At 41.0% G+C, this 57,671-nt stretch carries 52 protein-coding genes (2 of these 52 cut by a window edge); 32 read left to right on the top strand and 20 right to left on the bottom strand.

The annotated features are described in order from the left end of the window. Positions 1 to 528 carry the 5' end (the start) of a urocanate hydratase gene (hutU, locus tag SJY38_RS13295; RefSeq protein ID WP_377109962.1) on the bottom strand. 1,146 nt of this gene lie to the left of the window's left edge, so 528 of the gene's 1,674 nt are visible here — the first part of the coding sequence; the start codon lies at positions 526 to 528; its stop codon lies beyond the left edge, outside the window. A 67-nt stretch (positions 529 to 595) separates the two neighbouring features. Beyond that, positions 596 to 1,303, bottom strand: coding sequence for a histidine utilization repressor (gene hutC / locus SJY38_RS13290; protein WP_024032172.1), 708 nt, complete (start codon positions 1,301 to 1,303; stop codon positions 596 to 598). A gap of 111 nt (positions 1,304 to 1,414) precedes the next feature. Between hutC and hutI the strand changes: the two genes are divergently transcribed. Then, on the top strand, positions 1,415 to 2,662 hold the full coding sequence (gene hutI / locus SJY38_RS13285; RefSeq protein ID WP_377109961.1) for an imidazolonepropionase: 1,248 nt from the start codon (positions 1,415 to 1,417) through the stop codon (positions 2,660 to 2,662). 122 nt (positions 2,663 to 2,784) lie between these two features. Further along, the gene (locus SJY38_RS13280) at positions 2,785 to 4,449 is read left to right on the top strand and encodes an EAL domain-containing protein (RefSeq protein WP_377110218.1); all 1,665 of its coding nucleotides are present in this window, start codon (positions 2,785 to 2,787) and stop codon (positions 4,447 to 4,449) included. 196 nt (positions 4,450 to 4,645) lie between these two features. Here the strand turns inward: SJY38_RS13280 and SJY38_RS13275 are convergent, their stop codons facing one another. Then, a complete protein-coding gene (locus SJY38_RS13275; protein ID WP_377109959.1) occupies positions 4,646 to 5,698 on the bottom strand; it encodes a formimidoylglutamase in 1,053 nt (350 codons plus the stop codon). 76 nt (positions 5,699 to 5,774) lie between these two features. Continuing rightward, positions 5,775 to 6,272: a ribonuclease E activity regulator RraA gene (gene rraA / locus SJY38_RS13270; protein ID WP_004589330.1), complete on the bottom strand. Its 498-nt coding sequence runs from the start codon at positions 6,270 to 6,272 to the stop codon at positions 5,775 to 5,777. 202 nt (positions 6,273 to 6,474) lie between these two features. Here rraA and SJY38_RS13265 point away from each other — a divergent pair, with 202 nt between their 5' ends. From SJY38_RS13265 to SJY38_RS13255, 3 genes are all read left to right on the top strand, one after another. Continuing rightward, positions 6,475 to 7,014, top strand: a complete 540-nt coding sequence (locus SJY38_RS13265; protein WP_064386266.1) for a phosphatase PAP2 family protein — start codon at positions 6,475 to 6,477, stop codon at positions 7,012 to 7,014. Continuing rightward, on the top strand, positions 7,011 to 8,048 hold the full coding sequence (locus tag SJY38_RS13260; protein ID WP_377109958.1) for an MJ1255/VC2487 family glycosyltransferase: 1,038 nt from the start codon (positions 7,011 to 7,013) through the stop codon (positions 8,046 to 8,048). Before SJY38_RS13265 ends, SJY38_RS13260 begins: the two co-directional genes overlap by 4 nt. A gap of 89 nt (positions 8,049 to 8,137) precedes the next feature. Continuing rightward, complete coding sequence (locus SJY38_RS13255; protein ID WP_377109956.1) at positions 8,138 to 10,018, top strand: methyl-accepting chemotaxis protein; 1,881 nt, start codon at positions 8,138 to 8,140, stop codon at positions 10,016 to 10,018. A gap of 31 nt (positions 10,019 to 10,049) precedes the next feature. Here the strand turns inward: SJY38_RS13255 and SJY38_RS13250 are convergent, their stop codons facing one another. The 5 genes from SJY38_RS13250 to priA all read right to left on the bottom strand — a co-directional run bounded on the left by SJY38_RS13250 (position 10,050) and on the right by priA (position 15,150). Continuing rightward, positions 10,050 to 10,424: a gamma-butyrobetaine hydroxylase-like domain-containing protein gene (locus SJY38_RS13250; protein ID WP_377109955.1), complete on the bottom strand. Its 375-nt coding sequence runs from the start codon at positions 10,422 to 10,424 to the stop codon at positions 10,050 to 10,052. A gap of 62 nt (positions 10,425 to 10,486) precedes the next feature. Then, positions 10,487 to 11,815, bottom strand: a complete 1,329-nt coding sequence (gene hslU, locus SJY38_RS13245) for an HslU--HslV peptidase ATPase subunit (RefSeq protein ID WP_004589335.1) — start codon at positions 11,813 to 11,815, stop codon at positions 10,487 to 10,489. A gap of 11 nt (positions 11,816 to 11,826) precedes the next feature. Beyond that, entirely contained in the window at positions 11,827 to 12,345 is a 519-nt protein-coding gene (gene hslV / locus SJY38_RS13240; RefSeq protein WP_004589336.1) for an ATP-dependent protease subunit HslV, read from the bottom strand. Between the two features lie 79 nt (positions 12,346 to 12,424). Beyond that, positions 12,425 to 12,952, bottom strand: a complete 528-nt coding sequence (locus SJY38_RS13235) for an SPOR domain-containing protein (protein WP_377109954.1) — start codon at positions 12,950 to 12,952, stop codon at positions 12,425 to 12,427. An 11-nt stretch (positions 12,953 to 12,963) separates the two neighbouring features. Then, positions 12,964 to 15,150, bottom strand: a complete 2,187-nt coding sequence (gene priA, locus SJY38_RS13230) for a primosomal protein N' (RefSeq protein WP_288422240.1) — start codon at positions 15,148 to 15,150, stop codon at positions 12,964 to 12,966. A gap of 232 nt (positions 15,151 to 15,382) precedes the next feature. Between priA and rpmE the strand changes: the two genes are divergently transcribed. Together rpmE and SJY38_RS13220 are read left to right on the top strand one after the other, a co-directional pair. After that, a complete protein-coding gene (gene rpmE / locus SJY38_RS13225; RefSeq protein ID WP_004589339.1) occupies positions 15,383 to 15,598 on the top strand; it encodes a 50S ribosomal protein L31 in 216 nt (71 codons plus the stop codon). 520 nt (positions 15,599 to 16,118) lie between these two features. Further along, positions 16,119 to 17,360 carry a malic enzyme-like NAD(P)-binding protein gene (locus SJY38_RS13220; protein WP_377109953.1) on the top strand — a complete coding sequence of 414 codons (1,242 nt, stop codon included), beginning with the start codon at positions 16,119 to 16,121 and terminating at the stop codon, positions 17,358 to 17,360. 62 nt (positions 17,361 to 17,422) lie between these two features. Here the strand turns inward: SJY38_RS13220 and metJ are convergent, their stop codons facing one another. After that, positions 17,423 to 17,743, bottom strand: coding sequence for a met regulon transcriptional regulator MetJ (metJ, locus tag SJY38_RS13215; RefSeq protein ID WP_004589341.1), 321 nt, complete (start codon positions 17,741 to 17,743; stop codon positions 17,423 to 17,425). Between the two features lie 268 nt (positions 17,744 to 18,011). Here metJ and metB point away from each other — a divergent pair, with 268 nt between their 5' ends. Together metB and metL are read left to right on the top strand one after the other, a co-directional pair. After that, positions 18,012 to 19,259: a cystathionine gamma-synthase gene (metB, locus tag SJY38_RS13210; protein WP_286744762.1), complete on the top strand. Its 1,248-nt coding sequence runs from the start codon at positions 18,012 to 18,014 to the stop codon at positions 19,257 to 19,259. A gap of 6 nt (positions 19,260 to 19,265) precedes the next feature. Further along, the gene (gene metL, locus SJY38_RS13205; protein WP_286744761.1) at positions 19,266 to 21,611 is read left to right on the top strand and encodes a bifunctional aspartate kinase/homoserine dehydrogenase II; all 2,346 of its coding nucleotides are present in this window, start codon (positions 19,266 to 19,268) and stop codon (positions 21,609 to 21,611) included. Positions 21,612 to 21,666: 55 nt separating this feature from the next. On the opposite strand, the gene SJY38_RS13200 is transcribed toward metL, so the two are convergent. Beyond that, positions 21,667 to 24,183 (bottom strand): penicillin-binding protein 1A, encoded by a 2,517-nt coding sequence (locus SJY38_RS13200; RefSeq protein ID WP_286744760.1) that lies wholly within the window; start codon positions 24,181 to 24,183, stop codon positions 21,667 to 21,669. Between the two features lie 131 nt (positions 24,184 to 24,314). Here SJY38_RS13200 and SJY38_RS13195 point away from each other — a divergent pair, with 131 nt between their 5' ends. The 9 genes from SJY38_RS13195 to SJY38_RS13155 all read left to right on the top strand — a co-directional run bounded on the left by SJY38_RS13195 (position 24,315) and on the right by SJY38_RS13155 (position 33,251). Next, positions 24,315 to 25,394 (top strand): pilus assembly protein PilM, encoded by a 1,080-nt coding sequence (locus SJY38_RS13195; protein ID WP_004589345.1) that lies wholly within the window; start codon positions 24,315 to 24,317, stop codon positions 25,392 to 25,394. Continuing rightward, complete coding sequence (locus SJY38_RS13190; protein ID WP_024032531.1) at positions 25,382 to 25,954, top strand: PilN domain-containing protein; 573 nt, start codon at positions 25,382 to 25,384, stop codon at positions 25,952 to 25,954. Before SJY38_RS13195 ends, SJY38_RS13190 begins: the two co-directional genes overlap by 13 nt. Beyond that, positions 25,944 to 26,549, top strand: a complete 606-nt coding sequence (locus SJY38_RS13185; RefSeq protein WP_004589347.1) for a type 4a pilus biogenesis protein PilO — start codon at positions 25,944 to 25,946, stop codon at positions 26,547 to 26,549. The genes SJY38_RS13190 and SJY38_RS13185 overlap by 11 nt, the downstream gene beginning before the upstream one ends. Further along, positions 26,546 to 27,082 carry a pilus assembly protein PilP gene (locus tag SJY38_RS13180; RefSeq protein ID WP_024032530.1) on the top strand — a complete coding sequence of 179 codons (537 nt, stop codon included), beginning with the start codon at positions 26,546 to 26,548 and terminating at the stop codon, positions 27,080 to 27,082. Before SJY38_RS13185 ends, SJY38_RS13180 begins: the two co-directional genes overlap by 4 nt. Beyond that, on the top strand, positions 27,069 to 29,159 hold the full coding sequence (locus SJY38_RS13175; RefSeq protein ID WP_024032529.1) for a type IV pilus secretin PilQ: 2,091 nt from the start codon (positions 27,069 to 27,071) through the stop codon (positions 29,157 to 29,159). The genes SJY38_RS13180 and SJY38_RS13175 overlap by 14 nt, the downstream gene beginning before the upstream one ends. A 184-nt stretch (positions 29,160 to 29,343) precedes the next feature. Next, positions 29,344 to 29,862: a shikimate kinase AroK gene (gene aroK, locus SJY38_RS13170; protein ID WP_004589350.1), complete on the top strand. Its 519-nt coding sequence runs from the start codon at positions 29,344 to 29,346 to the stop codon at positions 29,860 to 29,862. Positions 29,863 to 29,890: 28 nt separating this feature from the next. Then, complete coding sequence (gene aroB, locus SJY38_RS13165) at positions 29,891 to 30,961, top strand: 3-dehydroquinate synthase (RefSeq protein ID WP_024032528.1); 1,071 nt, start codon at positions 29,891 to 29,893, stop codon at positions 30,959 to 30,961. Next, entirely contained in the window at positions 30,961 to 32,331 is a 1,371-nt protein-coding gene (locus SJY38_RS13160) for an AAA family ATPase (protein ID WP_286744747.1), read from the top strand. Before aroB ends, SJY38_RS13160 begins: the two co-directional genes overlap by 1 nt. Before the next feature lie 53 nt (positions 32,332 to 32,384). Further along, a complete protein-coding gene (locus SJY38_RS13155) occupies positions 32,385 to 33,251 on the top strand; it encodes a Dam family site-specific DNA-(adenine-N6)-methyltransferase (RefSeq protein ID WP_024032526.1) in 867 nt (288 codons plus the stop codon). On the opposite strand, the gene SJY38_RS13150 is transcribed toward SJY38_RS13155, so the two are convergent. Both SJY38_RS13150 and SJY38_RS13145 read right to left on the bottom strand, forming a co-directional pair. After that, entirely contained in the window at positions 33,199 to 33,384 is a 186-nt protein-coding gene (locus tag SJY38_RS13150) for a DUF2970 domain-containing protein (RefSeq protein WP_024032525.1), read from the bottom strand. The two genes, SJY38_RS13155 and SJY38_RS13150, sit on opposite strands and share 53 nt — an antisense overlap. A 3-nt stretch (positions 33,385 to 33,387) precedes the next feature. Further along, a complete protein-coding gene (locus SJY38_RS13145) occupies positions 33,388 to 33,684 on the bottom strand; it encodes a hypothetical protein (RefSeq protein ID WP_064386247.1) in 297 nt (98 codons plus the stop codon). 426 nt (positions 33,685 to 34,110) lie between these two features. On the opposite strand from SJY38_RS13145, the gene rpe reads away from it, so the two are divergent. Genes rpe through trpS form a run of 3 tightly spaced genes read left to right on the top strand, consistent with a single transcriptional unit; the run spans position 34,111 to position 36,497 of the window. Next, positions 34,111 to 34,794 carry a ribulose-phosphate 3-epimerase gene (gene rpe / locus SJY38_RS13140; protein WP_029771856.1) on the top strand — a complete coding sequence of 228 codons (684 nt, stop codon included), beginning with the start codon at positions 34,111 to 34,113 and terminating at the stop codon, positions 34,792 to 34,794. Continuing rightward, positions 34,794 to 35,459, top strand: a complete 666-nt coding sequence (locus SJY38_RS13135) for a phosphoglycolate phosphatase (RefSeq protein WP_055254629.1) — start codon at positions 34,794 to 34,796, stop codon at positions 35,457 to 35,459. The genes rpe and SJY38_RS13135 overlap by 1 nt, the downstream gene beginning before the upstream one ends. Positions 35,460 to 35,492: 33 nt before the next feature. Next, complete coding sequence (gene trpS / locus SJY38_RS13130; RefSeq protein ID WP_029771853.1) at positions 35,493 to 36,497, top strand: tryptophan--tRNA ligase; 1,005 nt, start codon at positions 35,493 to 35,495, stop codon at positions 36,495 to 36,497. Positions 36,498 to 36,911: 414 nt separating this feature from the next. Here trpS and SJY38_RS13125 read toward each other — a convergent pair whose 3' ends face one another. Then, the gene (locus SJY38_RS13125) at positions 36,912 to 37,949 is read right to left on the bottom strand and encodes a hypothetical protein (RefSeq protein WP_377109952.1); all 1,038 of its coding nucleotides are present in this window, start codon (positions 37,947 to 37,949) and stop codon (positions 36,912 to 36,914) included. Between the two features lie 35 nt (positions 37,950 to 37,984). After that, a complete protein-coding gene (uvrA, locus tag SJY38_RS13120) occupies positions 37,985 to 40,807 on the bottom strand; it encodes an excinuclease ABC subunit UvrA (protein WP_377110216.1) in 2,823 nt (940 codons plus the stop codon). 163 nt (positions 40,808 to 40,970) lie between these two features. Here uvrA and SJY38_RS13115 point away from each other — a divergent pair, with 163 nt between their 5' ends. Next, positions 40,971 to 42,338: an MFS transporter gene (locus SJY38_RS13115; protein ID WP_024032520.1), complete on the top strand. Its 1,368-nt coding sequence runs from the start codon at positions 40,971 to 40,973 to the stop codon at positions 42,336 to 42,338. A 20-nt stretch (positions 42,339 to 42,358) separates the two neighbouring features. Then, a complete protein-coding gene (gene ssb / locus SJY38_RS13110) occupies positions 42,359 to 43,063 on the top strand; it encodes a single-stranded DNA-binding protein (RefSeq protein ID WP_024032519.1) in 705 nt (234 codons plus the stop codon). A 123-nt stretch (positions 43,064 to 43,186) separates the two neighbouring features. On the opposite strand, the gene SJY38_RS13105 is transcribed toward ssb, so the two are convergent. The 4 genes from SJY38_RS13105 to SJY38_RS13090 form a co-directional block, all read right to left on the bottom strand. Continuing rightward, positions 43,187 to 43,597 carry a hypothetical protein gene (locus tag SJY38_RS13105; protein WP_286741693.1) on the bottom strand — a complete coding sequence of 137 codons (411 nt, stop codon included), beginning with the start codon at positions 43,595 to 43,597 and terminating at the stop codon, positions 43,187 to 43,189. Between the two features lie 63 nt (positions 43,598 to 43,660). Then, positions 43,661 to 44,194 carry a redoxin domain-containing protein gene (locus tag SJY38_RS13100; protein ID WP_286741694.1) on the bottom strand — a complete coding sequence of 178 codons (534 nt, stop codon included), beginning with the start codon at positions 44,192 to 44,194 and terminating at the stop codon, positions 43,661 to 43,663. Between the two features lie 11 nt (positions 44,195 to 44,205). Continuing rightward, complete coding sequence (locus SJY38_RS13095) at positions 44,206 to 45,345, bottom strand: MFS transporter (RefSeq protein ID WP_286741695.1); 1,140 nt, start codon at positions 45,343 to 45,345, stop codon at positions 44,206 to 44,208. Between the two features lie 69 nt (positions 45,346 to 45,414). Beyond that, a complete protein-coding gene (locus SJY38_RS13090; protein WP_286741696.1) occupies positions 45,415 to 46,587 on the bottom strand; it encodes an MFS transporter in 1,173 nt (390 codons plus the stop codon). Positions 46,588 to 46,725: 138 nt separating this feature from the next. On the opposite strand from SJY38_RS13090, the gene SJY38_RS13085 reads away from it, so the two are divergent. The 6 genes from SJY38_RS13085 (at position 46,726) to SJY38_RS13060 (ending at position 54,699) form a co-directional block, all read left to right on the top strand. Beyond that, entirely contained in the window at positions 46,726 to 47,637 is a 912-nt protein-coding gene (locus tag SJY38_RS13085; protein ID WP_286741697.1) for a LysR family transcriptional regulator, read from the top strand. A 170-nt stretch (positions 47,638 to 47,807) separates the two neighbouring features. Continuing rightward, the gene (locus SJY38_RS13080) at positions 47,808 to 50,534 is read left to right on the top strand and encodes a response regulator (protein ID WP_286741698.1); all 2,727 of its coding nucleotides are present in this window, start codon (positions 47,808 to 47,810) and stop codon (positions 50,532 to 50,534) included. 171 nt (positions 50,535 to 50,705) lie between these two features. Next, positions 50,706 to 51,428: an arsenical resistance protein ArsH gene (gene arsH, locus SJY38_RS13075; protein WP_024032512.1), complete on the top strand. Its 723-nt coding sequence runs from the start codon at positions 50,706 to 50,708 to the stop codon at positions 51,426 to 51,428. Positions 51,429 to 51,437: 9 nt separating this feature from the next. Further along, positions 51,438 to 52,454: an ACR3 family arsenite efflux transporter gene (gene arsB, locus SJY38_RS13070; RefSeq protein WP_029773089.1), complete on the top strand. Its 1,017-nt coding sequence runs from the start codon at positions 51,438 to 51,440 to the stop codon at positions 52,452 to 52,454. A 9-nt stretch (positions 52,455 to 52,463) separates the two neighbouring features. Further along, positions 52,464 to 52,880, top strand: a complete 417-nt coding sequence (gene arsC / locus SJY38_RS13065; RefSeq protein WP_024032510.1) for an arsenate reductase (glutaredoxin) — start codon at positions 52,464 to 52,466, stop codon at positions 52,878 to 52,880. A gap of 145 nt (positions 52,881 to 53,025) precedes the next feature. Beyond that, positions 53,026 to 54,699 (top strand): EAL domain-containing protein, encoded by a 1,674-nt coding sequence (locus SJY38_RS13060; RefSeq protein WP_377109951.1) that lies wholly within the window; start codon positions 53,026 to 53,028, stop codon positions 54,697 to 54,699. A 138-nt stretch (positions 54,700 to 54,837) separates the two neighbouring features. Here SJY38_RS13060 and SJY38_RS13055 read toward each other — a convergent pair whose 3' ends face one another. Next, on the bottom strand, positions 54,838 to 55,746 hold the full coding sequence (locus tag SJY38_RS13055) for a 1-aminocyclopropane-1-carboxylate deaminase/D-cysteine desulfhydrase (RefSeq protein ID WP_377109950.1): 909 nt from the start codon (positions 55,744 to 55,746) through the stop codon (positions 54,838 to 54,840). 77 nt (positions 55,747 to 55,823) lie between these two features. Between SJY38_RS13055 and SJY38_RS13050 the strand changes: the two genes are divergently transcribed. The 3 genes in view from SJY38_RS13050 to SJY38_RS13040 are tightly spaced (each overlapping or abutting the next) and all read left to right on the top strand, a layout consistent with a single transcriptional unit that may run on beyond the window. Beyond that, entirely contained in the window at positions 55,824 to 56,756 is a 933-nt protein-coding gene (locus tag SJY38_RS13050; RefSeq protein ID WP_024032507.1) for a hypothetical protein, read from the top strand. After that, on the top strand, positions 56,753 to 57,352 hold the full coding sequence (locus SJY38_RS13045; RefSeq protein ID WP_064386229.1) for a PilN domain-containing protein: 600 nt from the start codon (positions 56,753 to 56,755) through the stop codon (positions 57,350 to 57,352). Before SJY38_RS13050 ends, SJY38_RS13045 begins: the two co-directional genes overlap by 4 nt. Next, positions 57,349 to 57,671 carry the 5' portion of a hypothetical protein gene (locus SJY38_RS13040; protein ID WP_024032505.1) on the top strand. It continues 358 nt past the right edge of the window, so only the first 323 of its 681 coding nucleotides appear in the window; its start codon is at positions 57,349 to 57,351; its stop codon lies off the right edge, out of view. Before SJY38_RS13045 ends, SJY38_RS13040 begins: the two co-directional genes overlap by 4 nt.

Below are 57,671 nucleotides of genomic sequence, written 5' to 3'. Positions count from 1 at the left end.
ACCGCCAAGGCCTGCTGTTAAAACCCATTTACCTTTTGCATTACCGCCAAAGTGTTGTTTTGCCATTGCTACAAAGGTTTCGTAAGTGCCTTGCACTATGCCTTGTGAGCCAATATAAATCCAAGAGCCCGCGGTCATTTGCCCATACATCATTAAGCCTTTTTTATCGAGCTCATTAAAGTGCTCCCAATTTGCCCAATGTGGCACCAGGTTAGAATTAGCAATGAGAACGCGCGGCGCGTTTTCGTGGGTTTTAAATACGCCCACGGGCTTACCCGATTGCACAAGCAGGGTTTCGTCGTTTTCGAGCCTATCAAGGGTTTCAATTATTTTATCAAAGCTTGGCCAGTCTCTTGCTGCACGGCCAATACCGCCATATACCACTAACGCGTGAGGGTGCTCTGCCACATCAGGGTCTAAATTGTTCATTAACATGCGTTTAGCGGCTTCTGTTTGCCAACTTTTAGCGCTAATTTTATCGCCATGAGGCGCGCGGATGTCTCGGTGTGTGTCGAGCCGGTTGTTCATGAATTTCTCCTGTTGTATATACAAGGTGGTCAGCTACAAAAAAACGCCCTTGAGCGTTACGTTGTTATTATTTTTTAAATGTTAAGTGCCCGCCCAAACGGTATTTACTGCCCGGTGATACTAAGCGAGCAAAGCTCACTATGCCTTTTGTAGACCAAGTACGACGAATAACCTGTAAGCAGGGTTCTTCGTTATACAGGTTAAGCCATTGGCACATTTGCGAGTTGGGCATAACCGCTTCCACTGTGTGGCGCGCTTGTGTGAGCGGCGCTACGCTCGATAAGTATTCATGCGGGGTGAGGGCGCTAAAGTCTTGTTGTAAATAACCTGCGGCTAAAGCTGGGTTTACAAATCGCTCTTCAACTTGCAGTGGTTTGTCGTTCTCATTGTGTACAAGCACACTGCGATACACCACGCTATCTACTTCAACGCCAAGCGCAATGGCTATGGGTGCTACCGCATTGATTGATTCAAGCACTTGCACACTACAGCTGTATTGCCCGTTACGTTCTTTTACTTCATCGGCTATGTTTTTAATTTCAAGTAGTGACGACTGCGATTTAAAACTGGCTACAAACGTACCTAACCCTTGGCTGCGCGTTAAAATACCGGCATCTGTTAATTCGCTCAGTGCACGTCGTGCGGTCATACGGCTTACAGAAAATTGACTGCTAAGCTCGTTTTCTGAAGGGACACGTTGGTTTTCTTGCCATGCGCCATTTTTTATTTTATCGACAATAAATTGTTTAATTTGTGCAAATTTAGGTGTGGTCATTACTATTATTAGCTGTACTTAAAATAAACTATTTAATAAAGATGGCATAATTATCTTGTATATACAAGGTGTATTGTTAGACTGTATTTTAAGCACGTTAGGGAGCTAAGTATGCAAAATAAAACAACGGGTTACACCTTAGAAGATCTCGACTTATTATTAACTGATGCCAACATAGCAACCATGGATAGCACAATAGATGCACCTTATGGGGCTATAGAAAAGGCGGCACTGGCGATTAAAAACGGCGAAATTGTATGGTTAGGTGAGCAATCAAACTTACCCAGTTTTGATGCCTTTGCTACCCCTACATTAAGTATTAAAGGGCAATGGTTAACACCTGGGCTTATTGATTGCCATACACATTTAATATTTGCAGGCTCACGAGCTGAGGAATTTGAGCAGCGCTTACAAGGTGTAAGCTATGAACAAATAGCTGCACAAGGTGGGGGTATAGCCAGTACCGTTAAGGCCACTCGCGCGGCAGATCATGAGCAGTTATTTGTTGATGCAAAAGATCGCTTAAACACTTTACTTGCCGAGGGCGTAACGACTGCTGAGATAAAGTCGGGATACGGGCTTGATGTTGAAAACGAAATAAAAATTTTAGAAGTGGCGCGTTTGCTTAATGAGCATCATCCTATTGATATTAAAACCACGTTTTTAGGTGCACATGCGCTACCCCCTGAATACAAAGGCCGTGCAGATGAATACATTGATTTAGTATGTACGCAGATGCTTGAGCAGGTAGTGGCTAATAACCTTGCCGATGCTGTGGATGTATTTTGTGAAAATGTAGGCTTTAGTCTTGCACAAACAAAACAAGTGTTTGATGCAGCTACAAAACATAACTTGCCGGTAAAATGCCATGCTGAGCAGCTTTCTAATCAGCAGGGCGCACAGCTGGTGGCTGAATATAAAGGCCTTTCAGCTGATCATATTGAGTTCCTTGATGAAAACGGCGTAAAAGCCATGGCAGAGGCTGGCACTGTGGCTGTTTTATTACCTGGGGCTTTTTATTTTTTACGAGAAACACAGCTTCCTCCCATCGATTTGCTGCAAAAATACAATGTGCCTATTGCTATTGCCAGTGACTTTAACCCAGGAACATCGCCTTTATGTTCTGTGCAATTAATGATGAACATGGCATGTACTTTATTTAGGCTCACCCCTGAGCAGGCCCTTGCGGGAGTAACCCGCAATGCAGCGCAGGCACTAGGTTTAAAAGACAGAGGCGTGCTAAAGGTTGGTGCAAGGGCTGATATTGCACATTGGCAAATAAGTCACCCTGCACAATTAAGTTACCAATTTGGCGTAAATAAACTGTTAAATCTATGGATTTTGGGTAGAATTAATTAGTTTGTATTATTTTTGTCCATATTTAACATGCTTTTATTAAATTTTATTGCTAATGGAGTGGCGTAAGCTTGAGTATTTTGACTGACAGTAACTTTCCAATATTTTTTAGCGGCGCGCTGTTAATGGCGATGGTCGCTACGTTATTTGCGGTTAAAAATACCAGTATTAAATTTAGTTACTTATGTACAGGCGTTGTCGGTTTAGCCATTTTAAGTAGCGGGGCTGCTTGGTTAGCAATATTGCTCGCTTTTGGTTTTTGCTTTCATTTATGGCAAGCGTTTGAGCGTAATAGTTGGAGCATGATTATCACAAGCGCCGTTTCAGGGTTGCTATTTGTGGTGTTGTTTTCAGCGCATTTACTCATGGACGTGCCCCTATTTTGGGTGGTGGTGGCTATTATTCTGCTAGCGGTTGTAGGGCTAATGAGCGAGGAAGAAGAGCCCAAAGTTGAAGATTCGCATAATATTAATGAGCCTGAACCGTACCAAGATGACTCTCCTCTTGCTGCATTTGCAGATAAACAGCAGTTACGCCAGGGTTATTACAGCTGGAGTAAAGAAAAACAGCTAGAAGCAGCACTGGTGATTGTTCGTCTAGAAGGGTTTGAGCAAGTTAATCAGCACATAGGCAGAGATTTTGGTGATTTGCTTTTGGCACAATCGGCCAACAGAATAAAAGGCTTACTAAATAACGACAATGTGATTGATTTAGGTGGCCAAGAAAAGTTGGCGCATTTAGGGGGTCTTAACTTTGCCTTTATTTGCAGCTTAGCTGTGCACAAACATAGCCATGAGCACATCATTGAGCAAATTATTGGCGCAACACTTAAGCCGTTTAACGTCGCTAATTGTACCGTAGAGGTAAAAGCAAGGGCGAGTTACGTTAATTGCGATGAGCAAGACGCTAACTTTGATAACTTAGTATCGTGTGCATACTTAGCCCTTGATAGTCAGCCTAAAAAAGCAGTGGTTGTGTACCATCAACAAATGATGGTTGAGCAACTTGAGCAGCAAGCCCGTTTAAAAGAGCTGGCTAATATTGATTTTGTAAGCGAGCTTGAACTTTATTTTCAGCCTATTATCCGCAATGACGACGGCCAAATTGAGTTTTTAGAACTTCTGTTGCGTTGGCAGCACCCTCAACAAGGTATTTTATCTGCCCACCGATTTATTGATGATATTCATATTGCGGGTTTAGCTTACCCACTGGCTAAATTTGTTATAGAGCGAGCTGCAGAGCTTGCCATGGCACTTCGCATCGAGGGAATTGCTATACCGCTGAGCATTAACTTATTTGGCCCCGAAATGCTTAACGAAGAGTTTGTTGAGTTTGTAGATAGTGTGGTGAGTGAGCACAACTTACAGCACGGAGATTTAATTGTTGAATGCCCGCTGCATATATTCACAGATTTAGATAATAAGGGCCGTGCGATGATTGCCCGATTAAATAATATAGGTTTAAAAATATGCGTTGATGGGCTAGGCGATAACCCCATTGTTCTTTCTAAGCTGCCAAATCTAGCTGTTGAATACATTAAGGTGGCGCCATCGCTTACTGCAGATTTTAGCAATCAAAATAATATTCGCAGCCTAGTAGGCGGTATGGTTGAAATGCATAACCAACAAAATACCAAGGTTATTTTTGAGGGCGTTGAAACCTTAGACCAATTAAAGTTTGTAAAAAGTTTAAAAGCGCACGCAGCACAAGGTTATTATTTTGGCCACCCGTTAAGCAGCATTGGCTTAATGAGTTGGCTAAAGCAGTGGCAGGCTCACCAAACTCAATAAGTTTTGCCAAGCTGCAATAATTATTTTGTAAGGAAAATTCTGCAATTAGCTGCGATAGAATTACTCACTTATGAGCGTATAGCGTGCAAAAGTGAGTTATACACCTGCCAATAGTAAGCTCAATTAACTCACCATTTTAGCTAAGCTAGTAAGGCAATTCTGCGCCCTTAAAAAATGCAGCGATTAATTAAGCTAATTACAAGTAACGCGTTTTTGCATGTAAGTAGGCATTAACTAATGCACTAATAATTTGCCCACAGCTTTGCATACCTGCTGTTAACCCAGCTGGGTGATTTAGCGGTGCAGCTTCACACAAATGTAGGTAGCGGGCAGTGCTGTGTTTTGCTGTTAAATACACATAATGCTCAGCATCACTAACGCTAAAGCCGCAGCATGTATACGCGCTGGCCGGTAAAAATGAAATACTGTCTAAGTCGAGTTCAATACCAAGTGGCGCATTATTAAACGCTGCTAAGGCGTGCTGTACGGCATCGGTTAGTGATATTTCTCGGCGTATATTAATAGCTTGATAGCTGTGAAAACTACATTGATTTTGCGCGATTAAGTCAAAAATGGCTTGGTTATTTTTTTGCTCATGCAGGCCAATAATATGATATTGCTGCAATGAATTGTTCCTCAAAGCATAGCTAAAACCATTGCCGCTGTGGCGACCTTCGCAAGGCCGTAAATCGGCATGGGGATCAAAATTTATAGCGTTAACTGAAGCCCCACTATGTTTGCTTAAAGCACTGAGTATGCCAAAGCTATTATTGTGCCCACCGCCGATAATAATAGGCTCAAGGCCCGCATTAAATATAAGCGTTAATACCGCCTCTACACGCTCATCTATTGTTGCGCATAGTTTGCGTAGTTGAGCCAGCTCTTCAGGATGCTGGTTATTTAAGCCTTGCGCTTGCGCCATTACATCATCAACGTCAATTTCGCCTAACAGCAATACCTGCTGGGTCGCGTTAAACTGGTTAACTGGTTGGTTCAAAAAGTATTGTAAAAAAGCGGGCCAAGCTTGGTGTGAGCCGCCATTGCCTAAGTTAGCGCGAGGGCCTATATCTTCACATATACCAATTAATACGTAGCGAATACCAAATTGCGCTGCATCGTTAAGGGCTTGTTGTACATTTACATGGGTGTCTAATAGGGCAGCAGACTGCCAGGTTTTTGTTTCGTTAACGCGTGTGGAGCAATAGGGTTTAACGGCGTTTTCATCATACACTTTTAAGGTAGGGTGCACTGTGTTGAATCCGTATTGAGCAGCAAAAATTATTCTGATGGCGTAAGCAGTGCTCTGTTGAGCACTGCTTGTTACTTTATTCTTCGATAACTTCTAGTTCAAGTTCTTCTGCTGATAATACAATGCCAGTACTATCTGCATAGATAAAATCGTCATCAAAAAACGACACACCAGCAAAGTTAACGCCAATGCCATCTTCACCAGCGCCTTCGCTGTCGGCGGCCACAGGAATTGATGCAATCGCTTGAATACCTAAATCAATTTCTTCTAACTCATCTACATGACGCACAGCACCAAATACAATAATGCCGTTCCAGTTGTTATCAAGCGCAAGCTCTGCAAGTTCAATGTCGATAAGGGCGCGTCGTGTTGAGCCACCACCATCGATAAGTAGTACTTGATCAGTACCGTCTTGTGAGAGTATTTCACGGATCAGTTCATTATTTTCAAAACATTTAACCGTTTTAATTCGGCCGCCAAACGTGTGTCGACCACCAAAGTTGATGAACATCGGTTCAAGCACGTCAACCACATCGGCAAAAAAGTCACATAAGTCAGAAGTGCTGTAATCCATTATTTTATCCTCAAAGGGTACATAAGTTACCCTCAGTATACCCTCCTTATATGCAATAACAACGACTTAATAGCAGTAAATTTATTCAAAAAATGCCGAAATTAGAAATGGCAACAATAGTGTCTTAAAAGCGTCACTCAATTGTTATTTTCTGCCACTAAGCTTTAACTATGGTTATATATTGTGCAGCTAAGGGTAAATAATGAACGACAATAACGTGCTTAAAAAAATGGCTCAAATGGATGAACAACTCTTTTTAACTCTGTTTAATTATAATTCACCCAAATGGCTGAAAACGGCTGCGCTTGGTTTATCTAAAAGTGGTAATGGTGGTTTATATTTACTTATGTGTGGTGCCATTTGGTGGTTAAGTGCCAATGATCAGCATCAGTTATTGCCAATATCGGTGTTACTGGGGTTTGCAATTGAAAGGCCTATTTATTTTTTAGCAAAACGTAGCTTTGGCCGAATCCGCCCCTGCGATTGCTTAGTCAGTAATGCGTATATTGTGCCTAGTGACAAATTTAGTTTGCCTTCGGGACACAGTGCAGCAGCATTTTTAGTTGCGGTAATATTGAGTCACTTTTTTGCAGAGTATGCGTGGCTTTGGTTTAGTTGGGCATCGGGGGTGGCGGTCTCTCGCGTAGTATTAGGCGTACATTTTCCGGCAGATATAATAATAGGCGCTGTTATTGGCAGTTCATGTGGTTTATTTGCGCTGGCTTTGGTGGTGCCTGTATGAAGATATTATACGGCATACAAGGCACAGGTAATGGCCACATTACGCGCGCCCGTGTTATGGCAAGTTGTTTTAAAGAGTTAGGTATAGATGTAGATTACGTTTTTTCAGGACGCCCTGAAAAAGACTACTTTGATATGCAGGACTTTGCTGATTACAAAACGTTTCGAGGTTTATCGTTTAGCACTAAAAACGGCCAAGTAAAAAGCTATCAAACATTAAAAAATGCCCGAGTGTGTAAGTTAGTTAACGATATAAAATCATTTAATGTAAAAAAATACGATTTTGTCTTAAATGACTTTGAGCCTATTTCAGCTTGGGCTGCAAAGCGCGCTGGCGTGCCTGTAGTCGGTATTAGTCACCAGGCGGCTTTTTTATCTAATAGTGTGCCTATGTTTGGCCGTGGTTTATTTAGAAAATCTCTCATTAAGCACTACGCGCCAGCAAACACCTATTTAGGCGTACATTGGCAGCCCTTTGCAGATAATATTATACCGCCCTTTATTGCAAACCATGACCATGGCAATCCTGTCGCCGTTATGAATAAAGTGCTGGTGTATTTACCCTTTGAGAACCTCGACAACATTATTGATTATTTAAAGGACTTCCCAGAAAAAGAGTTTTACTGTTACCACCCACATGCGCAGGATAAATCCCTTGGGCATATTCATTTGCGCACTCCTTCACGAGCGGGGTTTTTAAACGACTTAGCAAATACCAGTGGCGTAATTGGTAATGCAGGCTTTGAGCTGGCAAGTGAGGCCTTAAAGCTTGGGAAAAAATTATTACTTAAACCTCTTGATGGTCAGTTTGAACAAGATGCAAATGCACAAACATTGCGGGCGATGAAAATGGCCCATGTAATGAATTATTTAAACCCGCAAGCACTGGATGATTGGAATAGTGCCCCGCAAAACAAACAAATTAATTTTCCCAGTGATCCTGCCCCTTTGGTTAAATGGCTACTTAATAAACAGTGGCATGACACTCACTCATTGCATAAAGATTTATGGGGGAATGTTAATCTAAAAGCATGAGTTATATGTATAAAAAGTTAATAAAAAATTCAATATAAAGCGCCAGAACGTACTACACTATTAGTGCATATTAAATATAGGTGTTTTCAATGAATTTTTTACAAAACTTAACCATTAAAAGGCGTTTGCAACTTAATGCAGTGGTAGTCGGTCTGGCAATGGTCATTTTGTTGTGTGTGATAATTTATGAGTCACGCGTAACACTCAATCTGAATAAAACAATTCAGCTTGCAGAAGAGCTCAACGTACATGCACTAGAGCTTAGAAAGCATGAAAAAAACTTTCTTTTTTACAAGCAGCAGGAAGCACTTACATCATTTGATAAGGATTTTAAACAGCTAAGCACTAAAATCAAAAAGCTGCAAGAGGTAATGCAACAGCAGGGCATTACCACAGCGCAAATTGAGCATTTTCATACGCTTATTACTAACTACAACAACAATTTTTCAGAGGTTGTTAGGTTACAGCAACAGATAGGTTTAAACCCTAAAGATGGGTTATATGGCAAGCTCAGAAATGCAGTGCACGAAGTTGAGGTGCTATTAAAAGAGCAAGATAACTTTGAGCTTTTATCGGCAATGCTACAGCTGCGACGCGCTGAGAAAGATTTTATGCTGCGCTTTGATGCAAAATACTTAACTCGCTTTAACGAACTTATTAGTACGTTTAAACAAAAAATTACCCAAGCTGATTTGCAAAGTAGTTATAAGTCGCAAATAAGCCCTTTAATAGATACGTACCAAAGCGCTTTTCAAAATCTTGTAAAGGCACAAACGCAATTAGGGCTAGATTTAGACTCTGGTGCACTAGGGGTTATGCGTATTAACGCAGAAAAAAGCAATCAGGTTGTTGGTCAAATTGTTGAGTCAACTAAGCTGGTAGTCGAGAAAAGCGTTGACCAAGCGCAGTTTATTGCCATCGTTGTATTTGTTATTTCGGGCATTATAGTGTTGGCGCTGGTGTACTTTACTAGCCACTCGATTATTGTGCCTATTGAGCGGGTATATCACACCATAAACGACATACGCCGTAATAACGACTTAAGCGTAATGATAGAGCAAACAGGTAATGATGAAGTTACCATTATGACCTCGGACTTTAATAGTTTAATAGGCGATTTTAAAAACCTCATAAACGAAGTGAATACCGCGCTTAATACGTTAAATGTGGCAACAGAGCACTTATCTGAAAGTACCTCTGCAACAAGTTCAGGCATGCAAGAGCAGTTACATGAGGCGGATATGGTTGCCACTGCGGCTACGCAAATGCAGGCAACGATTCAAGATATTTCTCATAATACCGAAGCTGCTGCTAAAAAAGCAGAGTCAACCAATCTAAGCGCGCAGCAAGGGCGTAATGAAGTAGACTCTACGGTTAAGCACATACGCGATTTATCTTCGTCGTTAGGTAACGCATCAAGTGTGGTATCGCAACTTGAAAAAGACGGTGAAACCATAGGCTCAGTGCTCGATGTAATCAGAGGCATTGCAGAGCAAACCAATTTACTTGCATTGAATGCCGCGATAGAAGCCGCTCGTGCTGGTGAGCAAGGGCGAGGCTTTGCTGTTGTGGCGGATGAAGTACGCTCGCTTGCGCAACGTACACAAGAGTCTACCAGTGAAATTGAAGGCATTATTAATACGCTTCAGCAGCGCACGCAAGAGGTAGTAAGTATTATGCATCAATGTCGCTCGCAAGGTGATGAAAGTGCTTCACAAGCTATTAAAGCGGGTGATTTACTCGGTGCTATTACCGAAGATGTGCAAACCATAATGGAAATGAGCACTCAAATTGCCGTTGCTATTGATGAGCAAAGTCAGGTGGCATCAGAGGTGAACAAAAATGTAGTACGCATTAGAGACATTGCCCAAGATGCCTCTGAGCATGCAGTTAATAATGCGCAAACCAGTGAAGAAGTCTCTGAACAAGCGCGCGTATTATTTGCGGCTATTGATAAGTTTAAAGTGTAATACAGTGTAGCGTTTAAAAAGCCAATAAGGTTTAGGGAACAAACTTTATTGGTACGCTATCTTTGTTTTGTTCGTGCTCGGCAAAACGCGCTTGGTATTTATCCCACAAGGTTTCGTGCTGCGCTTGTAGTGTTTCAAAGTAGCTCCAGCTAAATAGCCCGCTGTTATGACCATCATCAAAGTCTAACCTCAGTGCGTAATGCCCCACCGGTACAATCTTTTTTATACCAACATGTTGTTTATTAAGTACCAACTTCATTGGCTCTGCACCATGCCCTTGCACTTCGGCCGAGGGAGAGTGAACGCGTAAAAACTCGCAGCTAAATACAGCCATACTGTCATCATCAAAGTAAACATCTAGGTTTTTACTCACGCTATGATAATGCACTTTTGTTACGTGTTTCATTTTATATGTCCCATTAAAAAGCCCCCAATATGGAGGCTTTTAGTATAGTATTTTTGCCTACCTTATAAAATAAAGCGGCTTAAATCTTCATCTTCAACTAATGCGCCTAAATGTTTTTCTACATAAGCGGCATCAATAGTAAGGGTAGAGCCTGCTTGTTCAGATGCATCGTATGAAATTTCTTCCATTAGCTTTTCCATTACCGTATGTAAGCGACGAGCACCAATGTTTTCGGTTTTCTCGTTTACCTGCCAAGCGGCTTTAGCAATGCGCTCTATTGCATCATCGTTAAACTCAACATTTACTTGCTCAGTTTTAAGCAATTCACGTTGCTGCTCAGTAAGGGAAGCATGTGGCTCGGTAAGAATTCGTTTAAAGTCATTAGCACTTAGTGCTTCAAGCTCTACACGAATAGGTAAACGACCTTGTAGCTCAGGGATCATGTCTGATGGTTTAGCCATTTGGAACGCACCCGATGCAATAAATAGCATGTGGTCGGTTTTCACCATACCGTGCTTAGTATTAACGGTTGAGCCTTCAATTAGTGGAAGTAGGTCGCGTTGTACACCTTCACGGCTAACATCTGGGCCTGACGAATCGCCACGCTTACAAATTTTGTCTATTTCATCAATAAACACAATGCCGTTTTGCTCTACTGCAAAAATAGCCTGCTCTTTTAGCTCTTCAGGGTTAACTAATTTAGCGGCTTCTTCTTCGGTTAATAACTTAAAGGCTTCTTTAATTTTTAACTTACGCTTAGTACGTTTGTCGCCACCCATGTTTTGGAACATACTTTGCAACTGGTTGGTCATATCTTCCATACCAGGAGGCGCCATAATCTCTACGTTTGGCTGTGCTTGTGCTAAATCTATTTCTATTTCTTTATCATCAAGCTGACCTTCGCGTAATTTTTTACGGAATGTTTGACGAGTAGATGAGTTGTCATCGCGCTGCGTTTCACCGTATTGATCTTTAGCCGGTGGTAAAAGTGCATCTAAAATACGCTCTTCTGCTGCTTCTTCTGCGCGGTGTTTAAACTTTTTAGTTTGTTGCTCGCGGGTCATTTTAATTGACACATCAACTAAATCGCGAATGATAGTCTCTACTTCTTTACCAACATAACCCACTTCAGTAAATTTAGTCGCCTCTACTTTAATAAAAGGCGCATTAGCGAGTTTAGCTAAACGGCGGGCAATTTCAGTTTTACCGACACCGGTTGGGCCAATCATTAAAATGTTTTTAGGGGTTACTTCGCTGCGTAAGTCATCGTTTAGTTGCATACGGCGCCAGCGATTACGCAGGGCAATAGCCACGGCTTTTTTAGCATTAGCTTGACCAATAATATGCTGATCTAACTCGTGTACAATTTCTCTTGGGGTCATAGCAGACATAATGGGTCCTATTATAATTCTTCGATTGTTTGGAAGTTGTTGGTAAATACACAGATGTTGCCAGCAATGGTCAGGCTTTTTTCTACGATATCGCGAGCGCTTAAATCGGTGTTTTCTAATAGGGCAGTGGCTGCTGATTGAGCAAAGTTACCACCGCTACCAATGGCAATTAAATCGTTTTCTGGCTGCACTACATCACCATTACCGGTGATAATTAGTGAAGCAGTTTCATCTGCAACCGCAAGGAGTGCCTCAAGCTTGCGTAAAGCTCTGTCGCTACGCCAGTCTTTGGCCATTTCTACAGCGGCTTTAGTGAGGTTACCTTGGTGCATTTCTAGTTTGCTTTCAAAGCGTTCGAAAAGGGTAAAGGCATCAGCAGTACCGCCGGCAAAACCAGCAATTACTTTGCCATTATAAAGGCGTCGAACTTTACGGGCGTTGCCCTTCATTACGGTATTACCAAGTGAAACTTGGCCGTCGCCACCAATTACTACTTTATTGTCGCGGCGTACACTTACGATAGTGGTCATGTTATTCCTCATCATCAAGCTGCGGGGGCAGCTTGTAAAAAACGATTATGATGAGGTTATATGGGTGAATGGACTAATTTCAAGTCCAGCCCCAAATTCCGCAGCTAACAACATGCACTCGCTTGAGTTTGTTTTTGTCGCTTTCGGCTTGGCGCTTTGTTTTATAAGGGCCTAAACGCACTTTATACCAAACACCATTAGTACCTGTGGTCTTTTTAATTTCAGAAATTAAGCCCGCAAAGGCAATTTTAGCTTTGAGGGTTTCGGCTTGTGCGTGTGTTCTAAACGACCCACACTGCATAACATAGGGGCCTTTTTGCTCAATTTCTCTTACTTCAACTTGGATCTCGTGCTCTTTAATTTCTTCAATGAACTTAGGGGCGCGAGGTTTAGCTATTTCTACTTTTTCAGCTGTTTTAGGGGGCGCCTGCTGCTCAACAAGCTCAGGGTCGGCGTTATTTTTAATAAACCATAAGCCGTAAGCAAAGCCGCCTACAAGCAAAACAGTAATAACAACTAAAAGTATAGGAAATGGTTTTTTAGCAGGGGCTTGCTTGGTGTTTTTTCTACCCGCTGGTTTTTTATTAATATAATCGTGCTGTGCCATTTGGCTTTAACCTAAATCATGTCTATAGGGTCAACATCAAGGCTCCAACGCACTTTTTGTGCAAGTTTGCTGGTGCTTAAATAGTCGACCATTTGCGCAAGATACTGATGCAATACTTTGCGGTCTTGCGCTTGAATATGCAATTGAAACCGGTACATACCCGCCACTCTTTCTAGTGGGGCAGGAATTGGACCGAGCAATTGTATACCAGATACACCGTTAACAGGAACCAAATCCGTCAAAAAATCGACAACGAGCTTAATACTGTGCCCTTGTGCTCTAACTATAGCCATATTGGTAATGGGTGGAAGGTCGGCATCATCACGCTCACTTAAAGCAAAACGGGCAAAATCTTGGTAGCCATTGTTTACTAAGTCTTGCAATAAAGGATGTTCAGGAAAGTGGGTTTGCAGTAATACTTGGCCTGGTTCGCCAGAGCGACCCGCGCGCCCAGCAACTTGAGTTACCAGCTGGGCTAAATGCTCTGTGGCTCTAAAATCGCACGAGTACAAGCCGCTATCTACATCTAAAATAAGCACTAAGCTAACATCGGCAAAATGATGACCTTTAGCCAACATTTGTGTGCCCACTAAAATACGCGCCCCGCCTTGGTTTATCTCCTCTAAGGCTTTTTCTAGGCTCCCTTTACGGCGGGTTGAATCGCGGTCGATGCGGGTTACGGGTGTATCGGGGAATTCACTCGATAAAAATTCTTCAATTTGTTCGGTGCCTTTACCGTTAGGAAAAATTTGTGTGCTACCGCAATCAGGACATTGGTGAGGTACCGGGTGTTGCTCCCCACAGTGGTGGCAAATCATTTGGCCAATGGCTTTATGAAAGGTTGCGCTGGTGCTGCAGCGATTACACTCACTCAGCCAACCGCATTCGTGACAAATTAGCGTAGGAGAAAAGCCACGACGATTTAAAAACACCATAACTTGCTTACCACGGTTTAAATGTTGGCGCATAGTGGCAAGACTTGCGTGTGCAATACCCGCTTGGTCGGGCTGGCCTTTCATATCAAGCAACATAAACTGATTATCGGTCGCAGTTTGTGCGCGCTCTGTAAGGCTTAAAAGTTGGTATTTGTTGTTTATAGCTTTGTGCAGTGTTTCGAGCGCAGGGGTGGCACTGCCTAAAATAAGCGGTATTTTGTGCTGAAATGCCCGATAAGCGGCTAAATCGCGTGCGTGGTAGCGTAAGGTATCCTGCTGTTTAAATGAAGAGTCATGCTCTTCATCAACCACTATCATTCCTAACTTTAAAAAAGGTAGAAAAATACTCGAACGGGTACCTATTACAATTGCGCAGCTGCCTTTTTCGCAAAAACGCCATGTTTGCAAGCGTTCGTTATCGGTTAGGGCTGAGTGCCATAGCATAATTGGCGTATCGGGAAAGCGACGACGAAATCGGTTAACAGTTTGTGGCGTTAAGCCTATTTCAGGCACCAGCACTAAGGCTTGCTCGCCACGTTTAAGGACTTCTTCTAGGCATTGTAAATACACTTCGGTTTTACCACTGCCTGTCACACCTTCTAATAAAAAGCTCTTAAAGCCAACACTTTGATTTATTGTAGTGCACGCTACGGCTTGCTCTTTATTTAGTACTGGCTTGGTGCCGACTGTGGGCGCAACGCTTTGCCATTGATTATCATGCTCAATGCTTTGGGTTACAAGCTCTTTATCTATTAAGGCATCTATTGTTTTTTTACTAAAGCCGAGCGCTTTTAGCTCGGTTATCGACGACTTACCCGATTGCGCGAGTTGCTTTAATAAATTTAGCTGAGTTTTCGCTTTTAACGATGGAACCTTTGCGCCTTTTTCGGTAAGGCTAATCATGTTAATGCTGGTTTTATCTGGGTTTTCACCTTGGCGAAGCGCACCTGGCAGCGCAATGTGTATGGTTTCGCCGAGCGGGTAGCAATAATAGCGTGCAGTAAAGCTAAGCAGTTCTAAATGCTGTGATGATAAAATAGGGGTTTGGTCAATAACCTCAGTAACCGCTTTAATTTTGTTCTCTGGCACGTCGGTATGCGTTTTAAGAGCAAGAACAACCGCTACTTTCTTTTGATTGCCAAAGGGTACTAAAACACGCATCCCTGGCACAATAGGCGCCGAGGGCGAGATGAGTTGTTCATCTATTTTATAATCAAAGGTGCGTGGTAACGGAACTTTAATAGCAACTTCAACAAAACGCATAACAACTCATGTGATAAAGGGTAATAGCTTAATGTACTAAAAATAAGGCTAAAAACCTACATACAAATGGATGCGGTAGCGCTGGTTGGTTACTTTTTTGGCAAAAAGCGTAATTAAAGCTTGTGCGGGGCAAGCTAGTTGGATAAAATCCGCGGCCTATAAATTTGTTTTAACGACGTATGGTGCCAGACTTCGGGTTTGGAGAGCGATGCGGCCTTAACTAGAGGTTCCTATGAAAGAAGGTATTCACCCTAAGTACGAAGCAATTTCTGCAACATGTTCATGCGGAAACAAATTCGAAACTCGTTCTACTCTTTGTAAAGACATTCACCTAGACGTATGTTCTGCGTGTCACCCGTTTTACACTGGTAAGCAAAAGATTTTAGACACTGGCGGCCGTGTTGATCGCTTCAACAAGCGCTTCGGTGCACTTAGCAGCAAGAAGTAATTATTGCTGTTTAGTAAAAAAAGCACCTTCGGGTGCTTTTTTTGTGTCTAAAAATCATCATTTTTACTAAAAAATCACCGATTGTTGCCGTACTACGTGTGCATAACTATTTCCTGTTCTTATTCTGAATATGCATAAACCTTTGCAGACAAACTCTCAATTCTTCTCTATATTTTTTATACGTTAATTTTTAACCAAGCTGCTAAAAGTGCTTATCGTGGCGATATTTGTTTTTAACGGTGATAAACGCGCCATATTGGTGCATTTTACTATTTTACTATTCTGCTATTTTACAAAAATATTGGCAGGGCAAAATGAACCTCAAAAAGCACTTTTTGAATGAATTTTTATTTGTTTAATATTGATAACTTTTAGCGAAGTTGCTGATAAATCACTTAAAATTAACGGATATAGCATATAACAGGATAGACCTGATATTGCTTGGAATTTAAAAATAATAAGAGTATCTTAGCCCCATACTCCCTCTCACTTAACTTAAATTGCAGGATACCATCGCGTTATGTCAGATTTTCGTGAACAAGCATTACACTACCACTCTCACCCCGTTCCAGGCAAAATCAGCATTGAGCTAACAAAACCAGCCGAAACGGTGCAAGACTTAGCATTAGCATACAGCCCTGGTGTTGCAGAGCCTGTGCGCGAAATTGCAGCAGACCCAGCCAATGCATATAAATATACCGGTAAAGGTAATATGGTTGCGGTGATCAGTAATGGTACGGCAATTTTAGGTTTGGGTAATTTGGGGCCTTTAGCCTCTAAACCTGTTATGGAAGGTAAGGCGCTTTTATTTAAACGTTTTGCTGGCCTAGATTCTATTGATATTGAAGTTAAGCATCGCACCACCGAAGACTTTATAAATACAGTGGCTAATATTGCCGACACGTTTGGTGGTATTAACTTAGAAGATATTAAAGCGCCAGAGTGTTTTGAAATTGAAAAAGCACTTATTGAGCGTTGCAGTATTCCGGTTTTTCATGATGACCAACACGGTACCGCTATTGTAACTGCGGCAGGTATGCTTAACGCCTTAGAAGTGCAGGGCAAATCAATAGAAGATGCCATTATTGTATGTTTAGGTGCAGGCGCTGCAGCGGTTGCTTGTATGGAGCTGTTAATTAAGTGTGGTGCACTGCGCGAACATATTTATATGCTAGACCGCAAAGGGGTTATTCATACTCGCCGCGATGACTTAAACGAATACAAACAGCTTTTTGCTAACAATACAGATAAGCGTACTCTACAAGATGTAATTGCTGATGCTGATGTGTTTGTAGGTGTATCGGGTCCTAACTTACTTGCACCTGAAGATCTAAAACTAATGGCTGATAAGCCAGTGGTGTTTGCATGTTCAAACCCAGATCCTGAAATTGCACCTGAGCGTGCGCACAGTGCACGTAAAGACTTAATTATGGCAACGGGGCGTTCTGATTTCCCTAACCAAGTTAATAATGTTTTATGTTTCCCGTTTATTTTCCGTGGTGCACTTGATGTACGTGCAAGCGCCATTAACGATGAAATGAAAATAGCCGCTGTCGAAGCTATTCGTAGTATTGCTAAAGAGCCAGTGCCTGAGCAAGTATTAAAAGCAGCGGGTGTAGAAAAGCTCGAATTTGGTGCAGATTACATTATTCCTAAACCTATGGACCCGCGTTTATTACCACGTATAGCCAAGGCGGTTGCTATTGCTGCTGTTGAATCGGGCGTGGCACAAATTGACTTACCGGAAAATTATATGGCGTAATATATAGCGCTTAAACAAAAAAAACCTCAGCATGCTGAGGTTTTTTTTTAAAAAAAGACGTTTTATTCTTCGTCTAAAATAGGCACTTCTAAACCCATTTCTTGCATTATCTTTTTAACTTCTTCGGGTACTTTTTCTGCGTTATCTTTACGTAGGTCATCATCATTAGGTAATGGCTGGCCTGTAAAGGCATGCAAAAACGCTTCGCATAGTAACTCGCTATTTGTTGCATGACGCAGGTTGTTTATTTGACGACGTGTACGCTCATCAGTTAATACTTTTAATACATTTAGCGGGATCGAAACGGTGATCTTTTTAACTTGCTCTGATTTTTTCCCGTGTTCTGCGTATGGGTGAATATACTCACCATTCCATTTAGCCATAAGATGTATCGTTGCCTCAGATTATTAATTTCTCACACGGCGTAAAAAGCGTGTAAATATGCGTGAAATTCTATCGTTTTAAAAAAGATAGTCAAATAATAGATAGCAATCTATCTTAATAAGCTGGCTGTAATAGTAAATACAGCCTCATTGAAGTTTTACGCGTCTGTTATTTTTAGCCATCTAGAGCTTTAAATGCTTTGACTTATTATAATGGATAACTTACTCTTTTAGACGTCTAAACATCCAAATTAATCAGGTGACGAATATGAGCGAAAAAAACAAAGCAACCATTGCTGTACGAAATGGGGTTGATGCCGATAAACATCATGGCGCCGTTGTACCGCCAATTTATTTATCGACGACTTATTCGTTTGCCGATTTTGATACTAAGCGCGCATACGACTATGGACGCAGTGGTAATCCTAATCGCGATATTTTAGCTGACACTTTAGCAGAACTTGAAGGTGGCGCACGCGGAATTATTACTGCTACGGGCATGGCAGCAGTGCACTTAGCCACACAGTTATTAAATAACGATGATACATTGGTTATTCCTCACGATTGTTATGGCGGCAGCTACCGTTTATTTACGTCGTTAGAAAAGCGCGGCTTGCTTAAACTTAAAGTACTTGATTTAACTAAAGCAGAAAGCCTAGAACAAATTTTAACCATTAAACCTAAATTAATTTGGATAGAAACACCAAGTAACCCTGTGCTGCGCCTAACGGATATTAAAGCCGTGACGGATATAGCAAAACAGTGCGGTGCATTAGTGGCCGCCGATAACACCTTTTTATCACCGGCATTACAAAACCCAATTAAGTTTGGCGTAGATATTGTTGTGCACTCAACCACTAAATATATAAACGGCCATTCTGATGTTGTAGGCGGTGCAGTTGTTGCTGCAACACAAGAGCTTGGTGATGAGCTTGCTTGGTGGGCCAATAACATTGGTATTACCGGCGCACCATTTGATAGCTATTTAACGTTACGTGGTTTACGTACTTTAAATGTGCGTTTAAAACAGCACCAAGAAAATGCCCTGGCAATTGCTAAATACCTAGAAAGCTCTGAGTATGTTAGCCAAGTTTACTACCCATGCCTTGAATCGCATCCTCAACATGCGCTTGCTAAAGCCCAACAGCTTGGGTTTGGTGGTATGGTTAGTTTTGATATTAAAGGCGATGTGAATGATGCAGCGGCGTTTTTAACGAGCCTTAAAGAATTTAGCTTAGCAGAATCGTTAGGTGGGGTTGAGAGTTTAATTTGTCATCCTGCGACCATGACTCACGCAGGTATGGAAGCTCAAGCACGTTTAGAGGCGGGTGTGGGCGATACGCTAATTCGTATTTCGGTCGGTATTGAAGATGTAGAAGACCTACTGGCTGATTTTGAACGTGTATTTAACTTAGTTAAACCTGGTCAAAATAAAAATGTAGGGCGTGTTGGTAAAGCTGCAGGCAATGCCAATGGTGATGTAAAGCAGCAGGCTGCTCATCCAGCTTTGTGGTGATTGAGTATGGTAAAAAGTGTACATAAATTTGGCGGCTCAAGCTTAAGCTCGGGCGAGCGCTATCAAAGTGTGACAAAAATAATTATTGGCCACACACAGCCTGGCGATTGCGTGGTTGTATCTGCTGCGGGTAAAACCACTGATACATTGGTTTCGCTGTGGCAAAGTTATCAACAACAAGATAAGCAAGCCGTTGCTGATATTTTGCTGCAATTGAGCAATCACCAAACGGCATTAATTGAAGAGTTATTAAAAGCCGATGCTAAACACACGGCTTTAGCTGTGTTAGCGCAAGAGCTAAGTGATGTAGCGGAGCAAGCCAGCAAGCAGCAGTTACAAGAGGCGGCCTTACTGGCGCATGGGGAGCTGTGGTCTGCGCGATTATTAGCAGCCTATTTAACGCAATTAAACATTCAAGCGTGTGCTCATGATGCTAGAGCGCTGTTTAGTGTAACAAGCGGGGAGCTTTTGCATGCGCAAAACAAACAGCAATGCAGCCAAGTTATTGATGCAAATAAAATTAACGTAGTAACAGGGTTTATCGCAGCAAGTGCTGATGGTAAAACAGTTACGCTTGGGCGCAATGGCAGTGATTACAGCGCCACCTTATTAGCCAATTATTGCGACGCACAAAATGTATGTATTTGGACTGATACGCCAGGGGTATTTAGTGCCGACCCACGTAAAGTTGAAAAGGCGATTAAGTACAACAAGGTGTGCCGTGAACAAGCTAACTTATTAGCTCGATTGGGTAACCCTGTGTTACATGCTAAAACGCTTTCGCCTTTAAAAAACAGTAATATTAAACTGGCTGTACGTAGTAGTTTTGATGTGCAAACTGCTCCTACCGATATTGTAAAACAAGGCAAAGCTAAGCAAAAACGTTTTATTACTACATTACAAAACGTTGATTTACTGCTCGTTGAAGGCCTTAACGCGGGAGAAGTGGCGCATGTTAGCCAGCTTATTCAGCACAGCCTTCATCATTTTATACACAACGGCGATACATACTTAGTTGTGCCCGCGGGTGCAACGCATCAAGTAGTGAGTTATTTTGCTGGGCGAGCAAATATCAGCGAGTCTAATTTAAATGGCTGCGCGGTGGTTGCGCCTACGCAAGATGTTTACACACTAAGTACATTAGCGGCTGAGGTTTTAAATCAGCAAAGTATTCACCCTCGTTTTATTCATCAAGATACAGGCTATACATTGCTGTTAACTGATCAGTTAATAGAAAGCGATGTACTTAGTTTATTGCACGAAAAATTAATTAATAAAGGCCAAGAAGTTGCCCTGGTTGTGGCTGGCTTAGGTAATGTAGGCGATGAATTTTTAAGTCAGCTAGATGCTCAATTTAAACGATTGTCGGACGACTATAGTATTAAGCTAGTTGGCTTAATTCGCTCGCAGCATATGCTATTTAATGCCTCGGGTATTACACTCGGACAGTGGAAAAAACAATGGCAGCATAATGCCGTTGCTTATGAGCAGGCGGATTTATTAAGTGTATTAAACGAACTTGATTACGAGCACAAAGTTGTTGTTGATATAACGGCAAGCGAGCAATTTAGCCAATTATACACCGACTTTGTAGAGCGAGACTGCCATTTAATAAGTGCTAACAAGTACGCGGGCACTGCTGCATCTAATTGGTATAACGCGCTGCGCCAAAGTATTAGCGAGCGTAATTTGCATTGGCGCTACAACACCAGTGTTGGGGCAGGGTTGCCGATTAACTTTGCGTTGGCCGATTTACAAAATAGTGGCGATAAAATTACCCGTATTGAAGGTGTTTTCTCGGGCACACTCTCGTGGCTATGCAGTAGGTACGATGGCAGTGTGGCATTTTCTGACCTTGTTCTTGAAGCGCAAAAAATGGGCTTTACAGAGCCTGATCCTCGCGAGGATTTATCGGGCCGCGATATGCAACGTAAATTGCTGATACTTGCACGCGAGCTTGGCATTGAATTAGATTTAAATGATATAAGCTTACAAGCATTAATGCCTGATGAGCTAGCCCAAGGTTCATGGGATGACTTTTTAGTGAATAAAGATAAGCTAAATGCCTTTATTAAACACCATGCCGATGCGGCAAATGCGCAAGATGCTGTACTTAGGTATACCGGTTTATTGGCATTAGAGCAGGGTAAAGTATCGGCGAAGGTAGGTATAACTTACGCGCCTAAAGGGGACGCCTTAGCTAACTTAACACCAGGCGATAATATCTTTGTTATTAATAGCCAGTGGTACAACGAAAACGCCTTAGTAATACAAGGCCCTGGGGCAGGCAAAGAAGTGACCGCCGCGGGCGTGCACTCTGATTTATATTGGTTAGTTAAAAACCTAAAATAGCGCAGGCAAATATTAATAGTAAAACGGCAGCTTGTGTAAGCTGCCGTTTTTGTTTTTAGAATAACTCTTCTTCTGTTTTTGTATCTTCTTCAAAAATATCAGTTGGCTGAGACAGTACATATTTTGTAGGCGCAGTGCCTTTTTCAAAATACTCAAAGCGACTGGTGTAGTCGTTTTTATGACTTAACAAACCTGTTTTTAAATCGATACGAATTGAAACTAGTCCTTCAGGAGGCTCTATTGGCGCCTCTGGTGTGCCCTCAAGCGCCACTTTCATAAAATCAACCCAAGCAGGCTGTGCCGTTTTGGCGCCCGATTCAGCACCAGAGATTTGGCTGCTATCTAGGTTGTTATTATAGGTGGAGCGCCCTAACGAGTTACCTGGGTTGTCAAAACCAACCCATACAGACGTTACTACATTGCGGTTAAAGCCGCTAAACCAAGTATCAACAGAGTCATTGGTTGTGCCTGTTTTACCCGATAGATCGCGTCTATCTAATGCTTGCGCACGCCAACCTGTCCCGCTCCAGCCTGTTTTATGGGTCCAGCTACCGCCACCCCATACTGCGCTGTGCATTGCTTCAGCAATTAAAAAAGCATTTTGCTTTGAAATAACACGTGGTGCACAACGTGGTTGCGTGGCTGTATCATCTGTTATGTCGGTATCTAGGTTATTGTTGGCAAAGCTATCCACTGCTTGAGAGACGGGTAATAGCTCGTCTTCATCGCAAGCAAGAGCCGGGTTTGCTTTAAATAGTACATTGCCATAAGCATCTTGAATTTCAGATATAAAGTAAGGTTCAATTAAGTGACCGCCATTAGCAAATGCGCTCATGCCGCGAGCAAGTTCTAATGGCGTGATTGATGCACTCCCTAATGCTAACGATTCACTGCGGTTAATATCAGCATCTTTAAAACCAAACTTAAGCAAGTGATCGGCGGTGCGTTGTAACCCTACACCGCGAAGTAAGCGCACAGAAATAACGTTTTTAGATTGTGCAAGTGCACGGCGAATACGTATAGGGCCATTATAAACTGCTGGGCTGTTTTTTGGTCGCCACGCTACACCTAAACTTTTATCCCACTGGTTTATTGGCGCGTCGTTTAAAATAGAGGCCAATGTATAGCCATTTTCGAGCGCAGCAGAATAAATAAAGGGTTTAATATTAGAGCCAACTTGGCGTTTAGCTTGTACCGCTCGGTTGTATTGGCTTTGCTCAAAACTGTAACCGCCTACTATAGCTTTAATACGACCATCTTGTGGGTCGAGTGAAACAAGTGCACTGGCAGCTTCTGGTATTTGGCTTAGTAGGTAACTGTCGTCGTCATTTTTACGCAGCCATATTTGCATGCCAGGGGTAAGAATGTCAGTAGCGGCTTTAGGGGCAAAACTTTGGCGGTAGCGAGTAATGTATTTGCGCGCCCATTTTAAATTATCCCAATCAAGTGTGGTGCGCTGGCCATTTTTTAAAATAACGTCAGCGGTTTTCTCTGCCACATTTAACACCACGCCAGCATGCAAATCAGCTATTTCTTTAACAGGTTTTAGCTTTTCTATAATTTGCTGCTCACTTAAGGCAGGCTGTGTTTCTGGATCCCACAACACGTCTACAGGCCCACGAAAGCCATGACGCATATCATAGTTATGTAAATTATTAACTAAAGCTGTTTGCGCAGCCTTTTGAACTTTAGACTCCACAGAGGTAAATATTTTAAAGCCAGAGTTATATGCTTTTTCTACACCGTAGCGCTCAACCATCTCAGCACGAACCATCTCAGAGATATAAGGGGCGTAAAGGTCTATCTCGGCACCGTGAAAATAAGCAGTGATAGGCTGGTTAGCCGCATCGTTGTATTGCTGTTGCGTAATATAGTTTTCAGTAAGTAAGCGACCAAGCACTACATTACGACGTGCTTTAGCTCTAATTGGGTTACGAATTGGGTTAAGCGCCGAAGGGGCTTTAGGTAAACCGGCAATCATTGCCATTTGTGCAAGAGTGAGGTCTTTTAGCTCTTTACCATAGTAAACTTGAGCAGCAGCCCCAATACCAAATGCACGATTACCTAGTTCTATTTTATTAAGATACAGCTCAAGAATTTCGTCTTTTGTTAATACACTTTCAATATGTAGAGCTATAAAAATCTCTTTAACTTTACGAATATACGCTTTTTCTCGTGTTAAAAAGAAGTTACGAGCAAGCTGCATAGTAATGGTACTCGCGCCCTGTTTTTTCTCACCTGTTGAAATTAACACAATAGCAGAGCGGACAATACCAATAGGGTCTATACCAATATGGTCATAAAAACGGTTGTCTTCTGTTGCTAAAAAAGCATCAATTAAAGGCTGGGGAATTTCGTCTATAGTGATGGGGATGCGGCGTTTTTCACCAAATTGATTAATTAAGAGTCCATCTTTTGTAAAGACTTGCATAGGGGTTTGTAATTGCACGTCTTTTAAAACTTGCACACTGGGGATATCAGGTTTAACGTAATAATAAAGGCTGATTAAAGTGATCAGACCAAATAACGTGCAAATGATAAAAAATTGTAATGTTCGTTTTAATAAAATCACTTATATTTCCCTAAATGGACTCCCAATTGCGAGTTTAGACTGCTAGTATATATTGATTAAAAAATGAATAATATTTTTTACTAAAAAAATTATAACTTGTTTATTATTAAAACAAAGGTCAAGTTGCAAACATGCTAAGTCAACTATTTCAAAAGCCATCCACTGCGATGGTCGGAATTGATATCGGATCGCACTCAATCAAAGCAGTGCTTTTAAGTGAAATTGAAACGGGATTTCGACTAGAAGCACTTGCAATTGAACCTATGCCAAAAGGCGCAATGAGCGAGCGCTCTATTCAGGATATTGAAGCAATTGGTAACATAATTACAAAATTAAAAAGAAAACTACCAAAATCTTTAAAATCAGCGGCAGTGGCTGTATCAGGGCAAACCGTTATCACTAAAGTTATTTTTATGGATGTTTCATTAAGCGACGCTGAATTAGAGTCGCAAATTGAAATAGAAGCTGACAGCTTAATACCTTACCCCCTTGATGAAGTGAGTTTAGATTTTGAAAAGCTCTCTACCAACGAAGCCGACCCGAGTAAAATGAATGTGTTGTTATCTGCTGCACGTACAGAAAGTGTTGAAGCCCGTGTGGGCGCACTTGAGGCGGCAAACTTAACCGCTAAAGTGGTTGATGTTGAAAGCTATGCGTTAAGTAGAGCAATGGATGTGTATTATCAGCAATTACCAAGTGACGCCTTTAATAAGTGTGTTGCTGTGGTAGATATTGGCGCTGTTTTAATGTTGGTGAGTGTTGTTCAAGCAGGTGAAACAATTTATACCCGTGACCAAGTGTTTGGTGGCGACCAATACACTAACAGCATTGTGTCTTACTATAACAAAGGCTTTGATGAGGCTGAAATAGGCAAAACAACGGGTGACTTACCCCCTAATTATACTTTTGAAGTGCTGGCACCGTTTCAAACATCATTATTGCAACAAGTGCGCCGTGCGGTACAAATGTTTTTAACAACTACAGGTAAAGATCAAGTAGATTATATTGTGCTAACCGGCGGTACATCGATGATTGACGGTTTAGATAGGTTGTTAATTGAAGAGCTAGGTATTCATGCTGTGGTGGCTGAACCATTTGCAAATATGGAAGTTTCGCCAAAAGTAGACAGAAATGTAATGCAGCGAAATAGAACGCAGTTTGCAATTGCTACTGGTTTGGCATTAAGGAGCTTTTCATCATGCCACATATAAATCTATTGCCGTGGCGAGAGCTACAGCGTGAAGAATCAAAAAAGAAATTTATAACAATTTTAGTTGCGGTTGTTATTGGCTGTTTTGCAAGTATGTACTTACTTAGCTCTTTTTACGCGGGTTTAAAAGATGGCCAAAATTTAAAAAATAATTATTTAAGCTCAGAAATCAGCATGCTTGATAAAAAAATCAGTGAAATTAGAAATCTTGATAAGCGAAAAGAAAATTTACAACAACGTATGCGATTAATTGAAGAGCTACAAAGCAGCCGTAATTTAGGTACTCAAATTATGGACGAAGTAGCTAAAATTGTTCCTCAAGGCGTGTATTTAACTAAGCTTGAGCGCCGCGGCAGTCAAATACATGTGCTAGGGCGCAGTGAATCAAACAATCGTTTATCTACTATGCTGCGTCAGGTGCAAGGCTCATATTTATTAGAAAGACCTACCATGCAAGGCATTGTGGCAGGCGATCAAACATCACGGTTACTCAGTGATTTTAATATGGAGTTTTACGTAAAACCATTTGATGAAATTGGTGAGGTAAGTGATGAACCTTGATTTAAAAGCCTTAAATGAAATAGATTGGAATGAAATTGAGCTCGACAACATTGGCGAGTGGCCCGTTGCGGTAAAAGCAATTTGTTGCTTATTTATAGCCGGTTTAGTGTTGTTTTTTAGTTACAGCCTATTGGTATCTGATGAAATAGACAGCTATCACAGCGCGGTAGCTAAAGAAGTAGAGCTGCGCAGTACCTACAGAACAAAGTATGCCGTAGCCAGTAAGCTTGATATATACCGCCAGCAAATGGTTGAAATGGAAGATAAGTTTTCACAACTACTAAAGCGATTACCTACCTCAAATGAAACCCCAGGCCTGTTAGACGATTTATCTTATGTAGGTACTACTAGCGGTTTAACATTTTTGAAAATTGGCTGGTTACCTGAAGTCGAAAAAGAGTTTTATACTGAGCTGCCAATAAAAATTGAAGTAATAGGCACTTACCATGAATTTGGTGAATTTGTAGGAAAAGTAGCCCAATTACCACGAATTGTAAGTTTACACGACTTTTCGATTGTATCATCTGGCGAAAAGCAACTAACATTCAGTGTGGTAGCAAAAACATATCGTTATGAAGAAGGGGTTAAAAAGTGAGATTAGTCCCTTTATTATCATTATCAGTTTTATTGTTGGCAGGTTGTAACGACGATACGTCGGAGCAAAAAGAATTTATTGACCAAGTTAAGGCCAGCACCACGCCTAAAGTTGAGGAAATACCTGAATTAACGCAGTTTGAACATTTTGAATATAATGCATCGCAGTTACGTAGTCCTTTTGTGGCTCCGCAGCCTGAAATTATTCAAAATAAACTAACGCAAATTAAAAATTGTTTACACCCTGACCCTGATAGAGTGAGAGAGCCACTAGAAAAGTACCCGCTCGATAACCTATCAATGAAAGGTACATTAGGCTCTAACGGGCAAATGTGGGCACTGATCACCGCAGCGGATGAAACGCTGCATAGGGTAACGGTAAATAATTACTTAGGGACGTATGACGGTAAAGTTAAGTCTGTAAGTAGTGATTATGTAGAACTAGTTGAATTAATCCCTGATGGGTCGGGTTGTTGGAAAGAGCGGCTGACTAAATTGGAAATGTTAGAGGCGGCAAATAATGGCGCAAATTAATAATAAAAAAGGTAAAACACACATGCATAAGGATGTACTTTGGCATCATCGTTTTCAAACGGTGTTATTTGTCATATTGGCTCTTTTTGTTGCAAAAACAGCCAGTGCAGCGCCGCTACTTTATGATGTACGTTATAACCCCTTGCTAAAAGGCGAGACAGAGTTACAACTTGTATTTGACGAAGAGCTAACACAACAACCTAAAATTCAAGTACACAACACACCAGCGCGCATAGAAATGCTATTTGATGGTGCAGAACTAGAACAGGGTCTTGAAAATGTGCCGGTCGATCACGCAGGTATTAACAGTGTAAGCAGCGTACTGACAGAGCAAGGCTTAAAAGTTACGGTAAATTTAGAGCGTTTAAAAATATACGAAACACAAGTTAATAATAACTTAGTGTCGTTGCGCGTATCTGATAACCCGCTTACTGAGCAAGCTTCTGATGAAAGCAGCAATAGTTATGATGCCTCAAGCGCTTATATTAATCGGATTCAATCTATTGATTTTCGTCGTGGTGAAAAAGGCGAAGCAAAAGTTTTAGTATTTTTACAAGACACGCAAGCTGCAATAGAAGTACATGAAAGTGGTGGAAAAATAATTGCAGAGTTTCATCACACAGATATTTTAGATGACTTACTGTATGAATTAGATGTGCTAGATTTTGGTACTGTAGTAAGTACCATTGAGACCTTTAAAGAAGATAGCTTAAGCCGTGTAGTTATTGAGCCTAATGCTGCTTTTACCTTTACCTACCAACAAATAGATAACATTTTAACGTTAACCATTGAAAAAGATGAAACGCAAAATGCCTATTTAGATGGCGGCAAAGAATATCAAGGTCGTCCAATGACCTTAAACTTCCAAGATATTTCGGTTAGAGCTGTACTGCAAATCATAGCGGGTTATAACGAGTTTAACTTAGTAACGAGTGACTCCGTAACCGGCAATATTACGCTTCGTTTAGATGGCGTTCCATGGGATCAAGCTTTAGATGTTGTACTGCGTATTAAAGGCCTTGATAAGCGTATGGATGGCTCTATATTGATGGTTGCGCCAGCTGAAGAGCTCGCAGCACGTGAAGCTAAAGATTTACTAGCAAAACAAAAGGTCGAGGATTTAGAGCCGCTTTACAGTGAGTATATTCGTTTAAACTACGCTAAGGCTGAAGATTTTGCGGATTTACTCAAAACCGATACTAACAGCATCATTTCTGCCCGAGGCAGTGTATCGGTTGACCAGCGTACCAATACATTACTTATTAAAGATACAGCGAAGAGCATTGAGAGTATTCGTCGTATGATTGAAACACTCGATATTCCAGTGCAACAGGTTGTTATTGAATCACGTATGGTAACAGTGCGCGATAACGTCACAGAAGATTTAGGCGTGCGTTGGGGATTTAGTGATCAACAAGATAGTGATGGTATATCTGGCTCGCTTGAAGGAGCTGAGTCTATCTCAAATGGCACTATTCCTGATTTATCAGACCGTCTTAATGTAAACCTACCTATTACTAACCCTGCGGCAAGTATTGGTTTACACATAGCTAAGTTGGCTAATGGCACTTTAATTGATTTAGAGCTTAGTGCTTTAGAAGAAGAAAATAAAGGTGAGATTATTGCGAGCCCGCGCATTACTGCAGCTAATCAGCAAAAAGCACGTATTGAGCAAGGTACTGAAATCCCCTATACCGAATCAGCCTCAAGTGGTGCTACTACTGTAAGCTTTAAAAAAGCGGTATTGAGCCTTGAGGTTACACCGCATATAACGCCTGATAACAAAGTTATTTTAGACTTAGTTATTACACAAGATACTCGTGGCGAAACGGTTCAAACCGGAACAGGTGAAGCGGTTTCGATAGACACTCAACAAATTGAAACACAAGTGCTGGTTGATAACGGCCAAACCGTTGTGCTGGGTGGTATTTTTCAGCAGCAAATAATTAATACCACAAATAAAGTACCTGTACTTGGTGATATTCCATATGTTGGACGCTTATTTAAGAGCACCAGCGAGTTTAATGAGAAACGTGAATTACTTATTTTCGTGACACCGAAAATACAAATAGATTAAAATTTAGTGGTTTTATGTTCGTCAACGAGTGTTTATTGATAATAATTGCTCGTTATATGGCTTTTTATTGTAATAGACTTGAAATACCCGGCCAATTACTGAGATAATCCCCTCCTTAATTTTGGGGCCAGGTCGTTAGGCGGGGTTTTATTTCAAATTTTAGAGTTCGTTTGTACTAAAAGATATGGCTGAGAAACGTAATATATTTCTAGTTGGCCCCATGGGGGCTGGCAAAAGCACGATTGGTCGTCACATCGCTGACCAATTACACCTTGAATTTGTCGATTCTGATCAAGAAATCGAACGCCGTACCGGTGCAGATATTGCCTGGGTGTTTGATCTTGAGGGTGAAGAAGGCTTTAGACTTCGTGAAGAATCTGTTATTGGCGACTTAACCGAAATGCAAGGTATTGTACTTGCAACCGGTGGTGGTTCAGTAATGAGTAAAGAAGTTCGAAACAAGCTTTCGGCTCGTGGTATCGTTGTATACCTAGAGACACCTATAGAAAAGCAAGTTGCACGCACGCAACGCGACAAGCGTCGCCCATTACTGCAAACTGAAGAAGCACCTCGTAATGTACTAGAGCGCTTAGCAGAAGAACGCGAGCCACTATACAAAGAAGTTGCCGATTTTGTTGTACGCACCGATGAGCAAAGCGCTAAAGTTGTTGCTAACCAAATCATCGAGAAATTAGATTTTTAAAAACCAATAATAAAGGAAATAACAAAGCATGCTTGAATTAACTGTTAATTTGGACGAGCGAAGTTATCCTATTTTTATTGGTCAATCTGCACTTCAAGATAATGGCCGCCTTGTTCACCACATTGGTGATTGTCGGCCTATCATTATCACTAACGACACAGTTGCGCCTTTATATTTACAAGGACTGCTTGATTCGTTAGCTGATCTAGACCCTCTTTCTTTTGTCATTCCAGATGGTGAGCAATACAAGTCGCTTGAATGGTTTGAGAAAATATCTGCTTTTTTATTGCAAAATAATTGCGGCCGAGACACATGCTTAATTGCACTAGGTGGCGGCGTTATTGGCGATTTAACAGGTTTTGTTGCTGCATGTTATCAGCGCGGTGTACCGTTTATTCAAATTCCGACCACGGTACTATCACAAGTTGACTCCTCTGTAGGGGGCAAAACAGCGGTAAATCACCCACTGGGTAAAAACATGATTGGGGCGTTTTATCAGCCGCAAGCGGTTTTTATTGATACTAATTCACTTCACACTTTACCGGCGCGCGAATTTGCAGCGGGTATGGCCGAAGTTATTAAGTATGGTTTAATTTACGATACCGAGCTATTTGCTTTTATTGAGCAAAATGTAGAAAAGCTACAGCAACTAGATGAAGCAAGTTTGCAGCATATTATTTATAGATGTTGTGAAATTAAAGCGCTTATCGTGGCGCAAGATGAAAAAGAAAATGGCCTTCGTGCATTACTCAACTTAGGGCATACCTTTGCGCATGCAATTGAAGCGCAAATGGGATACGGTGTATGGCTACATGGCGAGGCTGTTGCTACCGGAATGGTACTTGCTGCTAAATTAGCGCATACACGCGGTGATTTATCGCAAACTGAGGTAGATAGAATTGTAACGCTACTCAAGCTTTATAATTTACCGACTGAGATCCCAAGTGAAATGACTGCTGAGCAGTTTTTAATGCATATGCGTAAAGACAAAAAAAATAAAAAAGGCACTATCCGCTTTATTTTACCTACTCAATTTGGTCAATGCGCATTGGTAGATGACGTATCAGACGACCAAGTTAGAGCGTTAATCGAGCAATAATGCAGGCGCAAATTTTACCAAGCCGTGCGGCGTTGGTGGATAGAATCGCTCTGCAATTTGAATACGGGCAAAACTTAATTGTATTACTAGGCACCTCTGGCCTAGGCAAAAGTTATATGCTCGAAACCTTCATCACCGACAAATACAACAGTTTTAATAAAGCATTTGTACAAGTAAGTGCCAGTGTAAATGATGTATCACTGATGAGTGATATATTAGAGCAAAGCTTTAACTCTCCGCTGATTGATCACGATTTATCGTTAAGTGAAAACTTTTACCAATTGTTGCAGCAGCAGCCGTGTGAGGCTTGTTTGTGGGTGCTTGATAATGCAAGGCACCTATCTGAAGAGCTATTACAGGAATTAGAGTTACTTGCCAAAAACAGCCCTGTAACGCTTTATATCATGCTAGCTTCGCAATCAAAGCTAGCTATTAATAATGCCGTTGAAATTTACTTAGAGCCTTTATCTGCACATGAATCTAAACAGCTAATGAGCTGGTATTTTCCTAATTTACCGTACGATGAAGACCCCGTATTTAGCGCATTTTTAAATGAAGCGAATGGCAACCCCAGCTTATTATTAGCATGGCAACCAACGGAGCATGTGGCTGATATTGTAAAAAAAGATAAAGTGTCGTGGCGAGTACACTTAATCTCGTTGTTAATTATAATTATGCTACTTATCATTGGGTTGCTGTATAAAAATGACATGACCCAGTGGTGGCAAACGTACTATCAAAATCAACAAAGCCAGGACATAGATACCGCTATTCCTGCTTCTAAAATTGTCGCTATCCCAAGCGCAGATAAAGAAGTCAGTAATGATAATTCTGATATATCAAAAGCGGATTTGCCTTTAGAGCCGGTCAGCGATAAATCACAAGGTAATGTAGCGCCCCATAAAAACGATGTGCCGGCGATAATGCAAAGTTTAACGCGTCAGGCTCAACAAAGCGCTCAAAGTGAGCAAAGCGAGGCGTTACCACAAAGCTTAAACACTCCTGAGACTATTGAGCCAATTGAAAGTGACGATAAAGAAAGCCCGCAGCCTAAAATCTCAAATAACGTATCCGATAACGCTTGGTATTTAGCTCAGCCAGATAATAATACAACTGTGCAGCTGCTAGCCGTTACACAGGAAAAAATCACCCGTGAGTTTATTATTGAACATAATTTAAGCCAGCGCGCTAAGGTATATCAAACTAAGCGAAATAATAAAGTGTGGTGGGTGGTTACTATTGGCAGTTATGCATCACTCGCTGATGCTAAAAGTGCGTTGTCTGCCTTGTCGAGTGCGCTTAGAAAGAACAAGCCTTTTTATAAAAAAATCAGCAAAATAAAACAAGAAATTGCACGACTTGATCAGTAAACTGACTCACTTTAGTGTAAAATCGCGCTACAGCAGATTGAAGTTAAGAACCAATGCAACAAAAGAGTAGAGCCTTCCTTAAATGGGCTGGCGGTAAATACAGCCTAGTTGAAGATATTAATGCACGTTTATCTCAAGCCAGCAAACACGCTGAAACCTTGGTAGAACCTTTTGTAGGTGCAGGCTCGGTATTTTTAAATAGTAATTTTAAACACTATTTACTCAACGACATCAATGCTGATTTAATTAACTTATACAAAGAGCTCAAGCGCTCGCCTGATGAGTTTATAAGTGACTCTAAAAAACTATTTGTTGATTTAAATAACCACCCAGACGCTTACTACGAATACCGTGTACAGTTTAATAAAAGCAGTGATGTGTATGAGCGCGCAATGCTCTTTTTATACATGAATCGCCATGGTTACAATGGGCTGTGTAGGTATAACCTCAAAGGCATTTTTAACGTGCCATTTGGTAAATATAAAAAGCCTTATTTTCCTGAAAAAGAAATGTACTTTTTTGCCGAAAAAGCACAAAAAGCCACATTTACCTGCCTAAGCTATGATGATGTGTTTAAGCTTGTGCCAAACAATGCGGTTATTTATTGCGATCCTCCTTATGTGCCGCTAAGTAAAACAGCGTCGTTTACCTCTTATGCTAAAGGCGGGTTTAATTTAGACGATCAAGCAAACTTGGCAAACTTAGCCGAGCAAGCCGCGTTTGAAAACAATACCCCAGTGCTTATATCTAACCACGATACCGTATGGACGCGAAAAATTTATAGCCAAGCTACACTTGGTAAAATTCAGGTAAAACGTACTATCAGCCCTAAAGGTGGATCACGCAACAAGGTCGACGAGTTAATGGCTATGTATTTAGCACCCAAGCAACCACTGCGTAAATTGTCACTACAAAAATAACAAAAAACAGCACAGCTAAAGCAATAATAAAAAGAGGGGAGTGTTGCTGGAAGTCGGCTTGGCGTTTGTGCTCTGATTGCACACCAAAAAATGCTGCTAGCACACTTTGCAACGCGCTAATAAAGTGCAGCATTATTTAAAATAGAGGTTTTATTGAAGGCGTATTCTTAGCGTCTTCTGAGCTAGTTAATAGCTCTAATAAATCTAAATAATGAAACTGCGCACTGCGGCTATCGCCTGTTAGCCACGAAAACCACGATGAGTCTTCTTCTACTTTCGCACACGTTAAGGTGTTTGAAGTGTTTTTACTACTTGCCTGATGCTGACAATTGCTAACTAAGCTTAAATCTTGCTCAGAACTTGGCGCAAAACTAAATGCTCCAATAAATAACAATGCCGACGCAATTAAGATCCCTGTTTTAAATGCACGCATAATATTAGCCTAAAATTAAGTTACTCCTTTAATAATAACAAAAGCTGTATAAATAACAAACTAATATTTATCTGTAATAGCTAAGGCCTGTTGAAACTTGCGAGTTAAAGTGTGCTCTCAAGCTAAGAGTTTTTAAATCGCGACCCGAGGGTTGTAATCGAGTGGGCACAATAACTGCTCTTGCGTAAACTAATAACTTGTATCATGTAAGCATGGCTTGTGTATCCTACTCACGGCCTGACCAAAAATTAAACATGCTGCCTAAAACTCAACCACTAAAGCTCAACACGCCCTAAAGCTTTTTATAAATAAATACTTATGTATTTAAATCGATATTTTTAGTTATGCCTAATTTACAGTGTATTACTTGGGAAACCTTAGCATTTACGGTACATTAAGGCATACTTTACTGATTGACGGATTACTATGTTAAACCCTGAACAAAAATACTTAATTGCGCCTTCTATTTTGTCAGCCGATTTTGCAAAATTAGGCGAAGATGTGGATAAAGTACTCGCTGCAGGCGCTGATGTAGTACATTTTGATGTCATGGATAATCACTACGTGCCTAATCTCACTATTGGGCCTATGGTGTGTAAAGCGCTTAGAGATTACGGTGTAACAGCACCTATAGATGTGCACCTAATGGTAAAACCAGTCGATAGTATAATCCCTTTGTTTGCAGAGGCCGGCGCATCAATAATTACTTTTCACCCTGAGGCCAGCGAGCATATAGACCGCACCATACAGCTCATTAAAGACCATGGTTGTAAAGCAGGCTTAGTATTTAACCCTGCCACTAGCCTTAGCTACCTCGATCACGTTATTGATAAGCTAGATACTATTTTATTAATGTCGGTAAACCCAGGCTTTGGCGGCCAAAGCTTTATTCCCCACACCCTTGAAAAACTAGCTCAAGCTAAGCAGCGTATAGTTGCGTCGGGTCGTGATATTCGCCTAGAAGTAGATGGTGGTATTAAGGTTGATAACATAGCGGCAGCAGCGCAAGCAGGTGCCGATATGTTTGTAGCAGGGTCTGCTATTTTTAATGAGCCTGATTACAAGGTTGTTATTGATCAAATGCGTGAGCAGTTAGGAAACGTAAAGTAATGAAATATGATGTAGCTTTGTTCGACCTTGACGGCACACTTGTTGATAGCGTTTACGATTTATACCTAGCAGTAAACTTAACACTGAGTGATTTAGCGTTTCCTATTGTTAGCCAAAGCTTGGTTGAAAGCTGGATAGGCAACGGTATTGAAACCCTAGTCAAGCGTGCACTCAGCGGCGATATGCAAATTAGCGAACATTTAGATGAAGCGCTTAGTGCAAAAGCCATTGCCTTATTTTACCAACATTATGAGCAGCTAGTGGGCAAGTATAGTGTGTTGTATCAGCATGTAGAAACAGGGCTCAGTGCTTTGCGGGGCATGCCAAAAGCACTTGTTACTAATAAGGCGCGTCTATTTACCGAGCTACTACTTGATAAGCTTTCCCTTACCAGTCACTTTGAAGTGATAGTGTGTGGAGACGATATGGCTAAAAAGCCTTCACCAGCGCCTTTATTGTATGCATGTAACAAGCTGAATGTTGAGCCGAGTAAGGCTATTATGATTGGCGATTCAAAAAGCGATATATTGGCAGCACATGCCGCTAAAATTGATGTGATTGCGGTGGATTATGGTTATAACCAAGGCGAAAATCTTGAGGATTATAATCCACAGTACCTATGCGATAACTTCTTAGATATAATACCAACACTAACACAGCGTTAAAATTTTTAATTAACTAAACAGTAAAGGAAAATCATGAGTAAACCAGTAGTTTTAAGTGGCATTCAGCCAACCGGTGGTATGACAATAGGCAACTATGTTGGCGCTATTAACCAGTGGCTAAAGCTACAGGAAGACCACGAAAGTTTCTTTATGCTTGTTGATTTACACGCGATTACTGTTCGCCAAGAGCCTGAACTTCTTCGCTCTCGCGTATTAGATGGTATAGCGTTATATGCGGCATGTGGCATAGACCCTGAAAAATCGGCCTTATTTGTACAGTCGCAAGTGCCAGAACACGCGCAGTTAGCATGGGTGCTAAATTGTTACGCACAAATGGGCGAGCTTAACCGCATGACTCAGTTTAAAGACAAGTCATCTAAGCATGCTAACAATGTAAACGTCGGTTTATTTTCGTACCCAGTATTGCAAGCAGCGGATATTTTATTATACCAAGCAGACCAAGTACCGGTAGGGGATGATCAAAAGCAGCACTTAGAGTTAACGCGTGATATAGCGACACGCTTTAATAATTTATACGGTGACGTATTTAAGTTACCTGAGCCATATATTCCAGAATTTGGCGCACGCGTAATGAGCCTTCAAGATCCGCTCAAAAAAATGTCTAAGTCTGATGAAAACCCTAATGGCTATATCATGCTATTAGATGAGCCTAAAAAGATTGAGAAAAAGCTTAAAAAAGCAGTAACCGATTCAGACGAGCAAGCGCGTATTTACTTTGACCGCACTGAAAAGCCAGGCGTTTCTAATTTACTTACTTTATTAAGCGTAGCCACTAAGCGCTCAATTGAAGACTTAGTGCCAGAGTATGAAGATAAAATGTATGGCCACCTGAAAAAAGACACAGCCGATGCAGTTGTTAGCATGATTGAGCCAATCCAAGCACGTTTTAAAGAGATCAGAGAAGATCAAAACCTACTTGATAGCATCATGAAATCAGGCGCAGAAAAGGCCAGTGTACGTGCAGAAAAAACACTTAAATCGGTTTACGATGCACTAGGGTTTATTCCTCGTACATAAATTGCTTTCTTAGGGCGTGTTGATCTTTGCGGATTGAAATTTGTTCAATCTAGGGGCGATTAAATCGCGGCGCGAGGTTTGTAACCTAGTGGGCTAAGTAAAAACCGAGTAAAGCTTCCGCGTCCTGCTCACGCCCCTTACCTACATCCATGTAGGCAACAAAGAGTTTATCGCCCCTAGGCAGAACCCGAAGGGCAGCGTATGTTTGGCATTTATGCTGCGTTATCGCCTATTTATGGGGAGTAACCACACTTCATAGGCTCTGCCTTGCCTAAAAACCAAACATGCTGCTGCAAATTCAACCATCAAAAATCAACACGCCCTAGTATAAGCAAATAAAAATGCCGCTAAATTTAGCGGCATTTTTTTATAACTTCTAATACTTCATTCATCACTTAAAAAAGCCATAATTTATTAGCTAGTGGACTTAAACGCAGGAGATTCGCAGGCTTTTACAATAAAAGAATAGCCATAAGGCATAGTTTCATTTGGCGTAATCTCTACTATTTCGTAATCGTTCAACTCTACCACTTTGCTATTTTTGGCTTTTTTACACCTTGAGTATTCATCCGCTTCGTAATTAAATGCAAACATCGCTATAATGTGTTTACTACGCCCAAAATAACCTTCAGTAGCAACAAATGAACTTGCAGATTCGGCGAATTCATTTATTTCTTCTGCTTTTTGCGAGCTGGGTTGAGTTTTTGTTTCCTGTTTAGCCAGCCTTTCATTTAGGTTGACCATAGCATGCCCCTTCACTTCAGGAGAGTCACTAGCCAGCTCTCTTCCAAAATAGAAACCGTTTTCTATATCTGATAGAAATGTTGCTTCATCCCTATCGTCCAATAAAGGATAGAGGGTACTTAAAGTTATGAAGGCTAATATTAATCTAATAGATGCGGTAAGTAAGGGAGAGTAGCTTTGACTTATATATTTAATGCTTTGCGATCCAAATGGCTTTATAAGTAACAGCATTATGATATAAAAGGGTAAAATAAATTGAAATATTAGTAATGTACAGAGTGTAATTCCTAATGCCCAAATGGGTAAATATATCAAAGTTGCAAAATTGTGTGTGTAGCTCATGTTTGCAGCTGATACGTGAGTTACATCGTTAACAATACTGCTTGCATTTGCCAAAACAAAATTAGCAATGGTTGCATAAAAAACCAAAATTAAAGCTTTGCCTGCTAAAGAGTGCCATAGTTTATTAAACTTTGGCCAAAATTCAATTACCAAGGCAGTCATTGTTAAAAGCGCGCAAAGTGACCAGGATTTAAAGAAAATCACAGATATAAGCGCTGCTAAGTAAAGCTTTTGCGCGGTGCTAAGGCTAAACCATATGGGTTTAATATGCTTATCAATATCAGCTTTAAGAGGCTGCAATTTTTTTTGCAGCTGTTTAAATAGCCTACTGGCTCGCCATTTTATAATTTTATAACGCCTTAACACCGACTTTCCTTATCGTATGAGGTAATAAACCCCAGTTAGTTTAATAGGGGCTTTAGGTAATGCCCTGTATGCGAGCGTTCACATTTGGCTACTTCTTCAGGCGTGCCTGCAATGAGTATTTCACCGCCGCCAGCGCCCCCTTCAGGGCCTAAATCAACCACCCAGTCTGCGGTTTTAACCACATCTAAGTTATGCTCAATTACCACAATGGTATTACCATGATCGCGCAGGCGATGTAATACCACAAGTAGTTGTTCAATATCGGCAAAGTGAAGGCCGGTTGTTGGCTCATCAAGTATATACAATGTTTTACCTGTATCGCGTTTAGAAAGCTCACGAGCCAGTTTTACACGTTGTGCTTCACCACCAGAGAGCGTGGTAGCAGCTTGCCCTAGGCGAATATACGATAAACCAACGTCCATTAGCGTTTTAAGTTTACGCGCTATTGCAGGTATTTTATCAAAGTAGTCGTGCGCGTCTTCAACGGTCATTTCGAGCACTTGGTGAATGTTTTTACCTTTGTATTGTACTTCTAAGGTTTCGCGGTTATAGCGCGCGCCCTTACATACATCACAAGGTACATATACATCAGGTAAAAAGTGCATTTCTACTTTAATTACGCCATCGCCTTGGCAAGCTTCACAGCGCCCGCCTTTTACGTTAAAGCTAAAGCGACCTACTTTATAGCCGCGAGAGCGGGCTTCTTGTGTCCCTGCAAATAACTCACGAATACCGGTAAAAATACCTGTGTAGGTTGCAGGATTTGAGCGCGGTGTACGACCAATTGGGCTTTGGTCAATATCAATCACTTTGTCAAAGTGATCAAGGCCACTAATTGATTTATACGGCGCGGCTTCTGCTGTGGTCGCGCCGTTAAGCTCAGTATGCGCAAGCTTAAAGAGTGTATCGTTAATGAGCGTTGATTTACCTGAGCCCGATACCCCTGTAATACAGGTTAATAAGCCAAATGGAATTTTTAAATCTACATTTTTTAGGTTATTCCCTGTTGCGCCAAATAGCTCAAGCCATTTTTCGCTGGTTGGGTTACGCTCTTGTGGCACTTCTATTTTGCGCACGCCTGATAAAAACTGGCCAGTTACTGAGTCTTTAGTGGCTAAAATATCGTCACGTGTACCTTGTGCAATAATGTGTCCGCCGTGCACTCCCGCGCCTGGGCCAATATCAATAATGTGATCGGCTGCGCGAATCGCATCTTCATCATGCTCAACTACAATCACGGTGTTACCTAAGTCGCGTAAATGCACCAATGTTTGTAATAAACGGTCGTTATCGCGCTGGTGTAAACCAATTGATGGTTCATCCAGTACGTACATTACGCCTACAAGGCCTGCACCTATTTGGCTGGCTAAACGAATACGCTGGGCTTCACCACCTGAGAGGGTATCGGCACTGCGCTCAAGCGATAAGTAATTAAGCCCTACATTAATTAAAAACGATAAGCGGTCGCGAATTTCTTTCAGGATTTTTTCAGCTATTTGGGCTTTTTGGCCTGTTAGTGATAGCCCTTCAAAAAAGTCCATCGCTTCGCCAATACTCATAGTCGTAATAGCAGGTAGGTTTGTTTGACCTATAAATACGTGACGTGCTTCTTGGCGTAAACGCGAGCCATGGCAACTAGGACACGCTTGGCTAGTTTGATATTTAGCGAGCTCTTCACGCACCGAGTTAGACTCAGTTTCGCGATAGCGACGGTTCATGTTGTTTAACACGCCTTCAAACTCGTGGTTGCGTGTTATTAAATCGCCTCTGTCGTTACGGTAGTTAAAGGCTATTTTTGTTTGCCCTGAGCCTTCTAAAATAATTTTTTGCGATTCTTTAGCCAGCTTTTCAAATGGCACATCTAAATCAAAGTTATAGTGCTCGGCGACCGCCTGTAGCATTTGAAAATAATAAAAGCTGCGTTTATCCCACCCTTTTATAGCACCACCGGCCAAGCTTAGCTCAGGGTTATGTACTACGCGGTTAGGATCAAAATATTGGCGTACGCCTAAACCATCACAGCTTTGACACGCGCCGGCAGGGTTATTAAACGAAAATAAACGCGGCTCTAATTCGGTCATTGCATAGCCACAGGTAGGGCAGGCAAAATTTGCCGAGAACAGCATTTCTTCTATCGTACTGTCGTCCATGTAGGCTACATTTGCCACACCGCCAGACATCTCTAGTGCGGTTTCGAACGACTCTGCTAAACGCTGCTGTTGGCCATCTTTTACTTTAAAGCGGTCAACCACCACTTCAATAGTGTGTTTTTTATGAAGCTCAAGCGTTGGTGGATCTGATAAGTCGCATACTTCGCCGTCTATACGAGCGCGAATGTAGCCTTGGCTTGCAAGTTGCTCAAGTAATTTAACGTGCTCACCTTTACGATCTTTAACCACTGGCGCTAAAAGCATCAGCTTAGTGCCCTCTGGCTGTGCTAAAACGGTATCAACCATTTGGCTAATTGTTTGAGCTGCAAGCGGTAAGTCGTGGGTTGGGCAGCGTGGTTCGCCCACGCGGGCAAACATTAAACGCAAGTAATCGTATATTTCGGTAATGGTACCCACTGTTGAGCGAGGATTGTGCGATGTAGATTTTTGCTCAATAGAAATGGCGGGAGAGAGGCCTTCAATATGATCAACGTCAGGCTTTTCCATTAACGATAAAAATTGCCTTGCGTAGGCAGAAAGTGACTCAACATAACGACGCTGTCCTTCTGCATATAAAGTATCAAATGCCAGTGATGACTTTCCCGAACCAGATAGGCCTGTGATAACAATTAATTTATCACGTGGGATGGTTAGGCTGATGTCTTTTAAATTGTGCGTACGGGCGCCTCGGACTTCAATGTTTTCCATGCTATCTCGTTTATTACCAAAATTATTTGTCCAGTATCGCATAATACGAAACATTATTAATCAATGATCAACGAAAAAATCCTTACTTATAGGCGATTAATTATTGCCAAGCTTGTGGTAGAATCCCAGCCTAAATTTTTCATATCGTAAGAATACGCAGATAATGACCGCATCTTCACTTAATTCACGAGAAAAGCGCGCCGCTGTATCGCTGGCGAGTGTGTTTGCATTTAGAATGCTCGGCTTGTTTATGCTGATGCCTGTATTGGCTATTTATGGCCAATCGCTTGATGGTTTTTCGCCTATGTGGATAGGATTTGCTATTGGCGCGTATGGCTTAACGCAAGCGGTACTGCAAATTCCTATGGGGCGTTTGTCAGATAAAATAGGCCGTAAAAAAGTCATTGTTGGTGGCTTAGTTGTGTTTGCGTTGGGCTCTGTTATTGCAGCCCTTGCTGAATCTATTCAAATGGTTACAGTGGGCCGTGCATTGCAAGGTATGGGCGCTATAGCCAGTGCGTTGCTTGCTTTTGCCAGCGACCTAAGCCGCGACGAACAACGCCCTAAAGTAATGGCAGTGATTGGTATGAGCATAGGCATGAGCTTTGCTTTTGCTATGTTACTTGGGCCTATTGTTGCCGCGTCGTGGGGTGTAGCGGGAGTATTTTGGTTAACAGCAATCCTTGCCGTGTTTGGTATTGGTATTATTTTATTTTTAGTTCCCAATGCCGTTAATAAAGCGCCCAAAGGCGATACCTTGGCAAGCTTTAGTGATATTAAAAAGCTTATTAAGCATCCGCAATTATCGCGCTTAAATGCAGGCGTATTACTGCTACATTTAACGCTAACCACTATTTTTGTGGTACTGCCCAGCCAACTAATAAAAGATGGCTTAGTGGCAAACCACCATTGGTATTTATATATTCCGGTATTGCTGTTAGCGTTTATTTTAATGGTCCCTATTATGATTATTGCCATTAAAAAAGAAAAAGAAAAACAGGCGTTTATTGGCTCAGTAGCACTGCTTTCTATTAGTATGTTTGCTATGTCTATTTGGGTGAATAGCGTGGTTGGCATTGCCATTTGTATGTTGCTTTATTTTGTAGCATTTAATTTTTTAGAAGCCACTATGCCTGCGCTTGTATCGCGTATTGCGCCCGCTAGCCAAAAAGGTTCGGCTATGGGTGGGTATTCGTCTAGCCAGTTTTTGGGGGCTTTTTTAGGTGGTATTTTAGGGGGGTATGTTGCCCAAACTACAAGTACGCAAGCTGTGTTTGCGGCCGCGGCACTTGTTGGGTTAATATGGCTTATTATTGCGTGGAAAATGCAAGTCCCACCGAAAAGTAAAGTTATTAGTTTAATGACCAATTTAAGTTCTGAAGAGCAAGCCCAAGCACTTGCTTCTCAGCTAGTTGCTTTACCTGGCGTAATAGAAGCAACAGTAGTACGCGACGAAAGCCGCAGCTATTTAAAGATTAATGATAAAGAATTTGACCTAGACCAAGCACGTAAAGTAGCTGGTTTAATCTAACGTTTATAGGAGATGGTTCCATGGCACGCGGTGTGAACAAAGTAATTTTGGTTGGTAATTTAGGACAAGATCCTGAAGTTCGTTACATGCCTAATGGCAATGGTGTAGCAAATATTACCTTAGCAACGTCAGACAGCTATAAAGACAAAAACACTGGCCAAATGGTTGATAAAACTGAATGGCACCGTGTAGTGTTTTTTGGCAAGCTAGCTGAAATTGTTGGTGAGTACTGCCGTAAAGGCTCGCAGATTTACGTTGAAGGTAAACTTCAAACACGTAAATGGACCGACCAACAAGGCCAAGAAAAATACACAACAGAAATCGTTGTTGATGGCTTTACGGGTCAAATGCAAATGCTAGGCGCACGCGGTGGCGATCAGCAAGGTGGTGGTTATCAAGGTAATCAAGGCGGCCAACAAGGTGGCGGTTACCAAAATAATCAACAAGGCGGTGGCTATGGTCAAAACAACCAAGCTCAAAACAGCCAGCAAGGTGGTTATGCGCCACAGCAACAAGCTGCACCAGCACAACGCCCAGCTGCAGCACCTGCTCCACAGCAAAATAACCAATACCAACAATCAAACAACAGTGGCTTTGCTCCTGGGCAAAGTAATGCGCCACAGCAGCAAGGTGGTTTTGCACCTAAGCCGCAAAACGCCCCTCAGGGCGGTGCATCAAATCCTATGGAACCAACAATAGATTTTGATGACGACATTCCGTTCTAACCAAAGACAAAAAAACAAATGTTGAAAAATTTACTTAAAAGCCGCTATTAAGCGGCTTTTTTGTAACTACACGTTTTAGTACAAAAGGTGCTGTTTCTACACCTACCGTTTAACACTTTAAAGTCACTCAAAACGCGCTATTAGCGCCTTTTTATAGGCTAAAAATTGAATGGCACATATAACTAAAAAACAGCCTGAGTAAGTCACTAACTGAGCAATTGGCTCGGGGCGAACAAAATATTCATGTAACAGCGCCCCAATTAACGTACCCGCCAATAAAACATATGCAACATAGGTAAACAGTGCTTTTTGCTTTTCATTTTTAATAAACAAAAGAGCAAGCATCATTAAACCCACTACCAACTCCAGTAAACCAACGCTATACATATAAATTTTAGCGTTAACGGGCAGTATCTGCGCAAAGTAGCTAAAGGTTTTAACGCTTACTTGCGCAGCTAATAATTTTGGCAGGGCAAACTTAAACATAAAAAGCGCGCTGGCTAAATTTAAAAGGTTACTAAATAAATTCTTCATGAAAGCTTATGCCTTAATAAAGCAGCCGTAAGGTAATAAATGCCAAGGCTGCAATTTAAATGGTTACACAACAGTGCCGCGAATAGGGTAGTTATTTTGCTCTTTAATAAACTTTAAGCCTCTTACAACCACGTCTAATTCAGGGCGTAAATACGGAGCATTAGAAATATTTACAGCTTGCAATATCCCTTGCTCATTTACGACAAACATAGCGGGCTCTGCAAAGTTGTGATCGGTTTCTTGCTCAGAGCGAGGTGAGGAAATATACAGCCCAAGTTGTTTCATTTGCTGCTGTGTTAAACCATAAGCTATAGGAAAGCTAACCGAGAGCGTGTCCATACTTTGTGTTAGCTGTGCGCGGTTATCTGCAGAAACGGCACAAACGCTCACGCCAAGTGCCTTTAATGCGGGTAATTGCGCTTCTAGTAAATTTAAGTAACGCATACAAAGCGGGCAGTGCTTACCTCTGTATACCACGAGCATTTGCCACTCGGCGCCACCGTGCGGCTTACTTAGATCTGCGGTTGTACCATCGAGCAAGTGTGCAGTAACTGTTGGAAATGAATTACCGGCTATTAATTTAAATGACTCTGACATAAAAACCTCTTTTATACTGATTGTGAATGATTTTTTTTAACAAATAAGTACAGCGCAGTGAGTGCACATAAGCTGATACAGCTAATAAAAATATTGCGTGTGCCTCCTGGGATATATTCAACAAACGATGTTAGAAATTGCCCAGAAAAAACAGCCATTGTGAAATAAGAGAGGTTACGACCGCGAACAGAGGCTGCGCTACGCTCTACGGTCATATGGTTTAATAGTGGGATGCTAAAACCAAAGCCAATACCGCTAAACACAGCGCCTATTACCAATAACGCTGTACCCGTTTGTAAAAAGAAAGCAAATGATGCCCCATAGCCTATAAATGCCAGCGCAAGTACTTTTTGCTCGCCCATTTTTTTAGTTAACTGAGGCATAAAATGTGCCCCAACAACAGCCACTAACGAGATGAAAGAGAGTAAAAAACCTACTTGTTCTTCATTATAATTTTGCGCATGCATTGTGCTGGGTAGTAAAACAATTGCGCTAAAAAACGTGACCATTGCAAGCACAGCCAGCGAATACACATGCTTAAGAGATAAGCCTTTATTTGATATTACGTGCTCTTGTGTTGCTTGTGCCTCTTGTGCTTGAGGGTGATTACGCGGCACAAAAAGTAGCAACATGGCTAAAAATACCCAAGAAATAAGGTACAACGATAATGGTAAAGCCCAATGCTGCACAGCAAGTAAGCCACCTATAAATAGAAATATAACGCCACCTAGCTCTATTGCCATGCCTTGCTTAGCAAGCATGCCTAGGCGCGCTTTACCAAAGTACCACTGTGATATTAAAACGGTACATCCGGCCATAACAATTGAGGTAACACCGCCAAGTAAAATACGGTTAGCAAAAACCAACAGCGGCCCTTGTAACCAATACACGCTTGCACCGAAAAAGCCGTATAAAAATAAGCCAATAATTAATGAACGGTAAGCGCCATATTTATCAATTAATTTACCTGCAATAGGCGCAAATATAACAGCCCCTAAAGCCGGTAAGGTCACTAAAAATACCGCACTGTCAGCAACATTTAGGGCTGTTGATATACTGATTAAACCAGGTGCAACCAATGCACCCACCATGATTGTTAAGCAGGCTATACACAGCAAAGTGTAGCTTCCTGCGTTATTGAGTTTATTCATAAGTATTCTCTGTTTTTAAATAGGGCAACTAAGCGTAAGTCCCCCTTAGTTGCAAGGAGTTAATGGCGGTTATTTTTTTGCGAGAGAGTTAAAAGCAGCGCTGATGGTAATTAACACTACACTAAGGACGACTACGCCAGGCCACTGGTACAAAGCAAAGGCTTTCACACTAATAATTGAGCCAAATGCGCCACCTAAGTAGTAGCCGAGCATGTAAACACCATTGATACGGCTTTGTGCGCTTGGGTCTATGCTAAATACGCGGACTTGATTGGCTACTTGTGCGCTAAAAATAGCGAAGTCGATTAAAATAATACCGATAATTAGGGCTATTAGGTTTCCTAAAAAAACGCCTGTAATAGCAAAACCAATTGCGGCAAGTGTGAGTACTATCATGACTAATTTTTTAGAGCCCAACGCATTGACCCACTTACCCGAAGACTTAGCCCCTATTACGCCAGCTAATGCGATGATGCCAAATAATCCGGCCTCTTGGGCGCTGTAGTTAAAAGGTGCATCACTGACATAAATAGCTAAAGTAGCCCAAAGTACATTAAAAGCAGCAAACCAAAGCGCGCCAGTTAAAGTAAACACTTGTAGTGGTTTGTGCTGTTTAAATAACGCCACTGTACTTTTAAGTAGCGGCCAGTAACGTAAGCTAGTTTGTGGTTTATTTAGGGGTAAAAAGAGCCTAAGTAGTACACCAAATAGCGCAGCTAATATTGCAGACATAACAAATACGCCACGCCAACCAAAGTGCTCTCCTACAAAACCGCTTAACGTGCGTGAAAGTAAAATACCAATGGTTAGACCCATCATTAAGGTGCCCAATGTAGTCCCTTTATTTTCAGCAGATACAAGTGATGCCGCAAAAGGGATTAATTGCTGGGTAATGTTGGCACTTACCCCTATTAAAAATACCGACATTAATAACAGCGGTAAGTTAGGTGTAAATACGGCAAAGCTACATGCAATAACCAGTAAGCCCGATAAAATGCTTATTAAGCGACGACGCGCAATAGAATCCCCCAGCGGCGAAATAAACAATAGGGCAAAAGCGTAACCAAATTGAGTAAATGCGGGAATGCTACCAAGTTGTGAATCCGTTAAATTAAACTCGTTACCAATCAGGGGTAAAATTGGCTGGCTGTAATATAGGTTTGCAGCGGTTGCTGCAATGGCGGTTGTCATCAACAATAAAATAAAGCGACTTAACGAGGCACTCTGCGTTACCTGGGACATTTTGCTCTCCAACATTAAAAGGTAGGCGAATGATAGAGAGAGATTATCGATATTAGAAATGTTTAAATTTGATGGAATCTATACAAATAACGTATAGTTGTTGCTATACCTCTCACACAGAGCAAATTTGAGTCGCACATGGATATAAAAATATTAAAAAGTTTTATTGCAGTGGCTAAGCACTTGAGCTTTTCAGAAGCGGCTCAAGAGCTACATACAGTTCAACCCGCTATAAGTCGCCATATTTCTTCGTTAGAAGAGCAGCTAGGTGTTAGCTTGTTTACCCGTAACTCTCGGGAGGTGTCGATCACGCAAGCGGGAGAGCAGTTAGTTAAAGATGCCACTGCAATTTTAGCGCTTACAGAGCGGGCTAAAAATAAGGTTAAACTGGTCGATAGCGGGCAGTTAGGCTCGCTGAGTATTGCGTATTTAAGCTCTGCGTGTTTAACATTTTTAGCCAAATTAATCCGAACGTATAAGTCGCAGTTTCCTAATGTTCACGTTACCTTGCTAGAAATGACCGCGACCGAGCAAATAGAGGCCCTTAAAAACGAACGGGTAGATGTTGCGTTTTCTCGGCCGTTACCAAGGACCATAGCCGATGAGTTTATAAGTGAAACTATGTACGTTGACCGCCTCGTAGCGGTGGTCAACAAAAATCATCCCTTTGCATCGGCACAAACTATTGATTTGAAAACTCTTAAAAATGAGCCGTTTATTCTTTTTAATCGCGACGAAGCCTTAGGGTTGTTTGATGAAATTATTACTCGTTGCAAGCGCGCTGGCTTTTCACCTAACATTATTAGTCAACCAAGGCATATGCAAACCTTAGTAACAGAGGTTGCCGCTGGTTTAGGGTTAGCTATAGCGCCTTATTGTGTAAGTAAATTATATAGCGAGGGTTGCCATTTTATAGAGTTAGAAAAGGTCGACACACAAATTTATTTGCAGCTGCAATACAAGCAAATTAACAACAGCGCTACCACGCAAGCGTTTGTAGAAATGGCACTTAATGCCCAAGCAGAAATTCAGCTTAGCATGCGTAATTGAGTTGGCTTTATAAAAGCGCTTTTAGCTAACTTATGCGCCGCAATAATTAGCGAGTCGTAAATGCGCAAAAACGCAAAAACACCTTTGTAATTTACATCTCATTTAATTGATATGTAACTAATTAACATCTACTCTAGTGGTACTAATTACTTCAAGCAACTATGAGAAACATGAAAGCCATTATTTTATTTTTATTTCTTGTTTTTCAATTTGCCAGTTTGCCGGTAAGCGCTCAACCGGATTCTAAAATTACCAATGTCTTATTTATAAATTCTACCAACCAACATATGCCTTGGCATAAAAGTGTTGAAGAGGGCTTAAATAGCGAGCTATCAACACGGACTTTTGACTATGAGCTTTTTGTTGAAAACATTGATGTAGGGCGCTTTGATGAGGCCACTCAAAAGCAATTAATGAGCGACTACCTTAAGCAAAAATATAAAAATAAGCACATAGATATTATTGTCACGCTATCACCTTCAGCAGCCACGTTAATATCGCAATTGAATGATTTTTTTACTAGCACGCCAAAAATTTATATTGAGCCTGGCGAGCAGTTTAGGCTACCGGCAAACACTAATAATGCCTCAATGCAGGCTAAGTTAGACTACAAGCAAGCAACCGCCAGCGCGGTTAATTTAATGAAACCTAAAAAGCTCATAGTCATCTTAGATACTAAAAATGAAATAGGTAGAAACTTTTATACAGGGCTGTTTAATTTTATCAGCCAAGATTTTTCGTATTTAGAAGTTGAGCAATGGTTTGATCTTCCGGCTGCTGAACTGATGACAAAAGTAAAAAATGCGCCTTCAGACGCCATTATTTTATTTACCCCTATATTTAGAAATTACGAAAATAAGTCGATTAGCCCGTATCAGCTCGTCAGCTTACTCGCTCAGCACAGTAACGCCCCCATTTTTAGCTACTGGGAAGTATTATTGGGCTCAGGTGTAGTAGGTGGTTATGTTTTATCAGGTGAGAAAATAGGTAAACGCGTGGGTGAAGCTATTATTTCTTACAGTGAAAATAACGTGTTACCTACTATAAGCGATGAAAATTTAAGTGTTCATAAATACGATTGGCGACAGCTAAAAAAATATAATGTTGCCCCGCAAAGCCTGCCAGAAAAATCGATTATTGCTTATTACAAGCCGAGTTACTTTGAACAAAATAAAGTGTTAATTTACAGCGCTGCCATTACTATTTTTGTATTGAGCGCTTTTTTAGTGTTTGTATTACGGTTAAACCGCCGCCGCATTCAGCTTGTAAACGCGCTTGACGAAGAAAAGCTACGACTTGAATCGCGTGTAGAGCAACGCACTAAAGAGCTATTACAAGCTAAAGAAGAAGCAGAGCAACTTACCTCGTCAAAATCTGAATTTTTAGCCAATATGAGTCATGAGATCAGAACCCCAATGAGTGGCATTATAGGGCTGACAAATATTTTATTGGGCAAAAACTTACCTGAAGAAGATAAACAGTATTTAGAAAAAATAAAGTACTCGTCAGATCAATTGCTTGTGGTTATTAATGACATTTTAGATTTTTCAAAAATCGAGTCAGGAAATATCAAACTCGAGGCCTTTGCATTTTCGTTAAACGCGGTTGTCGATTATATAACGACCACATTTGAAAATAGGGCGCGGAGTAAAGGTATTGCGTTTGAGATTAATATTAGCGATAACGTGAAACATAACTTAGTTGGCGATGTGGTGCGTATAAACCAAGTATTAATTAACTTGTGCTCTAACGCGATTAAGTTTACCTCTAATGGAGCTGTTTCGGTGCAAATAGACGCAGAAGAAGCCCCCCATGACACCAAAAGTACTGTTTTACGCTTTAGTGTTAAAGACACTGGCATTGGTATTGATGCAAAAAGCTTACCTAACTTGTTTGAATCATTTACTCAGGCCGACAGCTCTACAACCCGAAAATACGGGGGAACTGGGTTAGGCTTAGCCATTAGTAAACGTTTATGCCAAGCAATGGGTGGCGATATTTCTGTAAGCAGTACGCAAGGTGAAGGCAGTGAGTTTATTGCTACCATAAACGTTGAAGTAAACACCCAAGCATTAATAGAAGACAGCCCACAGTTATCATTTGCTGAACCATTTGATGTATTACTAATAGATGATAACGAAGATGATTTAAGCTTAATTAAAAGTCAGCTTAGTGCAATGGGACTGTGTTGTACGCCTTGCACGCAGGCAAGTGATGCAATAGAGATAATTAAAGAAAATATAAACACTTATAAAATTATTATTGTTGATTGTGAAATGCCGACCATGAGCAGTGAAACGTTTTTTACCCGCATTTACAAAGTAAACCCACAGCTTTGCAACAATATTATTGTACTTACAGCAAGCAAAAACGACGCAATTTACGACATAGCTAAAAAAATAAACATTAAAACTATTTTGCATAAGCCTGTGCTTACCAGCGTGTTATTTGAAGCGATGAAAAGCAAAGTGGTTAGCCCTTCTACAAGTAATACCCATAAACCTGCCACCGAAAAGCCACTGCAAGGGGTAAAAATACTCGTTGTGGAAGATAACGCCATAAACAGGTTAATTGTATCCGATATATTAGCCGCCAGTGGGGCGCAAGTGCACGTAGTAGAAAATGGCTTAGAATGCATACAAACCGTAAAATTAGAAACGTTTGATATTATTTTAATGGATATTCATATGCCCATTATGGACGGTGTAGAAGCGACTAAAGTAATACGCAGTGATAGCAATACTGCGCTTGCCTCTATGCCTATCATTGCGTTAACTGCAAACGTAATGAAAGATGATATTACTCACTACCTATCTATTGGTATGAATGCACATGTCGCTAAACCAATAAAAGCTAAAACATTACGCGATACAATAATTAGCTGCTTAAATAAATAAACTTATCAATTACCTACCTTTAATAGCAGGCTTTAACGCCTGCAACGTTAAAAAACCAAACGCAAAATTTATATAAATAGGGTTTGACTCACACCTTTTAATATGTGAAATTTCATATATTCGTTTTTTCATATATATTTAATTCGCTATAGAACTACAAGGTTAAGGATTATGAGTAAATCAATTGAACACGAGCTACCTAATTTAGAACTTTCACAAAGCACTCCTCCTACCGTTAAGGATTTCACGCTAACGTTTTCATCTCATAAACCTAAAATCTTATTGCTATACGGATCGCTAAGAGCTCGCTCATATAGCAAGTTAGTTATAGAAGAAAGTGCACGCTTGCTAACCCACTTTGGTGCTGAGGTTAAAATATTTAACCCTGAAGGTTTACCCATAACAGATAGTGAAGATGAGACGCACCCTAAGGTGCAAGAGCTACGTGATTTAATGCTCTGGTCTGAAGGGCAAGTATGGTGCTCGCCGGAGCGGCACGGTGCTATGACGAGTGTATTTAAAAACCAGATTGATTGGGTTCCATTAAACCTGGGTGGCGTAAGGCCTACACAAGGTAAAACGCTGGCTGTGCTGCAGGTTTGTGGTGGTTCGCAGTCATTTAATGTGGTTAATCAGTTACGCGTATTAGGGCGCTGGATGCGCATGGTAACAATACCTAATCAGTCATCGGTGCCTAAAGCGTTTTTAGAATTTGAAGAGAATGGCCGAATGAAGCCTTCCGCTTTTTACAATCGAATTGTGGATGTAATGGAAGAGCTCGTAAAATTTACCTTATTAATGCGCGACCAAAAAGATTACTTTGTTGATAGATACTCTGAGCGAGTAGAAACAGCAGAGCAGCTCAGTAAACGCGTAAATCAAAAAGACATTTAGGAGGTTACTGTGGGGTTATTTGAACGCTTTTTATCGGTGTGGGTTGCGCTGGCAATCGCGGTAGGGATTGTCGCCGGTTACACCGTACCCGATGTATTTAGTGTTGTTGCAAGCTTAGAATATGCACATGTAAATATTGTTATCGCTGTACTCATTTGGTTTATGATTTACCCAATGATGGTGCAAATTGACTTCTCTTCTATTAAAGATGTAGGCAAAAAGCCTAAAGGCTTAGTACTGACAGTCGTTATCAACTGGCTCATAAAGCCCTTTACCATGGCCTTACTAGGGTGGTTATTTTTTAAAGGCATTTTTGCAGACTTTGTTGACCCACAAACGGCAACAGAATACATAGCCGGTATGATTTTATTAGGAGTAGCACCATGTACTGCAATGGTGTTTGTGTGGAGCCAATTAACAAAAGGCGATGCTAATTACACGTTAGTGCAGGTATCTATCAACGATATTATTATGATTTTTGCCTTTGCGCCCATCGCAGGTTTATTACTAGGGGTAACAGACATAACGGTACCGTGGGACACGTTATTACTCTCGGTGGTTTTGTATGTACTTATTCCATTAATAGCAGGCGCTATTACCCGCAAAAAGTTAGATAAAGGTGAAGATCACACACGGTTAAATCACTTTTTAAAGGTAATGAAACCGTATTCTATAATTGGCTTACTGGCAACGGTGGCACTTTTATTTGGTTTTCAGTCTCAAACATTAATAGATAACCCAGAAGCCATTGTATTGATTGCTATTCCGCTGCTTATTCAAACGTACGGTATTTTTGCAATAGCCTATATAGCCGCAAAAAAAATGGGCCTAGCTCATAATATTGCAGCTCCAGCTTGCATGATTGCAACTTCTAACTTTTTTGAACTCGCTGTTGCCGTAGCCATTTCATTATTTGGTTTACACTCAGGTGCTGCGCTTGCCACCGTTGTGGGCGTTCTTGTTGAAGTACCTGTTATGCTTAGCTTAGTTTATTTTGCTAATAAAACGCGTCATTGGTTTAACTAGGAGAGTGTCATGGTCGTTATTCATCATAACCCTGATTGTGGTACATCGCGCAATGTATTGCAGATTATTAAAGCCGCTGGCTATAACCCCACGGTTATTGAATACCTTAAAGAGGGCTGGACAAAACCTCAATTGTTAGCGTTATTTGCCGCAGCAAACTTAACACCAAAAACAGCGTTGAGAGTGAGTAAATCGCCTGCTGAAGAACTCGGCTTGTTAAATGAAAACGTAACAGATGAAGCTATTTTAGAGGCCATGCTTAAGCACCCTATACTGGTTAATAGGCCTATAGTGTGCACCGAAAAAGGGGTTAAACTATGTCGCCCTAGTGAGCAAGTTTTAACGCTATTAGCACAATGGCCTAAAGGCGAGCTATACAAAGAAGACGGCGAAATGATATTAAACGCGCAGGGCGAGCAACCCTAAAAGTAATAAACTATTTGCCAAAACCCCGTTTACACGGGGTTTTTTTGTTTAGCAAAATTATAAACATTTAAACTTGCTTTGCCTGCTTGTGCTAATGACTATTTTGAACAACACTTTAAATAGTCGCGTTGCCACAGAGAGCACTATGCATAAAGCCTTAATAAAAATTGCTGAGCAAAAAAAAATAATTTACTTAACCAGTTTCACGCTGGTGGTAATTATTTTTAATGTGCTTTTAAATGATACGCTCCATAAAAAAATTCATAAAAATGGTCAGCAGTTAACACAGCAAATTTTTGAGCTGCAAATTAATGCCAATGCCGATAAAGAAATAGTGCAGGCATTGGTGCAAAGTAAGGGCTTTATGCTGGCTGCACACTCAAATGCTGAACACTTCAAATACTTAGTTGATAAACAGCACGATGTATTTAGCTATAAAACGCTCAGCATAAGTTTATACCACTGGCCTGCCTGGGTGGAGCAAGCCTACTTATTTTTATTATTAAATATCATTATATTAGGTGCCACTAGCTGGTGGGTTAGATGGTGGAAAGTATTAGTAAAAAAACCGGCAGCGAACATGCCATTGCCTTACAGCAAAACTAAAGCAGCAAAAAAACTTTCTACGCAAATAACCACATTAAACTGCGAAGTAAAGTCTATGTACGGTGTTAGTGCAGCGCGTCATAGCTTATTTGCCATAGTGAAATGTGATTGTGTGTTTGATGAAAATACCGATACCCAAGCAAGCTTTAAGGTATTGATAGCAAAATATTTTAAAGAGCTTCCTGCAGTATCAGTTAATGTATTTGATGCTAACAACCTTGCTATTACTTTAAATAATATCCCTGTAGCAAAGCTAGATACATACAGTGAAAGCCTACACGAATGCGTTTATCAAATTTGTAAGCGTTATCGAAGCACAGTAACACGTAAAAACATAAAGGTTGGTTTGTGCGATTATCGATATGCGGCTGAGCAACCCGTTATTTTTAAACTCGCTAAATCGGCCTTAGTATTTTCAGAAAAAAGCTTAATTCAACACTGGCATAGGCTCGTGTTACAGCACGAGCAAGGGAACTTAATTTCAAGTAAGCAGGTTATTGAAAATATTAAAAAGAATAAATTTATCTTATTCTTTCAACCGTTATTTATGATCACCAGCGGCGATATTGTACAACATGAAGTGCTAATAAGAATTAGGCAGCAACCGCACGGTTTATTAGCTGCGCGTTACTTTATTAATCAAGACTTTAACAATCACCAAGCATTTGAGTTAGATAAAGCGGTGCTACTTCAAGTTAAAAAGCTTATTTTAGCTGAGCCCAGTGCTCTAACGGTAAGCGTTAATTTGCATATAAGTAATTGGTTTAACGAGCAGTTTTGGAACTGGTTTGTCACTAATATGAAAGATTTTACGACAAAGCGAAAGTTACAGTTTGAAATTAGCGAAGCAGACTTTATTAAGTACCAAGCGCAACTAGCAGGCGCCTTTGAAAAACTGACAGCCCTACAAAGTTTGCTGGTGATTGATAATGTACAGAATGTGGAGCACATTAACCAAATTGCTTCTCAAAAATTAGTTAGCGGTATAAAACTGGGTTATCCGCTTGTTCATAATGTGGATGAAAAAACACAACAGCAAAAACAAGTTAAAAACATTGTGGCGCAAAGCAAGTTGCTCAATATACCTGTATACGCGGTGGGTGTAGAAACCCAAAAAGAGCTACTTATGTTGGCTAAACTAGGCGTAGTTGCCGCACAAGGTTTTTACTTTTCTGAGCCCTTGCAAGAATATACACATGCTACGTTTTACTAAGGCCAGTTAATCCTTTTAAGCTAAGCGCAGCCAAAAGGGCCACTCTAGCAGCGGTTGTAGAGCTCACTAGGTTACACATTGCACCGTGGTTAAACTGGCCCTAAGTAAGCATGTTTTAATGCCCAGAGGTTGATAGCCTTAAATCAGGCCACGATATTTTAGCCCATTGAGCCCCTGTAAACCGCCTGTGTGAATCGCCATTATATGACTACCAGCAGCAAAGTAATCTTGCTCGATAAGTTGCCATAGTGCATACATCATTTTACCGCTGTATATAGGCTCAAGAGGTAAGTTATGTTGCTGCTGCATGCGTTGGCAAAACTGCCATAAGTCATTACTAAATTTGCCATAACCGCCATCATGAAACTCAGTAAGTAGCTGCCAATTGGATTGCTGAGCTGCTTTTTTACTGAGTGCTGTAATTTCTTTGTTCAAGTACTCGGCTTGTTTTAATACCGCAATTCCTAACAGCTGTGTGGCCTCATAGCTACCTTCAATTAAGCCTGCAAGTGTTCCTCCACTTCCAGTGGGACATACTAAGTAATCATGTTTTGGTAAGCTTTTAGCAAGCTCAGCACACCCAGGCAGGGCGTATGTATTACTTCCACCTTCTGGAATTATATAGGCTTGCGTAAAGCGTGCTTGCAACTGGGCTAAATAATCTGGGTCATGGCGCTGCTTATATTCAATACGAGTAACCGCATGTAAATCCATTGCACACTGTTTAGCAAATTGCAGGGTGGGGTTTTGAGTATCTAAGTGTGGCCCTCTAATTATGGCGTGGGTTTTTATATTAAATAGTTTACCCGCCCCTGCACAGGCGTGAACATGATTAGAAAAAGCCCCCCCAAAGGTGAGGAGTTGTGTTTTATTAAGAGCTTGCATTTGCTGTAAATTATATTTTAGCTTACGCCATTTATTACCACTTATTAGCGGGTGAAGTAAGTCATCTCTTTTTATACTTAACCGTATGTTTCTCTTTTTTAGACAGTCGCTATCTATTTGTTGTATTAGACTTTCTTTTTCAATATTAAATAAGTTAAGCATTATTTCTCGCGTTTAAACTTGCAAACTAACAATCTTGTACGACACTTAATTAATCTCTTATTAACAATAGTAGCTATATGAAAAAAAAGCTGTTTTCGTTGTTATCTTGGTTAAATCGCAGTTTAGACTCAAGCACAGCGATTGGTATTGCTACTTATGCAGATACAGTAAACGCGGTGTGTTTAAAAAAAAATCAAGGGCAGTGGTACGTACATAACTCACACAGTGTGAATGTAGAGGACCAAACGGATTATACAGTCGCTATTGCAACTTGCACAAATGAAGTTTGCGCTGAGGTGTGCCCTGTAAATTTAGTGGTTCCTCATTATTTTTATCAAATAGTGCAAATGGATAAGCCCATGCTGAGTGACGAAGAGATCATTCAATCCTTACCTTGGACAACAAAAGACTTAGTTGATATTCCACCAGAGAACATTGTTGCCGACTTTATCGATTACCCAATCGTTCAGCCTATGCAAAGCAGTAAAATGAATGTGTTTATTACCAATAAACTACAGTTACTGCCTTTTATTGATAGCTTTTCAAAAATAAAGCCTGTGCTCAGAGCAATGACCTCAGAAGAAATGATCTTAGTAACCTTGTTTGGCGAAGATAAAAGCGCGCACATGCTTATAGTGCAACATGCAGGGCATGAGCCGCGTATTTTAATTATTCGTGATGGTCAGCTTTTATTAGCTAGGCGTTTAAACGGGTTTTTAGGCATTTCAGATAAAGAGCGTACACACGGTTTGGTTGAAGCCTTAGGGCTTGAGATCCAACGATCAATGGATTTTTTTGAAAGCCAACTAAAACAGCCTCCTATCAGAAGCATTCAGCTGCATTGCGATGATTTATCGTCTTTAACATTAAGGGCTGGCCTTGCAGAATTTTTGCAAGTAAAGGTTGTTGATTTTAAACCTAATATAGATTTAGCACAGGATCTCGAACCAAGCTTTTATTACGCATTAGGCGCAGCGTATCAATTAACTGATCCGGATTCAGTGCTATGAAAACACGGATTAATTTTTACCAAAAAGCCATTAGGGTTAGGCGCGACCCCGTGCCCTTTAAAGGAATGCTGTTGCTGTGGCTAGGTACATTGTTAGTGGTTGCATTAACTTGGTTGTTTTATTTATACGAAGAGCACAATAGCCAGCAATTACTTACGCAAAGCCAAGCTTATCTAAAGCAAACGCAGCAGCAATTAAACGTGGTAAAGCAGCGATTAGCTGATAAACAAAATAAATCGCATTTGATAGATGAGCTAAAAGTACTGCAACAAGAAATTTTGCATAAACAGCAGGTGTTTGATTATTTAGAAAACACATCCATGCACACGAAAACGGATTATGCCGATGTGATGCGCGATTTGGCAGCGTACCACGAACCGCAAATTTGGCTTGATCAGATAAAATTTGAAGGCCAAAAAGTAATGCTCAAAGGGCGTACTCAGCAAGCTAAATTTTTACCTATTTGGCTTGCTAATCTCAAGCATTCGAGCTTTTTTAAAGGGAAGGAGTTTTCAGTGCTGGAGCTGTCGAGCAGTGACGGCGTGAGCGAGTTTAATGTGGCTACAGAGCTTAGTTCAAGTGAGGTAACACAATGAATGAGCAAAATGAAAATAAAGGCTGGCCATTATTCGTTAAATACCAAGCACAATTTGCGGCGTTACAGCAGCGGGAAAAGTATTCTGTGCTGTTTGTTGGCTTATTTCTTATTGTTTATTTAGGTTTATGGTTTGTGGTGTTTCCACAGCAAGATGCAGTAAATAGTTTACGCGTGGAACAAAATACATTGTGGCAAAAACTCAATCAAAATGAAGCACAGCTCTCTATGCTTACTCAGGCATTAGAGCATGACTACACTAAAGTACTCAGAAATCAGGTGGGGCAAACCCAGCGCGAGCTAGAAGATATAAATAATAA

Origin of the sequence: Pseudoalteromonas sp. R86517, assembly GCF_042466295.1 — a bacterium.
GTDB lineage: Bacteria > Pseudomonadota > Gammaproteobacteria > Enterobacterales > Alteromonadaceae > Pseudoalteromonas > Pseudoalteromonas atlantica.
The sequence above is the reverse complement of the archived record's forward strand: the minus strand, read 5'-3'. Positions and strand labels throughout refer to the sequence as shown.

Bases quoted from the DNA above. Each gene is read 5' to 3' on its own strand.
- rpe (WP_029771856.1), top strand. From the start codon at position 34,111: ATGTTAAACCCTGAACAAAAATACTTAATTGCGCCTTCTATTTTGTCA.
- SJY38_RS13175 (WP_024032529.1), top strand. From the start codon at position 27,069: ATGGCGCAAATTAATAATAAAAAAGGTAAAACACACATGCATAAGGAT.
- SJY38_RS13135 (WP_055254629.1), top strand. From the start codon at position 34,794: ATGAAATATGATGTAGCTTTGTTCGACCTTGACGGCACACTTGTTGAT.
- hslU (WP_004589335.1), bottom strand. From the start codon at position 11,815: ATGTCTGCTATGACCCCAAGAGAAATTGTACACGAGTTAGATCAGCAT.
- hutC (WP_024032172.1), bottom strand. From the start codon at position 1,303: ATGACCACACCTAAATTTGCACAAATTAAACAATTTATTGTCGATAAA.
- SJY38_RS13045 (WP_064386229.1), top strand. From the start codon at position 56,753: ATGAAAACACGGATTAATTTTTACCAAAAAGCCATTAGGGTTAGGCGC.
- SJY38_RS13050 (WP_024032507.1), top strand. From the start codon at position 55,824: ATGAAAAAAAAGCTGTTTTCGTTGTTATCTTGGTTAAATCGCAGTTTA.
- SJY38_RS13155 (WP_024032526.1), top strand. From the start codon at position 32,385: ATGCAACAAAAGAGTAGAGCCTTCCTTAAATGGGCTGGCGGTAAATAC.
- SJY38_RS13085 (WP_286741697.1), top strand. From the start codon at position 46,726: ATGGATATAAAAATATTAAAAAGTTTTATTGCAGTGGCTAAGCACTTG.
- arsC (WP_024032510.1), top strand. From the start codon at position 52,464: ATGGTCGTTATTCATCATAACCCTGATTGTGGTACATCGCGCAATGTA.
- aroB (WP_024032528.1), top strand. From the start codon at position 29,891: ATGCTTGAATTAACTGTTAATTTGGACGAGCGAAGTTATCCTATTTTT.
- SJY38_RS13100 (WP_286741694.1), bottom strand. From the start codon at position 44,194: ATGTCAGAGTCATTTAAATTAATAGCCGGTAATTCATTTCCAACAGTT.
- SJY38_RS13185 (WP_004589347.1), top strand. From the start codon at position 25,944: ATGAACCTTGATTTAAAAGCCTTAAATGAAATAGATTGGAATGAAATT.
- SJY38_RS13255 (WP_377109956.1), top strand. From the start codon at position 8,138: ATGAATTTTTTACAAAACTTAACCATTAAAAGGCGTTTGCAACTTAAT.
- metL (WP_286744761.1), top strand. From the start codon at position 19,266: ATGGTAAAAAGTGTACATAAATTTGGCGGCTCAAGCTTAAGCTCGGGC.
- rpmE (WP_004589339.1), top strand. From the start codon at position 15,383: ATGAAAGAAGGTATTCACCCTAAGTACGAAGCAATTTCTGCAACATGT.
- SJY38_RS13195 (WP_004589345.1), top strand. From the start codon at position 24,315: ATGCTAAGTCAACTATTTCAAAAGCCATCCACTGCGATGGTCGGAATT.
- priA (WP_288422240.1), bottom strand. From the start codon at position 15,150: ATGCGTTTTGTTGAAGTTGCTATTAAAGTTCCGTTACCACGCACCTTT.
- aroK (WP_004589350.1), top strand. From the start codon at position 29,344: ATGGCTGAGAAACGTAATATATTTCTAGTTGGCCCCATGGGGGCTGGC.
- SJY38_RS13060 (WP_377109951.1), top strand. From the start codon at position 53,026: ATGCATAAAGCCTTAATAAAAATTGCTGAGCAAAAAAAAATAATTTAC.
- hslV (WP_004589336.1), bottom strand. From the start codon at position 12,345: ATGACCACTATCGTAAGTGTACGCCGCGACAATAAAGTAGTAATTGGT.
- SJY38_RS13190 (WP_024032531.1), top strand. From the start codon at position 25,382: ATGCCACATATAAATCTATTGCCGTGGCGAGAGCTACAGCGTGAAGAA.
- SJY38_RS13145 (WP_064386247.1), bottom strand. From the start codon at position 33,684: ATGCGTGCATTTAAAACAGGGATCTTAATTGCGTCGGCATTGTTATTT.
- trpS (WP_029771853.1), top strand. From the start codon at position 35,493: ATGAGTAAACCAGTAGTTTTAAGTGGCATTCAGCCAACCGGTGGTATG.
- SJY38_RS13150 (WP_024032525.1), bottom strand. From the start codon at position 33,384: ATGCTGCACTTTATTAGCGCGTTGCAAAGTGTGCTAGCAGCATTTTTT.
- ssb (WP_024032519.1), top strand. From the start codon at position 42,359: ATGGCACGCGGTGTGAACAAAGTAATTTTGGTTGGTAATTTAGGACAA.
- uvrA (WP_377110216.1), bottom strand. From the start codon at position 40,807: ATGGAAAACATTGAAGTCCGAGGCGCCCGTACGCACAATTTAAAAGAC.
- SJY38_RS13265 (WP_064386266.1), top strand. From the start codon at position 6,475: ATGAACGACAATAACGTGCTTAAAAAAATGGCTCAAATGGATGAACAA.
- SJY38_RS13090 (WP_286741696.1), bottom strand. From the start codon at position 46,587: ATGTCCCAGGTAACGCAGAGTGCCTCGTTAAGTCGCTTTATTTTATTG.
- SJY38_RS13055 (WP_377109950.1), bottom strand. From the start codon at position 55,746: ATGCTTAACTTATTTAATATTGAAAAAGAAAGTCTAATACAACAAATA.
- SJY38_RS13235 (WP_377109954.1), bottom strand. From the start codon at position 12,952: ATGGCACAGCACGATTATATTAATAAAAAACCAGCGGGTAGAAAAAAC.
- hutI (WP_377109961.1), top strand. From the start codon at position 1,415: ATGCAAAATAAAACAACGGGTTACACCTTAGAAGATCTCGACTTATTA.
- SJY38_RS13250 (WP_377109955.1), bottom strand. From the start codon at position 10,424: ATGAAACACGTAACAAAAGTGCATTATCATAGCGTGAGTAAAAACCTA.
- rraA (WP_004589330.1), bottom strand. From the start codon at position 6,272: ATGGATTACAGCACTTCTGACTTATGTGACTTTTTTGCCGATGTGGTT.
- SJY38_RS13105 (WP_286741693.1), bottom strand. From the start codon at position 43,597: ATGAAGAATTTATTTAGTAACCTTTTAAATTTAGCCAGCGCGCTTTTT.
- arsH (WP_024032512.1), top strand. From the start codon at position 50,706: ATGAGTAAATCAATTGAACACGAGCTACCTAATTTAGAACTTTCACAA.
- SJY38_RS13160 (WP_286744747.1), top strand. From the start codon at position 30,961: ATGCAGGCGCAAATTTTACCAAGCCGTGCGGCGTTGGTGGATAGAATC.
- SJY38_RS13095 (WP_286741695.1), bottom strand. From the start codon at position 45,345: ATGAATAAACTCAATAACGCAGGAAGCTACACTTTGCTGTGTATAGCC.
- SJY38_RS13260 (WP_377109958.1), top strand. From the start codon at position 7,011: ATGAAGATATTATACGGCATACAAGGCACAGGTAATGGCCACATTACG.
- SJY38_RS13080 (WP_286741698.1), top strand. From the start codon at position 47,808: ATGAAAGCCATTATTTTATTTTTATTTCTTGTTTTTCAATTTGCCAGT.
- SJY38_RS13220 (WP_377109953.1), top strand. From the start codon at position 16,119: ATGTCAGATTTTCGTGAACAAGCATTACACTACCACTCTCACCCCGTT.
- SJY38_RS13115 (WP_024032520.1), top strand. From the start codon at position 40,971: ATGACCGCATCTTCACTTAATTCACGAGAAAAGCGCGCCGCTGTATCG.
- SJY38_RS13280 (WP_377110218.1), top strand. From the start codon at position 2,785: ATGGCGATGGTCGCTACGTTATTTGCGGTTAAAAATACCAGTATTAAA.
- metB (WP_286744762.1), top strand. From the start codon at position 18,012: ATGAGCGAAAAAAACAAAGCAACCATTGCTGTACGAAATGGGGTTGAT.
- metJ (WP_004589341.1), bottom strand. From the start codon at position 17,743: ATGGCTAAATGGAATGGTGAGTATATTCACCCATACGCAGAACACGGG.